This is a genomic window from Enterobacter sp. HSTU-ASh6 (assembly GCF_026319105.1).
GTDB lineage: Bacteria > Pseudomonadota > Gammaproteobacteria > Enterobacterales > Enterobacteriaceae > Enterobacter > Enterobacter sichuanensis.
In genome coordinates, this window is the sequence record NZ_WSPD01000002.1 from 225259 (window position 1) to 281993 (window position 56735).

General features: G+C 55.4%; 58 protein-coding genes, 1 pseudogene and 1 riboswitch (2 of these 60 only partly in view). Of the genes and pseudogenes, 33 read left to right on the forward strand and 26 right to left on the reverse strand.

The annotated features are described in order from the left end of the window. On the forward strand, positions 1-472 hold the 3' portion of the coding sequence (gene cutC / locus GM298_RS03430; protein ID WP_266153594.1) for a copper homeostasis protein CutC. The gene continues 272 nt to the left of window position 1, outside the view; the window shows 472 of its 744 coding nt (coding positions 273-744); its start codon lies beyond the left edge, outside the window; its stop codon occupies positions 470-472. Between the two features lie 190 nt (positions 473-662). On the opposite strand, the gene cmoB is transcribed toward cutC, so the two are convergent. Genes cmoB through GM298_RS03455 form a run of 5 tightly spaced genes read right to left on the reverse strand, consistent with a single transcriptional unit; the run spans position 663 to position 4243 of the window. Beyond that, complete coding sequence (gene cmoB, locus GM298_RS03435) at positions 663-1634, reverse strand: tRNA 5-methoxyuridine(34)/uridine 5-oxyacetic acid(34) synthase CmoB (protein ID WP_025756932.1); 972 nt, start codon at positions 1632-1634, stop codon at positions 663-665. Next, positions 1631-2374: a carboxy-S-adenosyl-L-methionine synthase CmoA gene (gene cmoA / locus GM298_RS03440; protein WP_095450083.1), complete on the reverse strand. Its 744-nt coding sequence runs from the start codon at positions 2372-2374 to the stop codon at positions 1631-1633. The genes cmoB and cmoA overlap by 4 nt, the downstream gene beginning before the upstream one ends. Positions 2375-2414: 40 nt before the next feature. After that, positions 2415-2810, reverse strand: a complete 396-nt coding sequence (locus tag GM298_RS03445) for an MAPEG family protein (protein ID WP_266153595.1) — start codon at positions 2808-2810, stop codon at positions 2415-2417. Positions 2811-2861: 51 nt separating this feature from the next. Continuing rightward, positions 2862-3680 (reverse strand): DUF72 domain-containing protein, encoded by an 819-nt coding sequence (locus GM298_RS03450; protein ID WP_266153596.1) that lies wholly within the window; start codon positions 3678-3680, stop codon positions 2862-2864. Next, positions 3677-4243: a hydrolase gene (locus GM298_RS03455; protein WP_266153597.1), complete on the reverse strand. Its 567-nt coding sequence runs from the start codon at positions 4241-4243 to the stop codon at positions 3677-3679. The genes GM298_RS03450 and GM298_RS03455 overlap by 4 nt, the downstream gene beginning before the upstream one ends. Positions 4244-4506: 263 nt before the next feature. On the opposite strand from GM298_RS03455, the gene aspS reads away from it, so the two are divergent. The 6 genes from aspS (at position 4507) to ruvB (ending at position 9762) form a co-directional block, all read left to right on the forward strand. After that, complete coding sequence (gene aspS / locus GM298_RS03460) at positions 4507-6279, forward strand: aspartate--tRNA ligase (RefSeq protein ID WP_266153598.1); 1773 nt, start codon at positions 4507-4509, stop codon at positions 6277-6279. 1 nt (position 6280) lies between these two features. Then, positions 6281-6724, forward strand: coding sequence for a dihydroneopterin triphosphate diphosphatase (nudB, locus tag GM298_RS03465; protein ID WP_025756926.1), 444 nt, complete (start codon positions 6281-6283; stop codon positions 6722-6724). A gap of 27 nt (positions 6725-6751) precedes the next feature. Next, the gene (locus tag GM298_RS03470) at positions 6752-7492 is read left to right on the forward strand and encodes a YebC/PmpR family DNA-binding transcriptional regulator (protein ID WP_045286369.1); all 741 of its coding nucleotides are present in this window, start codon (positions 6752-6754) and stop codon (positions 7490-7492) included. Between the two features lie 34 nt (positions 7493-7526). Then, the gene (gene ruvC / locus GM298_RS03475; RefSeq protein WP_014832404.1) at positions 7527-8048 is read left to right on the forward strand and encodes a crossover junction endodeoxyribonuclease RuvC; all 522 of its coding nucleotides are present in this window, start codon (positions 7527-7529) and stop codon (positions 8046-8048) included. Between the two features lie 80 nt (positions 8049-8128). Then, a complete protein-coding gene (ruvA, locus tag GM298_RS03480; RefSeq protein ID WP_025756925.1) occupies positions 8129-8743 on the forward strand; it encodes a Holliday junction branch migration protein RuvA in 615 nt (204 codons plus the stop codon). 8 nt (positions 8744-8751) lie between these two features. Further along, positions 8752-9762: a Holliday junction branch migration DNA helicase RuvB gene (ruvB, locus tag GM298_RS03485; RefSeq protein ID WP_025756924.1), complete on the forward strand. Its 1011-nt coding sequence runs from the start codon at positions 8752-8754 to the stop codon at positions 9760-9762. 54 nt (positions 9763-9816) lie between these two features. On the opposite strand, the gene znuB is transcribed toward ruvB, so the two are convergent. Continuing rightward, a complete protein-coding gene (znuB, locus tag GM298_RS03490) occupies positions 9817-10602 on the reverse strand; it encodes a zinc ABC transporter permease subunit ZnuB (RefSeq protein WP_266153599.1) in 786 nt (261 codons plus the stop codon). Beyond that, positions 10599-11354 carry a zinc ABC transporter ATP-binding protein ZnuC gene (znuC, locus tag GM298_RS03495; RefSeq protein ID WP_047958960.1) on the reverse strand — a complete coding sequence of 252 codons (756 nt, stop codon included), beginning with the start codon at positions 11352-11354 and terminating at the stop codon, positions 10599-10601. Before znuC ends, znuB begins: the two co-directional genes overlap by 4 nt. Before the next feature lie 77 nt (positions 11355-11431). Here znuC and znuA point away from each other — a divergent pair, with 77 nt between their 5' ends. The 3 genes from znuA to lpxM all read left to right on the forward strand — a co-directional run bounded on the left by znuA (position 11432) and on the right by lpxM (position 14804). Continuing rightward, a complete protein-coding gene (gene znuA / locus GM298_RS03500; protein WP_045286388.1) occupies positions 11432-12376 on the forward strand; it encodes a zinc ABC transporter substrate-binding protein ZnuA in 945 nt (314 codons plus the stop codon). 15 nt (positions 12377-12391) lie between these two features. After that, complete coding sequence (gene mepM / locus GM298_RS03505; RefSeq protein WP_025756921.1) at positions 12392-13711, forward strand: murein DD-endopeptidase MepM; 1320 nt, start codon at positions 12392-12394, stop codon at positions 13709-13711. A 121-nt stretch (positions 13712-13832) separates the two neighbouring features. After that, a complete protein-coding gene (lpxM, locus tag GM298_RS03510) occupies positions 13833-14804 on the forward strand; it encodes a lauroyl-Kdo(2)-lipid IV(A) myristoyltransferase (protein ID WP_045286372.1) in 972 nt (323 codons plus the stop codon). Between the two features lie 60 nt (positions 14805-14864). On the opposite strand, the gene pyk is transcribed toward lpxM, so the two are convergent. Both pyk and GM298_RS03520 read right to left on the reverse strand, forming a co-directional pair. After that, complete coding sequence (gene pyk / locus GM298_RS03515) at positions 14865-16307, reverse strand: pyruvate kinase (protein WP_020883399.1); 1443 nt, start codon at positions 16305-16307, stop codon at positions 14865-14867. A gap of 137 nt (positions 16308-16444) precedes the next feature. Further along, positions 16445-17314, reverse strand: a complete 870-nt coding sequence (locus tag GM298_RS03520) for a MurR/RpiR family transcriptional regulator (protein WP_025756918.1) — start codon at positions 17312-17314, stop codon at positions 16445-16447. Positions 17315-17670: 356 nt separating this feature from the next. Between GM298_RS03520 and zwf the strand changes: the two genes are divergently transcribed. From zwf to GM298_RS03535, 3 genes are all read left to right on the forward strand, one after another. Next, entirely contained in the window at positions 17671-19146 is a 1476-nt protein-coding gene (gene zwf / locus GM298_RS03525; RefSeq protein ID WP_025756917.1) for a glucose-6-phosphate dehydrogenase, read from the forward strand. Between the two features lie 233 nt (positions 19147-19379). Then, a complete protein-coding gene (gene edd, locus GM298_RS03530) occupies positions 19380-21191 on the forward strand; it encodes a phosphogluconate dehydratase (RefSeq protein WP_045286373.1) in 1812 nt (603 codons plus the stop codon). A gap of 39 nt (positions 21192-21230) precedes the next feature. Next, positions 21231-21872, forward strand: a complete 642-nt coding sequence (locus GM298_RS03535) for a bifunctional 4-hydroxy-2-oxoglutarate aldolase/2-dehydro-3-deoxy-phosphogluconate aldolase (protein WP_025756915.1) — start codon at positions 21231-21233, stop codon at positions 21870-21872. 41 nt (positions 21873-21913) lie between these two features. Here GM298_RS03535 and purT read toward each other — a convergent pair whose 3' ends face one another. Next, positions 21914-23092 (reverse strand): formate-dependent phosphoribosylglycinamide formyltransferase, encoded by a 1179-nt coding sequence (gene purT, locus GM298_RS03540; RefSeq protein ID WP_266153600.1) that lies wholly within the window; start codon positions 23090-23092, stop codon positions 21914-21916. Positions 23093-23263: 171 nt separating this feature from the next. On the opposite strand from purT, the gene GM298_RS03545 reads away from it, so the two are divergent. Together GM298_RS03545 and ptrB are read left to right on the forward strand one after the other, a co-directional pair. Then, positions 23264-23914: a tellurite resistance TerB family protein gene (locus tag GM298_RS03545; protein ID WP_059386792.1), complete on the forward strand. Its 651-nt coding sequence runs from the start codon at positions 23264-23266 to the stop codon at positions 23912-23914. A gap of 84 nt (positions 23915-23998) precedes the next feature. Next, entirely contained in the window at positions 23999-26059 is a 2061-nt protein-coding gene (ptrB, locus tag GM298_RS03550; protein ID WP_266153602.1) for an oligopeptidase B, read from the forward strand. Here ptrB and exoX read toward each other — a convergent pair. From exoX to GM298_RS03565, 3 genes are all read right to left on the reverse strand, one after another. Then, positions 26056-26718 (reverse strand): exodeoxyribonuclease X, encoded by a 663-nt coding sequence (gene exoX / locus GM298_RS03555; protein WP_025756911.1) that lies wholly within the window; start codon positions 26716-26718, stop codon positions 26056-26058. The two genes, ptrB and exoX, sit on opposite strands and share 4 nt — an antisense overlap. Before the next feature lie 24 nt (positions 26719-26742). Next, the gene (locus GM298_RS03560) at positions 26743-27393 is read right to left on the reverse strand and encodes a carbon-nitrogen hydrolase family protein (protein WP_025756910.1); all 651 of its coding nucleotides are present in this window, start codon (positions 27391-27393) and stop codon (positions 26743-26745) included. A gap of 110 nt (positions 27394-27503) precedes the next feature. Beyond that, positions 27504-27734 (reverse strand): DNA polymerase III subunit theta, encoded by a 231-nt coding sequence (locus GM298_RS03565; RefSeq protein ID WP_013096102.1) that lies wholly within the window; start codon positions 27732-27734, stop codon positions 27504-27506. A 137-nt stretch (positions 27735-27871) separates the two neighbouring features. On the opposite strand from GM298_RS03565, the gene yobA reads away from it, so the two are divergent. Genes yobA through GM298_RS03580 form a run of 3 tightly spaced genes read left to right on the forward strand, consistent with a single transcriptional unit; the run spans position 27872 to position 29469 of the window. Beyond that, positions 27872-28243 (forward strand): CopC domain-containing protein YobA, encoded by a 372-nt coding sequence (gene yobA / locus GM298_RS03570; RefSeq protein ID WP_126801104.1) that lies wholly within the window; start codon positions 27872-27874, stop codon positions 28241-28243. A 1-nt stretch (position 28244) separates the two neighbouring features. Beyond that, the gene (gene copD / locus GM298_RS03575; RefSeq protein WP_104557096.1) at positions 28245-29114 is read left to right on the forward strand and encodes a copper homeostasis membrane protein CopD; all 870 of its coding nucleotides are present in this window, start codon (positions 28245-28247) and stop codon (positions 29112-29114) included. A gap of 16 nt (positions 29115-29130) precedes the next feature. Continuing rightward, positions 29131-29469 carry a YebY family protein gene (locus GM298_RS03580; RefSeq protein WP_025756907.1) on the forward strand — a complete coding sequence of 113 codons (339 nt, stop codon included), beginning with the start codon at positions 29131-29133 and terminating at the stop codon, positions 29467-29469. Positions 29470-29876: 407 nt separating this feature from the next. On the opposite strand, the gene GM298_RS03585 is transcribed toward GM298_RS03580, so the two are convergent. Then, positions 29877-30818 (reverse strand): VirK/YbjX family protein, encoded by a 942-nt coding sequence (locus tag GM298_RS03585; protein WP_262746413.1) that lies wholly within the window; start codon positions 30816-30818, stop codon positions 29877-29879. A gap of 172 nt (positions 30819-30990) precedes the next feature. On the opposite strand from GM298_RS03585, the gene pphA reads away from it, so the two are divergent. After that, positions 30991-31635: a protein-serine/threonine phosphatase gene (gene pphA, locus GM298_RS03590; RefSeq protein ID WP_126801101.1), complete on the forward strand. Its 645-nt coding sequence runs from the start codon at positions 30991-30993 to the stop codon at positions 31633-31635. A gap of 34 nt (positions 31636-31669) precedes the next feature. Here the strand turns inward: pphA and GM298_RS03595 are convergent, their stop codons facing one another. The 4 genes from GM298_RS03595 to yebS all read right to left on the reverse strand — a co-directional run bounded on the left by GM298_RS03595 (position 31670) and on the right by yebS (position 37420). Then, positions 31670-31909, reverse strand: coding sequence for a YebV family protein (locus GM298_RS03595; protein WP_008500472.1), 240 nt, complete (start codon positions 31907-31909; stop codon positions 31670-31672). Between the two features lie 105 nt (positions 31910-32014). Beyond that, positions 32015-33457 (reverse strand): 16S rRNA (cytosine(1407)-C(5))-methyltransferase RsmF, encoded by a 1443-nt coding sequence (rsmF, locus tag GM298_RS03600; protein ID WP_266153603.1) that lies wholly within the window; start codon positions 33455-33457, stop codon positions 32015-32017. Positions 33458-33534: 77 nt separating this feature from the next. Then, positions 33535-36168, reverse strand: a complete 2634-nt coding sequence (locus GM298_RS03605; RefSeq protein ID WP_152001961.1) for a PqiB family protein — start codon at positions 36166-36168, stop codon at positions 33535-33537. Further along, positions 36137-37420 (reverse strand): membrane integrity lipid transport subunit YebS, encoded by a 1284-nt coding sequence (gene yebS / locus GM298_RS03610; protein ID WP_045286382.1) that lies wholly within the window; start codon positions 37418-37420, stop codon positions 36137-36139. Before yebS ends, GM298_RS03605 begins: the two co-directional genes overlap by 32 nt. A 132-nt stretch (positions 37421-37552) precedes the next feature. Here yebS and GM298_RS03615 point away from each other — a divergent pair, with 132 nt between their 5' ends. From GM298_RS03615 to htpX, 4 genes are all read left to right on the forward strand, one after another. Continuing rightward, positions 37553-38050 (forward strand): GAF domain-containing protein, encoded by a 498-nt coding sequence (locus GM298_RS03615; RefSeq protein ID WP_008500476.1) that lies wholly within the window; start codon positions 37553-37555, stop codon positions 38048-38050. 96 nt (positions 38051-38146) lie between these two features. Beyond that, entirely contained in the window at positions 38147-38833 is a 687-nt protein-coding gene (proQ, locus tag GM298_RS03620; RefSeq protein WP_025756901.1) for an RNA chaperone ProQ, read from the forward strand. A gap of 19 nt (positions 38834-38852) precedes the next feature. Continuing rightward, positions 38853-40901: a carboxy terminal-processing peptidase gene (gene prc / locus GM298_RS03625; RefSeq protein ID WP_047958944.1), complete on the forward strand. Its 2049-nt coding sequence runs from the start codon at positions 38853-38855 to the stop codon at positions 40899-40901. Between the two features lie 193 nt (positions 40902-41094). Continuing rightward, positions 41095-41976, forward strand: coding sequence for a protease HtpX (gene htpX, locus GM298_RS03630; RefSeq protein WP_014884290.1), 882 nt, complete (start codon positions 41095-41097; stop codon positions 41974-41976). Positions 41977-42025: 49 nt separating this feature from the next. On the opposite strand, the gene GM298_RS03635 is transcribed toward htpX, so the two are convergent. Further along, positions 42026-43399, reverse strand: a complete 1374-nt coding sequence (locus tag GM298_RS03635) for an MFS transporter (protein ID WP_047958943.1) — start codon at positions 43397-43399, stop codon at positions 42026-42028. Positions 43400-43577: 178 nt separating this feature from the next. Here GM298_RS03635 and kdgR point away from each other — a divergent pair, with 178 nt between their 5' ends. Next, positions 43578-44369, forward strand: coding sequence for a DNA-binding transcriptional regulator KdgR (gene kdgR / locus GM298_RS03640; protein ID WP_025756898.1), 792 nt, complete (start codon positions 43578-43580; stop codon positions 44367-44369). A 67-nt stretch (positions 44370-44436) separates the two neighbouring features. Here the strand turns inward: kdgR and GM298_RS03645 are convergent, their stop codons facing one another. Then, a complete protein-coding gene (locus GM298_RS03645) occupies positions 44437-44676 on the reverse strand; it encodes a YobH family protein (RefSeq protein WP_025756897.1) in 240 nt (79 codons plus the stop codon). 161 nt (positions 44677-44837) lie between these two features. On the opposite strand from GM298_RS03645, the gene mgrB reads away from it, so the two are divergent. The 7 genes and pseudogenes from mgrB to rlmA all read left to right on the forward strand — a co-directional run bounded on the left by mgrB (position 44838) and on the right by rlmA (position 50070). After that, positions 44838-44981, forward strand: a complete 144-nt coding sequence (mgrB, locus tag GM298_RS03650) for a PhoP/PhoQ regulator MgrB (RefSeq protein ID WP_006175995.1) — start codon at positions 44838-44840, stop codon at positions 44979-44981. Positions 44982-45055: 74 nt separating this feature from the next. Continuing rightward, positions 45056-45346 (forward strand): YebO family protein, encoded by a 291-nt coding sequence (locus GM298_RS03655; protein ID WP_047958942.1) that lies wholly within the window; start codon positions 45056-45058, stop codon positions 45344-45346. Positions 45347-45369: 23 nt separating this feature from the next. Then, positions 45370-46359: an MBL fold metallo-hydrolase gene (locus GM298_RS03660; RefSeq protein WP_266153643.1), complete on the forward strand. Its 990-nt coding sequence runs from the start codon at positions 45370-45372 to the stop codon at positions 46357-46359. A 525-nt stretch (positions 46360-46884) separates the two neighbouring features. Beyond that, a pseudogene (locus GM298_RS03665) lies at positions 46885-47029 on the forward strand (DUF2627 domain-containing protein). A gap of 12 nt (positions 47030-47041) precedes the next feature. Next, positions 47042-47251 carry a transcription antiterminator/RNA stability regulator CspE gene (gene cspE / locus GM298_RS03670; RefSeq protein WP_001062678.1) on the forward strand — a complete coding sequence of 70 codons (210 nt, stop codon included), beginning with the start codon at positions 47042-47044 and terminating at the stop codon, positions 47249-47251. A 219-nt stretch (positions 47252-47470) separates the two neighbouring features. Next, positions 47471-49189, forward strand: coding sequence for a peptidoglycan glycosyltransferase FtsI (ftsI, locus tag GM298_RS03675; RefSeq protein WP_095450094.1), 1719 nt, complete (start codon positions 47471-47473; stop codon positions 49187-49189). A 65-nt stretch (positions 49190-49254) separates the two neighbouring features. Then, positions 49255-50070: a 23S rRNA (guanine(745)-N(1))-methyltransferase gene (rlmA, locus tag GM298_RS03680; protein ID WP_266153606.1), complete on the forward strand. Its 816-nt coding sequence runs from the start codon at positions 49255-49257 to the stop codon at positions 50068-50070. On the opposite strand, the gene mntP is transcribed toward rlmA, so the two are convergent. The 5 genes from mntP to manX form a co-directional block, all read right to left on the reverse strand. Further along, positions 50067-50633, reverse strand: coding sequence for a manganese efflux pump MntP (gene mntP, locus GM298_RS03685; protein WP_025756892.1), 567 nt, complete (start codon positions 50631-50633; stop codon positions 50067-50069). The two genes, rlmA and mntP, sit on opposite strands and share 4 nt — an antisense overlap. A 10-nt stretch (positions 50634-50643) precedes the next feature. Beyond that, positions 50644-50833, reverse strand: a riboswitch (yybP-ykoY riboswitch). A 197-nt stretch (positions 50834-51030) separates the two neighbouring features. Then, a complete protein-coding gene (locus tag GM298_RS03690; RefSeq protein ID WP_045285474.1) occupies positions 51031-51489 on the reverse strand; it encodes a DUF986 family protein in 459 nt (152 codons plus the stop codon). Between the two features lie 55 nt (positions 51490-51544). After that, positions 51545-52396 carry a PTS mannose transporter subunit IID gene (locus GM298_RS03695; protein WP_006810994.1) on the reverse strand — a complete coding sequence of 284 codons (852 nt, stop codon included), beginning with the start codon at positions 52394-52396 and terminating at the stop codon, positions 51545-51547. A 12-nt stretch (positions 52397-52408) separates the two neighbouring features. Beyond that, positions 52409-53209, reverse strand: coding sequence for a PTS mannose transporter subunit IIC (gene manY, locus GM298_RS03700; RefSeq protein ID WP_003859914.1), 801 nt, complete (start codon positions 53207-53209; stop codon positions 52409-52411). A gap of 47 nt (positions 53210-53256) precedes the next feature. Further along, the gene (manX, locus tag GM298_RS03705) at positions 53257-54222 is read right to left on the reverse strand and encodes a PTS mannose transporter subunit IIAB (RefSeq protein ID WP_266153608.1); all 966 of its coding nucleotides are present in this window, start codon (positions 54220-54222) and stop codon (positions 53257-53259) included. Between the two features lie 314 nt (positions 54223-54536). On the opposite strand from manX, the gene GM298_RS23310 reads away from it, so the two are divergent. Next, positions 54537-54695 carry a protein YoaL gene (locus tag GM298_RS23310; RefSeq protein ID WP_379933174.1) on the forward strand — a complete coding sequence of 53 codons (159 nt, stop codon included), beginning with the start codon at positions 54537-54539 and terminating at the stop codon, positions 54693-54695. Continuing rightward, entirely contained in the window at positions 54683-56242 is a 1560-nt protein-coding gene (yoaE, locus tag GM298_RS03710; protein WP_025756889.1) for a CNNM family cation transport protein YoaE, read from the forward strand. The genes GM298_RS23310 and yoaE overlap by 13 nt, the downstream gene beginning before the upstream one ends. 6 nt (positions 56243-56248) lie before the next feature. On the opposite strand, the gene GM298_RS03715 is transcribed toward yoaE, so the two are convergent. Next, positions 56249-56735, reverse strand: partial view of a cyclic diguanylate phosphodiesterase gene (locus tag GM298_RS03715; protein WP_266153609.1) — the 3' end only. It continues 1112 nt past the right edge of the window; 487 of the gene's 1599 nt are visible here — the last part of the coding sequence; its start codon lies off the right edge, out of view — the gene reads right to left on this strand; it ends in the stop codon at positions 56249-56251.

The following is a 56735-nucleotide window of genomic DNA, read 5'->3' on the forward strand; positions in this document are numbered from 1 at the left end:
CATTGGTCTGCTTAATGAAGACGGTGAAATCGATCTGCCGCGTATGCGTCAGGTCATAGACGCCGCGAAAGGAATGGCCGTCACGTTTCATCGTGCGTTTGATATGTGTAAAAACCCCCTGCAAGCCTTTGATACGCTGGGCGAACTGGGCGTGGCGCGCATTCTGACATCCGGGCAGCAGGCGTCTGCTGAAAAAGGACTGCAATTAATTACGGAACTAAAAGCCCATTCCGGTGTTCCAATAATAATGGCGGGTGCGGGAGTCCGTGCCAGCAATCTGGAACGGTTTTTAAACGCCGGGGTTGAAGAGCTGCACAGCTCGGCAGGCAAATGGATGCCGTCGCCCATGCGTTATCGCAATACAGGATTGTCAATGTCGACGGATGCTGAAGCGGATGAGTACTCACGCTACGGTGTAGAGGGAGAGTCGGTTGCGGAAATGAAGTCGCTGATTGAGCGCCATCACGTGTAGCAACGTACCGATTTTTACCGCGCATCATGTCGCCCAATATGATGCTTGCTTGTACCAGGCCCCTGCAATTTCAACAGGGGCCTTTTTTTATTCGCCATTCGCCCCTCACCCCGACCCTCTCCCCAAAGGGGCGAGGGTGTAATCGTCCCCTCTCCCCTTTGGGGAGAGGGTTAGGGTGAGGGGATAAATACTACGGCTTCGTGGCAATCAGCACCGCACGCATCGGGGCCGGATAGCCTTCAATGGTTTTGCTGCGATCGGCCGGGTCGAGGAACTGCTCCAGCGATTCGGTGACCATCCAGTCGGTGCGGCGCTGTTCCTCGATGGAGGTCACGCTGACGTCGGCAATCCGTACATCCACAAATCCGCACTTCTCCAGCCAGTTCTTCAGCGCTAGCGCGGAAGGGATGAAGTAAACGTTGCGCATCTGCGCGTAGCGGTCACCCGGCACCAGAACGGTATTTTCGTCACCTTCCACCACCAGCGTTTCCAGCACCAGTTCACCGCCGCTGACCAGTTGATCCTTAAGCTGCCATAAATGCTCCAGCGGAGAGCGGCGATGGTAAAGCACGCCCATGGAGAACACGGTATCAAAGGCTTTCAGAGCCGGGAGCTGCTCAATGCCCAGCGGCAGCAGGTGCGCGCGCTGGTCGTTACCCAGCAGTTTACGCACCGCTTCAAACTGGCACAGGAAGAGCTGCATCGGGTCAATACCCACCGCCAGATGCGCCCCTGCGCCAATCATGCGCCACATGTGGTAACCGCTGCCGCAGCCGACGTCCAGAATGGTGCGCCCTGTCAGGTCGGAAAGATGCGGCAGAACGCGATCCCATTTCCAGTCAGAGCGCCATTCGGTATTGATGTTCACGCCGTAAAGGGAAAATGGCCCTTTACGCCACGGCATCAGGTTACGCATCAGCGTTTCGATGCGGTTGACCTGACCTGCCGGAAGCGGCTCTGCGCTCTCGGCAGTCACACTGTGCAGGAGATCCAGACGATGCGGGGTCAGCTCGGGCAGGTATTCCACCGCATTCGACCACTGTTTTAACAGGCCGTGCTGCTGGTCCCGCTGCCAGGCGGCAATTTGCGCAGGCAGCGTCTCCAGCCAGTGGGAGAGCGGGCTTTTGGCAATCAGCTGATAAAAGTTGCTGAACTCAATCATGCCGCATTCCCCGCTTTCAGCGCCACCAGAGAGCCAAAGTTGAAGCACTGGAACCACAGTTCACTGTGCTCAAAACCGGCCTGACGCAGGCGCGCTTTGTGGGTTTCCACGGAGTCCGTCAGCATCACGTTTTCGAGCATGCTGCGTTTCTGGCTGATCTCCAGCTCGCTGTAGCCGTTCGCACGCTTGAAATCGTGGTGCATATTGAACAGCAGCTCGCCAACCTCGGCATCTTCAAAGCTGAATTTCTCTGAGAGCACCAGCGCGCCGCCAGGATTCAGCCCCTTATAAATTTTGTCCAGCAGACGCTGGCGGTCTTCAGGCACCAGGAACTGCAGGGTGAAATTCAGCACCACCATCGACGCGTTATTGATCTCGATATCACGGATATCGCCTTCCACCACCTCCACCGGAACAGGGGCTTTGTACGCGTCAATATGGCGACGGCAGCGTTCCACCATGGCCGGGGAATTATCGACGGCGATGATCCGACAGCCTTCGTGGTGAACATTACGACGAACCGACAGCGTTGCCGCGCCGAGCGAGCAGCCCAGGTCATAGACCTGCGTGCCGGGTTGAACGAAGCGCTCAGCCAGCATGCCGATCATAGAGATAATATTTGAATAACCGGGAACAGAGCGCTGGATCATATCCGGGAAGACTTCAGCTACCCGTTCATCGAAGGTCCAGTCGCCCAGGCTGGCGATAGGCGCGGAAAAAAGCGTGTCGCGATCTGACATAACGTAAAAATCCGGGAAAAATAAAGTGGCGTATTGTGCGCTAATGGAGGGAGAAAACCAACTCCCACGGCATATACCACAGGTTAGCCAGCACCATCAGCAAAAGTGAACACCAGGTCGCACTCATGCCGGAACGACGCCAGCGGAACAGGCGATGGTGAAAGCCATAATAATGCATTAGCCGGCCAGCCATCAGCAGCAGGCCACAGATGTGTACCATCCAGGTTTCTGCGCCATTCATCTCCATAAAAAGCAACAGAATTAATCCCGCGGGGATATATTCAACCGCATTGCCGTGAATGCGGATAGCGCTTTGTAGCTCGGAAAATCCGCCGTCGCCGTAAGAGACGCGGTACTGCGTTCTGAGGCGCACAACATCAAATGAAAACTTAATCAGCAGTAATGCACCTAACACCGCATACAGCGCGCTGACCATACAAACTCCCTGTTTTTGGCAGATGGCACCTCCCTATGATAGGGGGTGATATCAGAAAAGAGAAGATTGTTGTGGAATGGAAGGGGCGCTTCCTACGGCCGGGACCGCAGCCTGCAAGGCCTGCCACAGAGCATCGACCAGTTCGGGTGCCTGGGCGATATCCGGCGTGTGCAAAAAGAGATACGGTGTGGTGGTCTGTTCCCACTTCGCTAATGTCTGCAGCCAGACGGCGAACATCGCCTGGTTTTGCTGCATATTATCGCTGCCGATAAACCTGACCATCGGGTTCTGCGCGGTCACAATGGCGTGAACCGGCACTTTCGGTTTTTTGCGCTGGGCATCCACAATCGCTTCACTGTGCGGGATGGCGCTGTGGACGGGGCGGCTGTCGAGGATCACCCGGTTAACGGAACGCTCAAGCAGGCCGCGATTGAGGGCTTTTTCCGCTTCGCCCTTCGCAAAGAATTGCGGGTGTCGGACTTCAACGCCGTAGGTGAAGTCACGAGGCAGGGCATCCAGGAACTGCCAGAGCGCAGGCAGATCGCGCGGGGCAAAGGTGGCGGGAAGCTGGAGCCAGTACTGACCAATGCGGTTCGCCAGCGGCGACATGCGCGTAAAAAATTCTTCGGTTAACTCTCCGCAGTTGCGCAGCGCGGCCTGGTGGGAAATGGTGGCCGGAAACTTGAAGCAGAAGCGGAAGTCATCCGTCGTTTGTTCCCGCCAGCGCGTAACAACCTCTGCTTTGGGGAGCGCATACAGGGTGGTGTTACCCTCGACACAGTTGAAGTGTCGGGCATACTCCTCAAGGCTGGTGATGCCAAGTCGCACCCATTTCGGGTGCGACCACTGGGGCAAACCCACATACATCATAGCGCGTGTAAAATCTCATCTGTGCTGCGCACGCGGCCAATGCGCGGGAAGATATGGGTCATGCTGCCCTGGTGCTGTTCCGCGGTGGCTGCGCTGCAGGCATCTTCGGCAATCACCAGATTAAAGCCCAGCTCCCATGCGTTACGGGCGGTAGATTCCACGCCGATGTTGGTGGAAATGCCGCACAGGATAATGGTGTCGATGCCGCGACGGCGCAGCTGTAGCTCGAGATCGGTGCCGTAAAATGCGCCCCACTGACGTTTAGTCACTTCAATGTCGCTGTCGCGTTTGCCGAGTGAGATCGGGTACGTCCACCAGTTTTCCGGCAGGGCACGCGCAGGAGCCTGTGCGTCAACGGGCTGTTTTAACGCTTCGGCGCAATCGGCTGACCAGCCGACACGGACCAGAACCACCGGGGCACCGCTGGCGCGACATTTTTCCGCCAGGCGAGCGGCGCGGCTTACCACGTCGTCCGCGCTGTGCGGGCCACCGGCAAAGGGCAGTATGCCTTCCTGTAAATCAATCACCACAAGCGCGGTTTTGCTGGCATCAAATGTTAACATCGTTACTCCCGTTAAATTAACCACTTCCAGACACCATACGACGCGATGGCCTGTTATCGGTCGGATAATTTTGTTAATTTTTGTGAGAATAGACAATAAGCGTGCAGCAAACGACCGTCTGGCCGTGGTTCGCTCTTATCGTCCGGCGGAATTTCCAGTATAATAGCCGCCTTTTTTCATCCAGTTGTGACATACAGAAAGCTGCGACATAGTAGCCTGCACACCAGGCGACATTTAGCCTGCGGCTAATTAAGGGATATCTCATGCGTACAGAATATTGCGGGCAGCTGCGTCAGTCCCACGTCGGACAGCAGGTAACCCTGTGTGGTTGGGTCAACCGTCGTCGTGATCTTGGTAGCCTTATCTTCATCGATATGCGCGACCGCGAAGGTATCGTTCAGGTGTTCTTCGATCCGGATCGTGCGGACGCGTTGAAGCTGGCTTCTGAGCTGCGTAATGAGTTCTGCATTCAGGTCACCGGCACCGTGCGTGCGCGTGACGAGAAAAACGTCAATTCGGACATGGCGACCGGTGCCATTGAAGTGCTGGCGTCCGATCTGACGATCATCAACCGTGCTGAAGCGCTGCCGCTGGACTCCAACCACGTCAACACTGAAGAAGCGCGTCTGAAATACCGCTACCTGGATCTGCGTCGCCCGGAAATGGCTCAGCGCCTGAAAACGCGTGCGAAAATCACCAGCCTGGTGCGCCGTTTTATGGATGACCACGGTTTCCTCGACATCGAAACCCCGATGCTGACCAAAGCCACGCCGGAAGGCGCGCGCGATTACCTGGTGCCATCCCGCGTTCATAAAGGCAAATTCTACGCGCTGCCACAGTCTCCACAGCTGTTCAAACAGCTGCTGATGATGTCCGGCTTCGATCGCTATTATCAGATCGTGAAATGCTTCCGTGACGAAGACCTGCGTGCTGACCGCCAGCCAGAATTTACCCAGATCGATGTTGAAACCTCCTTCATGACCGCCGAACAGGTGCGTGAAGTAATGGAAGCCCTGGTGCGTAGCCTGTGGAACGACGTGAAAGGCGTTGAGCTGGGCGACTTCCCGATCATGACTTTCGCCGAAGCCGAGCGTCGCTACGGCTCTGATAAACCGGACCTGCGTAACCCGATGGAGCTGGTGGACGTGGCGGACCTGGTGAAATCCGTGGAGTTTGCGGTCTTTGCCGGCCCGGCTAACGACGCCAAAGGCCGTGTCGCTGCGCTGCGCGTACCGGGCGGTGCGGCACTGAGCCGTAAGCAGATTGACGACTACGGCAACTTCATCAAGATCTACGGCGCGAAAGGTCTGGCTTATATTAAAGTCACCGAGCGCGCGAAAGGTCTGGAAGGGATCACCAGCCCGGTCGCGAAATTCCTGAACGCGGAGATCGTGGAAGCGATCCTTGAGCGCACCGGCGCGCAGGACGGCGATATGATCTTCTTCGGCGCAGATAACAAGAAAATCGTTGCGGATGCGATGGGCGCGCTGCGTCTGAAGCTGGGTAAAGATCTGAACCTGACCGACGAGTCCAAATGGGCGCCGCTGTGGGTGATTGACTTCCCAATGTTCGAAGATGACGGCGAAGGCGGTCTGACCGCGATGCACCATCCGTTCACCTCGCCGAAAGACATGACGGCTGCAGAGCTGAAAGCGGCACCGGAAGATGCGGTCGCCAACGCCTACGATATGGTCATCAACGGCTACGAAGTGGGCGGCGGTTCCGTGCGTATTCACAGCGGTGAAATGCAGCAGACCGTGTTCGGTATCCTGGGCATCAACGAGCAGGAGCAGCGCGAGAAATTCGGCTTCCTGCTGGACGCGCTGAAATACGGTACGCCTCCGCATGCAGGTCTGGCCTTCGGTCTTGACCGTCTGACCATGCTGCTGACCGGCACCGATAACATCCGTGATGTTATTGCCTTCCCGAAAACCACCGCAGCAGCGTGTCTGATGACCGAAGCGCCAAGCTTTGCCAACCCGGCCGCGCTGGCTGAGCTGGGCATTGACGTGGTGAAGAAGGAAGAGAAAAACTGATATGACATATAAGCTTCCCGTTTCGGTCCTGGTGGTCATCTATGCAGAAGACACGAAGCGGGTGCTGATGTTGCAGCGGCGCGATGACCCTGATTTCTGGCAGTCGGTTACCGGCAGTCTGGAAGAGGGGGAAACCGCGTTGCAGGCCGCCGCGCGCGAAGTAAAGGAAGAGGTCGCCATTGATGTTGCCCGCGAGCAACTGACCCTGAAGGACTGTCAGCGTACGGTGGAGTTTGAAATTTTTAGCCATTTACGTCATCGCTACGCGCCGGGTACCGAGCGCAATACGGAGTCGTGGTTCTGTCTCGCGCTTCCCCATGAGAGGGAGATCGTGTTTACCGAACACCTGACCTACCGCTGGGTGAATGCGGCGGATGCCGCCGCACTGACCAAGTCGTGGAGCAACCGGCAGGCGATTGAAGAATTTGTAATTAACGCAGCCTGAGAAGGCGCGATTTTTGGAGAACTTTTTATGGCAGGTCATAGTAAGTGGGCCAACACCAAACACCGCAAAGCGGCACAGGATGCCAAGCGCGGTAAGATCTTTACTAAAATTATTCGCGAGCTGGTGACTGCAGCGCGTCTGGGCGGCGGCGATCCGGCTTCTAACCCGCGTCTGCGCGCAGCGGTGGATAAGGCGCTGTCTAACAACATGACGCGTGACACCCTGAACCGTGCTATCGCACGTGGCGTGGGCGGTGATGAAGACGCGAACATGGAAACCATCATTTATGAAGGTTACGGCCCTGGCGGTACCGCGGTGATGGTTGAATGTCTGTCTGACAACCGTAACCGTACCGTTGCAGAAGTGCGTCATGCTTTCAGCAAATGCGGTGGTAACCTGGGGACTGACGGTTCCGTGGCCTACCTGTTCAGCAAAAAAGGCGTCATCTCCTTCGAGAAAGGCGACGAAGATGTGATCATGGAAGCGGCGCTGGAAGCCGGCGCGGAAGACGTCGTGACCTACGATGATGGCGCAATCGATGTTTACACCGCGTGGGAAGAGATGGGTGCCGTGCGTGATGCGCTGGAAGCGGCGGGTCTGAAAGCGGACAACGCGGAAGTCTCCATGATCCCTTCCACCAAAGCAGACATGGATGCGGAAACCGCGCCGAAACTGCTGCGTCTGATCGACATGCTGGAAGACTGCGACGACGTGCAGGAAGTGTATCACAACGGTGAAATCTCTGATGAGGTTGCAGCGACTCTCTGATGAGAGCGTGTAAATCCGTTACAGGAGACGCGTGATGTCGATTATCCTCGGGATTGACCCTGGCTCACGCGTCACCGGTTATGGCGTCATCCGTCAGGTTGGACGCCAGCTAACCTACCTTGGCAGCGGGTGTATTCGCACCAAAGTGGACGATCTGCCGTCACGCCTGAAGCTTATCTATGCAGGCGTAACGGAGATCATCACCCAGTTTCAGCCAGATTATTTCGCCATCGAGCAGGTCTTTATGGCGAAAAACGCCGATTCGGCGTTAAAGCTCGGTCAGGCGCGGGGGGTGGCCATTGTGGCGGCGGTGAACCAGGATTTGCCGGTATTCGAATACGCGGCAAGACAGGTCAAGCAGACGGTGGTGGGGATTGGTAGCGCGGAGAAAAGCCAGGTACAGCACATGGTGCGGACCTTGCTGAAGCTTCCCGCGAACCCGCAGGCCGATGCCGCGGATGCGCTGGCTATCGCGATTACCCACTGCCACGTCAGCCAGAACGCGATGCAAATGAGCGAGTCGCGGCTCAATCTGGCGCGAGGCAGGTTACGATAATGACAAATCAGGCTGGATGTTTATCCAGCCTTTTTTTATTATGTCGGCAGTTAATTTCTTCCAGAACGCAGGAGCGTCACGTGATAGGCAGACTCAGAGGCATCATCATTGAAAAACAACCCCCGTTAGTGCTGCTGGAAGTGGGTGGCGTGGGCTATGAAGTCCATATGCCGATGACCTGTTTCTACGAGCTGCCGGACGCGGGCAAAGAGGCGATTGTCTTTACCCAGTTTGTGGTGCGTGAAGATGCGCAACTGCTGTACGGTTTCAATAACAAACAGGAGCGTACCCTGTTCCGCGAGTTGATTAAAACCAATGGGGTGGGGCCGAAACTGGCGCTGGCAATTCTATCCGGCATGTCAGCCCAGCAGTTTGTGAATGCCGTTGAGCGTGAAGATCCTGCGGCGCTGATTAAACTTCCTGGCATCGGCAAAAAAACCGCCGAGCGCCTGATTGTCGAGATGAAAGACCGCTTTAAAGGACTGCATGGCGATCTCTTCACCCCGGCGGCCGATCTGGTACTGACGTCTCCTGGCGCGCCAGCGACGGATGATGACGCCGAGCAGGAAGCGGTTGCTGCGCTGGTGGCGCTGGGCTATAAACCTCAGGAGGCCAGCCGTATGGTGAGCAAAATTGCCAAACCGGATGCCAGCAGTGAAACCCTGATTCGTGAAGCGCTGCGCGCTGCATTGTGAGGTAAAGGATGATTGAAGCAGATCGCCTGGTATCGGCAGGCACCCTTCAGGCAGAAGATGTGGTGGATCGCGCGATCCGCCCGAAACTGCTTGATGAGTATATCGGCCAGCCGCAGGTCCGTTCCCAGATGGAAATTTTCATCCAGGCGGCAAAACTGCGCGGCGATGCGCTCGATCACCTGCTGATCTTTGGTCCTCCGGGGTTGGGGAAAACCACGCTGGCGAATATCGTCGCCAATGAGATGGGCGTCAATCTGCGCACCACCTCCGGCCCGGTGCTGGAGAAGGCGGGCGATCTGGCGGCGATGCTGACCAACCTCGAACCGCATGATGTACTGTTTATTGATGAGATCCACCGCCTGTCACCGGTGGTGGAAGAGGTGCTCTATCCGGCGATGGAAGATTACCAGCTGGATATCATGATCGGTGAAGGGCCGGCTGCGCGCTCCATCAAAATCGACCTCCCGCCGTTTACCCTGATTGGTGCCACCACCCGTGCCGGGTCGTTAACCTCTCCACTGCGTGACCGCTTTGGTATCGTGCAGCGCCTGGAGTTTTATCAGGTGCCGGACCTGCAGCATATTGTGGGACGCAGCGCGCGCTACATGGGGCTGGATATGAGCGAAGAAGGGGCGTTTGAAGTGGCGAAGCGCTCCCGCGGCACGCCGCGTATCGCTAATCGTCTGCTGCGCCGCGTGCGCGACTTTGCTGAAGTAAAGCATGATGGCACGATTTCAGCCGAGATTGCCGCGCAGGCGCTGGATATGCTGAACGTTGATGCTGAAGGTTTTGACTATATGGACCGCAAGCTGCTGCTGGCGGTGCTGGACAAGTTCTTTGGCGGTCCGGTCGGGCTGGATAACCTGGCGGCGGCGATCGGTGAAGAGCGCGAAACGATCGAAGATGTGCTTGAGCCGTATCTCATCCAGCAGGGGTTCCTGCAGCGCACCCCGCGTGGACGTATGGCGACGGTGCGGGCGTGGAATCATTTCGGCATTACGCCGCCGGCAATGCCCTGAGTGGGTAAGGGTTTTGTAGCCCCGGTAAGCGAAGCGCCACCGGGGACATGCTGACTACTGCGCGTTTTTTTTCATCATACTGAAAATAAACAACACCGCCGCGCTCAGCACCACGGACGGCCCCGCAGGCGTGTCATAGAATGCGGAGAAGGTTAATCCCCCCGTCACGGCAATCATGCCGGCGATAACCGCCACGCCGGCCATCTGTTCCGGCGTACGCGCAAAACGACGCGCCGTGGCGGCCGGAATAATCAGCAGTGAGGTGATAATCAGCGCACCAACGAACTTCATCGCCACGCCTATGGTTAACGCTGTCACCAGCATCAGCAGCAGTTTTACACGCTGCAGCTTCACGCCGTCGACAAACGCCAGATCGGGGCTGACGGTCATCGCCAGCAGATTACGCCACTGCCAGAGCAAAATCCCCAGGACCACGATCACGCCAATGGCGATAGCGATCAGATCCTCCGGCGTCACGGCCAGCAGGTCGCCGAACAGGTAGGCCATCAGATCGACACGAATATTCGACATCAGACTGACCACCACCAGACCCAGGGACAGGGCGCTGTGCGCCATGATGCCCAGCAGCGTGTCGATGGCAAGGTGAGGACGTTTTTCCAGCCAGACCAGACCGGCCGCGAGCAGCAGCGTGACGACAATCACCGCATAGAAGGGATTTACATCCAGCAGCAGGCCAAAGGCAACGCCCAACAGAGATGCATGCGCCAGGGTATCACCGAAATAGGACATTCTGCGCCACACCACAAACGAGCCCAGCGGCCCCGCGGCGCAGGCAAGCATAATCCCGGCCAGCCAGCCGGGCAGTAATAATTCAATCATGAGTGTCCATTTCCCCGACGCAGAACGATTCGTCCCTGTAAATCATGGCGATGATTATGATGATGGCGATAAATGCCCAGCTGTTCAGCGCCGCGAGGGCCGAACATGGAGATAAATTCCGGATGCATTGACACCACTTCAGGCGTGCCGGAACAGCAGATATGATGGTTGAGGCACAGCACTTCATCGGTTTTCGCCATCACCAGATGTAAATCGTGGGAGACCATCAGCACCGCGCAGTTCAGTTCCCGCCGCAGCTGGTCGATGAGGTCGTACAGCGCGACCTGGCCGTTAACATCCACCCCCTGGGTGGGCTCATCCAGAACCAGCAGCTGTGGGCTGCTCAACAGCGCGCGGGCAAGTAAAACACGTTGCGTTTCGCCGCCGGAGAGTTTTTGCAGCGGCGCATCGATAAGATGACCCGCCTGCACGCGTTTCAGTGCCGGGAGAATATCCGCTTTCCGCGTGCCGGGACGCAAACGCAGGAAACGGCTGACCGTCAGGGGCAGCGTGGCATCGAGGTGAAGTTTTTGCGGCACATAGCCGATTCGCAATTTTTCCTCGCGCGCGATCACGCCTTCATCGGGGACGACCAGACCCAGCACCACGCGCACCAGGGTCGATTTACCTGCGCCATTGGGGCCGAGCAGCGTTAGAATTTTACCGGGCTTCAGATCCAGCGACACGTCAGAGAGGACGCGGCGCTGACCAAATGAGACCGAAATATTTTCAAGAGAAACCAATGTCGTCATGTCATTTTAAGCTTGAAGAAGTCAACGAATGTTATAATATCACATTTCACGCATTCACTACGATGATTAGTCGCATTATGTTACATAAAAATACGCTTCTTTTCGCAGCATTATCCGCTGCCCTTTGGGGTACAACCGCACAAGATGTTAACGCTGCCGTTGTCGCTTCGCTTAAACCGCTCGGGTTCATCGCGTCGGCCATTGCTGATGGGGTGACACAGACTGAGGTTTTGCTCCCGGATGGGGCATCTGAGCATGACTATTCCCTGCGCCCTTCGGATGTAAAACGCTTACAAAACGCAGACTTAGTGGTCTGGATTGGACCAGAAATGGAAGCGTTTATGCAGAAGTCGGCAAAACAGATCGCGGGCGAAAAACAGGTCGCGATTGCCGCACTCCCCGGAGTGAAACCGCTGCTCATGAAAGGCGCGGATGACGACGGTGACGAACATGACCATCATCATGCTGACAGTGAAAAAGGTGATGAGGATCACCATCACGGCGAGTACAACATGCATCTTTGGCTTTCCCCAGAGATAGCGCGGCTTTCGGCGGTTGCAATCCATGACAAATTAGTGGAACTTATGCCGCAAAGTCGAGCCAAACTTGACGCCAACCTGAAGGATTTTGAGGCACAATTAGCCGCAACCGATAAGCAGGTAGGTAATGAGCTCGCACCGCTGAAAGGAAAAGGGTATTTCGTTTTTCATGACGCCTACGGCTATTACGAGAAACACTACGGCCTGACCCCGCTGGGTCATTTCACCGTCAACCCTGAAATTCAGCCTGGTGCGCAGCGTTTACATGAAATCAGAACACAGCTGGTTGAGCAAAAAGCAACATGCGTTTTTGCTGAGCCACAGTTCAGGCCAGCGGTCGTAGAAGCCGTGGCCAGGGGGACATCCGTGCGCATGGGGACCCTTGACCCGCTAGGAACGAATATCCAGTTGAGCAAAGCGAGCTATTCGCAGTTCCTCAGCCAACTGGCGAACCAGTATGCGAGCTGCCTGAAAGGAGATTAACGAGGAAGTGAATACGTGCAACAGATAGCCCGCTCTGTCGCTCTGGCATTTAACAATCTGCCCCGACCCCACCGCGTTATGCTGGGGTCGCTTACAGTTCTCACCTTAGCGGTCGCCGTCTGGCGGCCCTATGTTTACCACCCGAGTTCTGCCCCTATCATCAAAACCATAGAGCTTGAGAAGAGCGAAATCCGTTCTTTGCTGCCTGAAGCCAGTGAACCGATTGACCAGGCGGCCCAGGAAGATGAAGCCATCCCGCAGGATGAGCTGGACGATAAAACCGAAAACGAAGCGGGTATCCACGAATACGTTGTTTCAACCGGGGACACGCTCAGCAGCGTGCTGAACCAGTACGGCATCGACATGGGCAATATCAGCCAGCTGGCGGCTGCTGATAAAGATCTTCGCAACCTGAAAATCGGGCAACAGCTCTCCTGGACATTAACCGCGGACGGGGATTTGCAACGCCTGACCTGGGAAATGTCCCGCCGTGAAACCCGCACCTACGATCGCACTGCAAACGGTTTCAAGATGACCAGCGAAATGCAGAAAGGCGACTGGGTTAACAGCGTACTGAAAGGTACCGTGGGCGCGAGCTTTGTCTCCAGCGCGCGCGATGCAGGATTGACCAGCGCTGAAATCAGTTCGGTGATTAAAGCCATGCAGTGGCAGATGGATTTCCGCAAACTGAAGAAGGGCGATGAGTTTTCCGTCCTGATGTCCCGCGAAATGCTGGATGGCAAGCGCGAACAAAGCCAGCTGCTGGGGGTACGTCTGCGCTCCGAGGGCAAAGATTACTACGCGATCCGTGCCGAAGATGGTAAGTTCTATGACCGCACCGGTACGGGACTTGCGAAAGGTTTCCTGCGCTTCCCGACAGCCAAACAGTTCCGCGTCTCCTCTAACTTTAACCCGCGTCGCCTGAACCCGGTCACCGGACGCGTCGCGCCGCACCGTGGCGTTGACTTCGCTATGCCGCAGGGCACGCCGGTACTGGCGGTAGGGGATGGTGAAGTGGTGGTCGCTAAACGTAGCGGTGCAGCCGGTTATTATGTCGCGGTGCGTCATGGCCGTACATATACCACTCGCTATATGCACCTGCGTAAGCTGCTGGTCAAACCGGGCCAGAAAGTGAAGCGTGGCGACCGTATCGCCATCTCCGGCAATACCGGACGTTCCACCGGCCCGCACCTGCACTATGAAGTGTGGATCAACCAGCAAGCGGTGAACCCGCTGACGGCGAAACTGCCGCGCACCGAAGGCCTGACGGGTAAAGATCGTACTGATTACCTGGCGCAGGTAAAAGAGGTGGTGCCGCAGCTGAGCTTAAACTAAGCTCCCTGTTTTTGTTAAAAAAGCCGGCGTCAGTATGCGCCGGCTTTTTCTTTTGTGCGTGGGTGACTGCCTCGCTACACTATCTGCATTAAATTTTGCGTCATCAGACCCTGGATCCAGCATGGAAACCCAAAAAAACAATATTGAATACATTCCTGAGTTTGAAAAATCCTTTCGTCATCCGCGCAACTGGGGCGCCTGGCTTGGCGTTTACGCCTTTGCGGGCATCGCGATGCTGCCGGCCTCCGTTCGCGATCCTGTGCTGGGCAAAATAGGCCGACTGGCCGGACGCTTAGGCAAAAGCGCCCGTCGCCGCGCGCAAATTAACCTTTATTACTGCTTCCCGGAAAAGAGCGACGCCGAGCGCGAGGCCATTATTGACGCGATGTATACCACCGCCCCGCAGGCAATGGCGATGATGGCAGAGCTGGCGCTGAAAGGGCCGGAGAAAGTCATGGAGCGCGTTGACTGGAAAGGGCTGGAGATTATCGATGAGATGCGACGCAACGAGGAGAAAGTCATCTTTCTCGTTCCGCACGGCTGGGGCGTGGATATTCCTGCCATGCTGATGGCCTCTCAGGGTCAGAAGATGGCGGCAATGTTCCACAACCAGGGCAACAAGATCTTCGATTACGTCTGGAATACCGTACGTCGTCGTTTTGGTGGCCGCCTGCATGCACGAAACGACGGTATTAAACCGTTTATTCAGTCTGTGCGTCAGGGATACTGGGGCTACTATTTGCCGGATCAGGACCACGGCCCGGAGCACAGTGAGTTTGTGGATTTCTTCGGAACCTATAAGGCGACCCTGCCCGCGATTGGCCGCCTGATGAAAGTGTGCCGCGCCCGCGTGATCCCGCTTTTCCCGACCTACGATGGCAACACCCATCGCCTGAGCATTGAGGTGCGTCCGCCGATGGACGATCTACTCACCGCGGACGATCGCACCATCGCCCGTCGCATGAATGAAGAGGTGGAGATTCTGGTGGGACCGCATGCTGAGCAGTACACGTGGATCCTGAAGTTGCTCAAAACGCGTAAGCCGGGTGAAAAAGAGCCGTATAAACGCAAAGAGCTGTATCCAACGAAATAAAAAACACCCCTCACCCTGTCCCTCTCCCCACAGGGGAGAGGGGATCGCACATTTCCGTTATTATTCGACTGTGAGTACGCGCGTGGTGTTGGTTGAGCCGATAGTGCTCATCACATCACCCTGGGTCACGATAACGATATCACCTGAGACCAGATAGCCTTTGTCGCGCAGCAGGTTTACGGCATCGTGCGCCGCGGCCACGCCGTCATTGGTGCTGTCGAAGTGTACCGGCGTCACACCGCGGTACAGCGCCGTCAGGTTCAGCGTACGTTCGTGACGAGACATGGCGAAGATCGGCAGACCGGAGCTGATACGCGAGGTCATCAGCGCGGTACGGCCGGATTCGGTCATGGTGATGATCGCCGTTACGCCTTTAAGGTGGTTCGCGGCATACATGGCGGACATGGCAATCGCTTCTTCCACGTTGTCGAACTGCACGTCCAGACGGTGTTTAGAGACGTTGATGCTCGGGATCTTTTCAGCGCCCAGGCAGACGCGCGCCATGGCGGCCACGGTCTCTGCAGGGTACTGACCCGCAGCGGTTTCCGCTGAGAGCATCACCGCATCGGTACCGTCCAGCACGGCGTTGGCCACGTCCATGACTTCCGCACGGGTTGGCATCGGATTGGTGATCATGGATTCCATCATCTGAGTGGCGGTGATCACCGCGCGGTTCAGCTGACGTGCGCGACGGATCAGCGCTTTCTGGATCCCGACCAGCTCAGGGTCACCGATTTCCACACCCAGGTCGCCACGCGCAACCATCACCACGTCAGACGCGAGGATCACGTCGTCCATGGCATCCTGATCGCAAACGGCTTCCGCACGCTCAACTTTCGCAACGATTTTGGCATCACAACCTGCATCACGTGCCAGACGACGCGCATAGTTCAGGTCTTCGCCGCAGCGCGGGAAGGAGACCGCCAGGTAGTCAACGCCAATCAGCGCCGCGGTCACGATGTCCGCTTTGTCTTTGTCGGTCAGCGCTTCCGCAGAGAGACCACCGCCCAGTTTGTTGATGCCCTTATTGTTGGAGAGCGGGCCGCCGACGGTGACTTCGGTGAACACCTTCATGCCCTGAACTTCCAGCACCTTCAGCTGTACGCGACCGTCGTCGAGCAGCAGGATATCGCCCGGTACCACGTCCGCTGGCAGGCCTTTATAGTCGATACCGACTTTCTCTTTATCGCCTTCGCCTTTGCCCAGGTTGGCATCAAGCAGGAACTTATCACCAATATTGAGGAAAACTTTCCCCTCTTTAAAGGTTGAAACACGAATCTTAGGACCCTGCAAATCGCCAAGGATAGCGACGTGGCGGCCCAGTTTTGCTGCGATTTCACGCACTTTATCGGCACGTAATTTATGGTCTTCTGGCGTACCGTGAGAGAAGTTCATACGCACCACGTTGGCGCCAGCGGCGATAATTTTCTCGAGATTATTATCACGATCGGTGGCCGGGCCTAAGGTGGTTACGATCTTGGTTCTGCGAAGCCTTCTGGACATGTAATACTCCGTTGACTGAAACAACTTTGGTGTTGCGTGAACATTGAATCGGCCTTCATCTGCCGCAAGGCAGCAGCGAGTGGACCGAATGCCGTAAATCGTTACATCGTAATTATTCGTTACGTCTTCGTTATCAACTATCGAACATCGCTCTTTATAAGCAATTCTTTATCAAAACGCGATTCCTTAAGCGCTTCCTTGACCCGCTTCAAGTTATCCCGGAATTTTGCCCCCCGACGTAAGGTAAAACCGGTCGCCAGCACGTCGATCACCGTGAGCTGCGCCAGGCGGGAGACCATCGGCATATAAATATCGGTGTCTTCCGGTACGTCGAGCGTGATCGCCAGCGTCGCCTCACGGGCCAGCGGCGTGCCCGCCGTGGTAAGCGCGATAACCATGGCATCGTTTTCACGGGCCAGCTGCGCCAGCTCGACCTGACTCTTGGTGCGGCCGGTATGCGAAATCAGTACCACGACGTCATCTTCACTGCAATTCATACAGCTCATGCGTTGCAGCACAATGTCATCGGAATAAATCACCGGGACGTTAAAGCGGAAAAATTTGTTCATGGCGTCATGCGCTACGGCCGCCGACGACCCGAGACCAAAGAACGCAATCCGCTTGGCCTGGGTAAGGAGATCCACCGCGCGATTCACGGCGCTCATATCCAGAGACTGGCGGACGTGGTCAAGCGAGGCCATGGCTGATTCAAATATTTTCGCGGTATAGGCATCAACACTGTCGTCTTCATCCACATTGCGATTAACATAGGGGGTGCCATTAGCCAGACTTTGTGCCAGATGCAGTTTAAAATCAGGGAAGCCGCGTGTTTCCAGGCTGCGGCAAAAGCGATTGACCGTCGGTTCGCTCACACCCGCTTCCTGTGCCAGAGCGGCGATGCTTGAATGGATCGCCTGCGCGGGAGAGGCCAGAATGACCTCGGCCACTTTACGCTCGGATTTGCTAAGGTGTTCCAGTTGAAACTGGATTTTTTCCAGCATGTTCATGTTAACAGGACGCTCATGGGTGTAAACGATTTCATAAATTGATGAAATCGTAATTCGATTTAGCCGATATTACCCCTGTGACTTCCAGAAAGGGTAACAATCGACAAGATAATGTTGTTGTTTTTTTTCATAACTTGATCGGTGTCGGGTTTTGCTGCGGCCCTGTTGCGCAAAGAATCGACGGTTGTTGCGTCATTACGCCATCGTAATCGTCTGAAGGGTAAAAAATCGCGGTATCGCACGCGACGATAAGCGCTAATGGTTTCGGGAATGACGTAAAAGCAGTACAGTGCATTGTAATAAAATTACAACGATACCTGGCGGAAGTACCAGGTGATCCAACTGAGGAGAATGACATGGCGGTAACGCAAACAGCCCAGGCATGTGACCTGGTCATTTTCGGCGCGAAAGGCGATCTTGCACGCCGAAAATTGCTGCCTTCCCTGTATCAACTGGAGAAAGCGGGCCAAATTCATCCGGATACCCGTATCCTGGGTGTTGGGCGCGCCGACTGGGACAAGGACGCTTACACCAAAGTTGTCCGCGAGGCGCTCGAAACTTTCATGAAAGAAAAAATTGATGAAAGTTTGTGGGATACCCTGAGTGGCCGTCTCGATTTCTGCAATCTGGACGTGAATGACGTCAGCGCGTTTAGCCGTTTAGGCGCGATGCTGGATCAGAAAAACCGTGTCACCATTAACTATTTCGCCATGCCGCCAAGCACCTTCGGCGCCATTTGCAAAGGGCTGGGCGAAGCCAAACTGAACGCCAAGCCGGCTCGCGTCGTGATGGAAAAACCGTTGGGTACGTCGCTGGCCACCTCGCGTGAAATCAACGACCAGGTGGGCGAGTTCTTTGAAGAGTGCCAGGTTTACCGTATTGACCACTACCTCGGTAAAGAGACGGTTCTGAACCTGCTGGCGCTGCGTTTCGCTAACTCCCTGTTTGTGAATAACTGGGACAACCGCACCATCGACCACGTGGAAATCACCGTGGCGGAAGAGGTGGGCATTGAAGGCCGCTGGGGTTACTTTGACCAGGCCGGCCAGATGCGCGACATGATCCAGAACCACCTGCTGCAAATCCTGTGCATGATTGCCATGTCGCCACCGTCCGATCTGACGGCGGACAGCATCCGTGACGCGAAAGTGAAAGTGCTGAAGTCACTGCGCCGCATCGACCGTTCCAACGTGCGTGAGAAGACCGTGCGTGGTCAGTACACTGCCGGGTTTGCGCAAGGCAAAAAAGTGCCGGGCTACCTGGAAGAAGAGGGCGCGAACAAGTCCAGCAACACCGAGACGTTTGTGGCGATCCGCGTGGACATCGACGACTGGCGCTGGGCGGGGGTACCGTTCTACCTGCGCACCGGTAAACGTCTGCCAGCCAAGTGCTCCGAAGTGGTGGTCTACTTTAAAAACCCGGAACTGAACCTGTTCAAAGAGTCCTGGCAGGAGCTGCCGCAGAACAAGCTGACCATTCGTCTGCAGCCGGACGAAGGGGTTGATATCCAGATCCTGAACAAAGTGCCGGGCCTGGATCATAAACACAACCTGCAGACCACCAAGCTGGACCTGAGCTACTCCGAAACCTTCAACCAGACGCACCTGGCGGATGCTTACGAGCGTCTGCTGCTGGAAACCATGCGCGGTATCCAGGCGCTGTTCGTGCGTCGCGATGAAGTGGAAGAGGCATGGAAATGGGTCGACTCCATTACCGAAGCCTGGGCTGCCGATCAGGATGCGCCAAAACCGTATCAGGCAGGCACCTGGGGACCTGTTGCGTCGGTGGCGATGATCACCCGCGATGGTCGCTCCTGGAACGAGTTTGAGTAAGATAATCCGCTAGCCCGAAAGTGTTATTTTACCGGTAACATGATCTAACACAGCTCGTGGCATAATTTTTGACTTTTAAGCTCCGTGTGGATTCACCCGCGGAGCTTTTTTTATTACACTGCCGGAAGTGATTTTGCCCCTGAGCTCCGGACAGCAAGCGTTTCAGCGTTGTTAACAACTGCCAGCGACTTTGTAAACTCCCGAGCCCGGACAGATAAATGAGAGGAGCTTTTATGAATCCGACATTGTTACGCGTAACACAACGCATTATCGAGCGCTCGAAAGAGACCCGTTCGGCCTACCTCGCCCGGATTGAACAGGCAAAGAGCAACACCGTCCACCGCTCGCAGTTGGCCTGCGGTAACCTGGCACACGGCTTCGCCGCCTGCCAGCCTGAAGATAAAGCGTCGCTGAAAAGCATGTTGCGTAACAATATCGCCATCATCACCTCCTATAACGACATGCTTTCCGCGCACCAGCCTTATGAGGTCTATCCCGACATCATCCGTAAAGCGCTGCACAGCGTGAATGCCGTTGGTCAGGTAGCGGGCGGGGTGCCTGCCATGTGCGATGGCGTGACGCAGGGGCAGGACGGTATGGAGCTGTCGCTGCTGAGCCGTGAAGTGATTGCGATGTCTGCGGCGGTGGGGCTGTCACACAATATGTTTGACGGCGCGCTGTATCTCGGCGTATGCGACAAGATTGTTCCGGGTCTGGTCATGGCTGCGCTGTCGTTTGGTCATCTGCCAGCGATCTTTGTGCCATCCGGCCCGATGGCAAGCGGTCTGCCAAACAAAGAAAAAGTCCGTATCCGCCAGCTGTATGCCGAAGGTAAAGCCGATCGCCAGGCGCTGCTGGAGGCGGAAGCCGCGTCTTACCATGCGCCGGGCACCTGTACGTTCTACGGTACCGCGAACACGAACCAGATGGTGGTGGAGTTTATGGGGATGCAGCTTCCGGGCTCGTCCTTTATCCAGCCGGATGCCCCGTTGCGCAAAGCGCTGACCGAGGCTGCGGCCCGTCAGGTCACGCGTCTGACCGGAAACGGCAACGAATGGATGCCGATGGGCAAAATGGTTGATGAAAAAGTCATCGTTAACGGTATCGTCGCGCTGCTGGCAACGGGGGGGTCAACTAACCACACCATGCACCTGGTGGCCATGGCGCGTGCGGCGGGTATTCTGATTAACTGGGATGACTTCTCCGAGATCTCATCCGTGGTGCCGCTGATGGCGCGCCTGTACCCGAACGGTCCGGCGGACATTAACCACTTCCAGGCCGCAGGCGGCGTACCGCTGCTGATGCGCGAGCTGCTGAAGGGCGGTCTGCTGCATGAAGATGTGAACACCGTGGCGGGCTTCGGCCTGAAGCGCTACACCCAGGAGCCGTGGCTGAACAACGGCGAGCTGGACTGGCGTGATGGCGCGAGCGCCTCCCTTGACCCACAGGTGATTGCCACCATCGACAAACCGTTCTCTCCTCACGGTGGCACCAAAGTGCTGAGCGGTAACCTTGGGCGCGCGGTGATGAAAACCTCTGCCGTACCGGAAGAGAATCAGGTTATCGAAGCGCCGGCGGTGGTGTTCGAAAGCCAGCATGACGTATTACCTGCCTTTGACGCCGGGCTTCTCGACAAAGATTGCGTGGTGGTGGTGCGTCATCAGGGGCCGAAAGCCAACGGGATGCCAGAATTACATAAACTTATGCCACCACTTGGTGTATTATTGGACCGCCGTTTCAAAATTGCACTGGTGACCGATGGACGCCTCTCAGGCGCATCCGGTAAAGTGCCTTCCGCCATCCACGTGACGCCGGAAGCTTATGACGGCGGGTTGCTGGCGAAAGTGCGTGACGGCGACATGATCCGCGTAAACGGACAGACAGGCGAGTTAACCCTGCTGGTCGATGACGCAGAGCTGGCGGCACGTAACCCCCATATTCCTGACCTGAGCGCCTCGCGCGTGGGGACAGGGCGCGAAATGTTTGGTGCGCTGCGTGAGAAACTCTCCGGTGCTGAGCAGGGCGCAACCTGTATTACGTTTTAAGACGACTTGATTTTAACGATCTGGCGAGAGAAGACTCTGATGAAAAACTGGAAAACAAGTGCAGAAGCAATCCTGACCACTGGCCCTGTCGTGCCGGTTATCGTGGTAAACAAGCTGGAGCACGCGGTACCGATGGCGAAAGCGCTGGTTGCGGGCGGCGTTCGCGTTCTGGAAGTGACCCTGCGTACCGCCTGCGCGATGGATGCCATTCGCGCTATCGCTAAAGAAGTACCGGACGCCATCATTGGTGCGGGTACCGTGACGAACGCAAAACAGCTGGCTGAAGTGACCGAAGCGGGTGCACAGTTCGCCATCAGCCCGGGTCTGACCGAGTCGCTGCTGAAAGCCGCCACCGAAGGCACGATTCCCCTGATCCCGGGTATCAGCACCGTATCTGAACTGATGCTGGGCATGGACTACGGTCTGAAAGAGTTCAAATTCTTCCCGGCAGAAGCCAACGGCGGCACCAAAGCGCTGCAGGCCATTGCGGGCCCATTCTCCCAGGTGCGTTTCTGCCCGACGGGCGGTATCTCTCCGGCCAACTACCGTGACTACCTGGCGCTGAAAAGCGTGCTGTGCATCGGTGGCTCATGGCTGGTGCCGGCGGATGCACTGGAAGCTGGCGACTGGGACCGCATTACCCGACTGGCTCGTGAAGCGGTTGAAGGCGCGAAGCAGTAAGTTATACGCCGCATGAAAAACGGGCCCCGGGGCCCGTTTTTTTATCCTGCTACCTTAACGCCTGCGGCGGCCGCTTTCGCTCTCGTCACGGCGTCGTCCACGTTCTCCCCGGTGGCTAATGCCACGCCAAGACGACGGGAGCCGTCGATCTCCGGCTTGCCGAACAAGCGCACCTGCAGACCTGCGCCCACCGCCGCGTCGACGTTATCAAAGGTAACGTTCTGGCTGGTCAATTGCGGCAGGATCACCGCCGAGGCGGCCGGGCCGTACTGACGGATACCGCCGACGGGCAGGCCGAGGAAGGCGCGCACATGCAGGGCGAATTCGGAGAGGTCCTGCGAGATGAGCGTGACCATGCCGGTGTCATGCGGGCGAGGGGAGACTTCGCTGAAAATCACTTCGTCACCGCAAACAAACAGCTCCACGCCGAACAGGCCATAGCCGCCCAGCGCCAGGACGGTCTTACGAGCTATTGCCTGCGCGCGTTCCAGCGCCAGGGGGCTCATCTGCTGCGGCTGCCAGGATTCACGGTAATCGCCATCTTCCTGACGGTGGCCAATCGGGTCACAGAAATGGACGCCATCCACGGCGCTGACGGTCAGCAGGGTGATCTCGAAATCAAACTTCACCACACCTTCAACGATCACGCGACCGGCTCCGGCGCGACCACCCTGTTGGGCATAATCCCACGCCTTGTCAAGCATACTGCTGTCGCGGATAAAGCTCTGCCCTTTACCGGAGGAGCTCATTACCGGCTTAATGATGCACGGGTAGCCGATCTCCTCGACGGCCCGCAAGAATGCGGCTTTATCACCAGCAAAACGGTAGCCCGACGTAGGCAACCCGAGCTCTTCCGCCGCCAGACGACGGATCCCTTCGCGGTTCATGGTCAGCTTTGCGGCTTTTGCACAGGGCACCACGCGCTGGCCTTCCTGCTCAAGGGCGATCAGCGTATCGGTAGCGATGGCTTCAATTTCCGGCACCACAAAATCCGGTTTTTCACGCGTAATCAGTTCGCGAAGGGCATCGCCGTCCAGCATGTTAATCACATAAGAACGATGGGCGACGTGCATGGCGGGTGCATCAGCGTAGCGGTCAACGGCAATGACTTCCACGCCTAAACGTTGACACTCAATGGCGACTTCTTTTCCCAGCTCGCCCGATCCCAACAGCATCACTCGCGTCGCCGATGGCCGCAGCGCGGTTCCTAAACGAATCATAACAATCCCCCTGAAAAAGTTGCGGGCAGTATAAACGAAAACGTTTGCGTCTGTCTCGCGCAAGGCTCAGTGCAGCAGGAAGAAATTTGCGCTTCTTTAGTCCGGCCAGACATTTCCTGACGCCTGCTCGCTTACGCTGTGGAACATGTTCACCGTTAAGTGAGGGAAACCATGTCAGGCTGGCTGAATCAATTGCAATCACTGTTAGGGCAGAAAACGGCATCGTCCGGCGAGCAGGGGCTCAGTAACCTGCTGGTACCGGGCGCACTCGGCGGGCTGGCGGGCCTACTGGTGGCGAATAAGTCCTCGCGCAAGCTGTTGGCAAAGTATGGCACCGGCGCGCTGCTGGCCGGTGGCGGGGCCATCGCGGGGACCGTTCTGTGGAATAAATACAAAGACAGGGTACGCACTGCGCACAGGGATGAACCGCAGTATGGTGAACACACCTCGCCGCTGGATCTGCGTACCGAACGGCTTATCCTTGCGCTGGTCTTTGCCGCGAAAAGCGACGGGCACATCGACGATAAAGAACGATCGGCGATTGAGCAGCAACTGCGTGAAGCTGGTGTCGAAGAGAAGGGCAGAGCCCTGGTGGCGCAGGCGATTGAACAGCCGCTTGACCCGCAGCGTCTTGCGCAGAGTGTGAAAAATGAGGAAGAGGCGCTTGAACTCTATTTCCTCAGCTGTGCCGCTATCGATATCGATCACTTTATGGAACGCAGCTACCTGAACGCGCTTGGCGACGCGCTGAAGATCCCCCAGGATGTGCGCGAAGGCATTGAGCAGGATATCCGGGAGCAAAAACAGGCGTTACAGGGATAACGTCGCGGCGGGGTCACGGTTTCGCTTGCATCATGCGTGGGTTTTGCCAACCTTATAGGGTGTAAAACTAAAAAGAATGATGACATGCCACCGAAAGCCCGACGTATACCATATGCAATCACCACGCATGGCGATACGCGCATAGACAACTATTACTGGCTACGGGACGATTCGCGTTCCCGGCCAGAGGTACTCGACTACCTGCACGAGGAAAACGACTATGGCCGCAAGGTCATGTCCAGCCAGCAGACGCTTCAGGACCAGCTGCTGAATGAAATGGTACAGCGTATTCCTCAGCGTGATATCTCCGCGCCCTGGACCAAAAACGGCTACCGCTATCGCCATATCTACGAGCCCGGCAACGAGTATCCCATCTACCAGCGTCAGTCGGTGCTGAGCGCCGAGTGGGACGAGTGGGTTATTCTGCTGGACGCCAACCAGCGCGCGGCCCACAGCGAATTTTATACCCTGGGCGGCATGTCCATTTCACCGGATAACGCGGTGATGGCGCTGGCGGAGGATTATCTCTCCCGTCGCCAGTACGGCCTGCGTTTTCGCAATCTCGACACCGGCAACTGGTATCCGGAAATGCTGGAAAACGTCTCCCCGGATTTTGTCTGGGCAAATGACTCCGAAACGGTTTACTACGTCAAAAAACACGCCTCCACGCTGCTGCCTTACCAGGTTTGGCGACACACCGTGGGGACCGACTCCGCGGACGACGAGCTGGTCTATGAAGAGCAGGACGAAACCTTTTATGTCAGCCTGCATAAAACCTCCTCACGCCACTATGTCATTATCTTCCTCGCCAGCGCGACGACATCCGAAGTTCTGCTGCTGGATGCCGAACTGCCTGATGCTCAGCCGCTCTGCTTTCTGCCGCGCCGCAAGGACCACGAGTACAGCCTGGATCACTTCCAGCACAGTTTTTATGTGCGTTCGAATCGCGAGGGCAAAAACTTTGGTCTTTATAAAACCAAAGTGCGCGATGAGCGCAAGTGGGAAGTGCTGATCCCCGCGCGGGATCAGGTGATGCTGGAAGGTTTCACCCTGTTTACCGACTGGCTGGTGGTGGAAGAGCGCCAGCGGGGGCTGACCAGTATCCGGCAAATCAACCGTAAAACCCGGGAAGTGGTGGGGATTGCGTTTGACGACCCGGCCTATGTGACATGGATTGGATTCAACCCGGAACCGGAATCCTCTCGGCTGCGCTACGGCTACTCGTCCATGACCACACCGGACACCCTGTTCGAACTGGATATGGACACCGGGCAGCGTCAGGTGATTAAACAGACCGAGGTCAAAGGGTTCGAATCCGAAAACTACCGAAGCGAACACGTGTGGGTCACCGCCCGGGATGGCGTGGAGGTTCCCGTCTCGCTCGTCTATCACAAAGCGCATTTTCAGAAAGGGAAAAACCCGATCCTCGTCTACGGCTACGGCTCCTACGGCTCAAGCATGGACGCCGATTTCAGCAGCAGCAGATTAAGCCTGCTCGATCGCGGCTTTGTTTTCGCCATCGCCCATATTCGCGGCGGCGGCGAACTGGGGCAGCACTGGTATGAAGACGGGAAATTCCTCAAAAAGAAAAACACCTTTAATGACTACCTTGACGTCTGCGATGCGCTGATTGAACAGGGTTATGGCGATCCGCAGCTCTGCTTTGGCATGGGCGGCAGCGCGGGCGGCATGCTGATGGGGGCCGTTATCAACCAGCGTCCCGACCGCTTCAAAGGCATCGTCGCGCAGGTGCCGTTTGTTGATGTGGTCACCACCATGCTCGATGAATCCATTCCTCTTACCACCGGGGAGTTTGAGGAGTGGGGTAATCCGCAGGATGAGATTTACTACCGCTATATGAAAGAGTACAGCCCGTACGATAACGTCGAGGCGAAAGCCTACCCTCATATGCTGGTGACCACCGGTTTGCATGACTCTCAGGTGCAATACTGGGAGCCGGCAAAATGGGTGGCAAAACTGCGGGAGCTGAAAACCGACGATAATCTGTTGTTGCTCTGTACCGATATGGATTCCGGACACGGCGGGAAATCGGGACGGTTTAAATCGTATGAAGGGGTGGCCCTGGAGTATGCCTTTTTGATTGGCCTGGCGCAGGAGACGCTGCCAGGCCGTGCAGAGCGTTAAGCTTCGCCCAGATAATGTTTCAGCGTCAGACGCAGTTCCGGGCTCATTTTGTCGAGGTTGTTATACAGCCAGCGCAAATAGCCCGGGTCTTTATCGGCAATATCCGACACCGCTCTGCCCCGGTACTTACCAAAGGTAAACGTGGTCAGCAGCGCGGGGCGTCCGGTAATGGTCGCCATATCATCCGGCGTCCAGCCGGAGGTGTTCATAATATCGATGAGTAACGCGGCGGTGATATAGCAGTCATACAGGGCGCGGTGATGATGCAGCCCCTCAGGCGTGCGGACGCTGAGCTTACGGGACTTGTACAGCGCCATGTTACTGTACTTGATCCCCGGCCAGAGGCGACGCGCCAGCTTCATGGTACAAATCCATTCCCCGGGCATCTCCGGCAGCACGCGGCGGTCAAAGCTGGCGTTATGCGCGACGTACCACGGGCTACCGTAATAGTGGGGAATCACGTCTTCGATCCACGGTTTATCCGCCACCATCGATTCGGTAATGCGATGGATAGCCATCGCCTGAGGGCTGATGGGGCGATCGGGACGCACCAGATGGCTCATTGGGTTGACGATTTTTCCATCAACCACGTCGACAGAGGCCACTTCCACTATTCCGCCCTGAAGATCGCAAGTTTCGGTATCGATGACGCGCAGCATTGAACACTCCTGAGCTTAAAACGCCTAGCCTAAAGGAATGATATCGCCTTGCCAACCCTGTCTGCCGAGCGAGCCCGTCAACAGTAACTCACCGTTATCCGCGCGGACAATCAGCTGACCTTTATCATCCCACAGCGCGCTGCCGCTACCGGCATTCGCCATGAGCACAGCAATGGCATATTTATGCGCGAAGCGCTGAAGGGTGCTGATGGACTGTCGCCAGCGGTAATCCCGCACCGACTGACAGCTGGTGAAGAGTGTTGCACTCGGGTCGAGATTCGGCGAATCGGCGTGGGCATCCATGATGCTCAGGTGTTTGTCCCCCGGCATCAGGCTGGCACCGCTGCCTTGCGGATAGCGCAAAACGCGCTGGCGAGAGGGGGTAAACAGCGCGAGGCCTTTCTGGCGCAGACCATTGCGCTCAACAGGGAGCCCGGCAATCACCGTAATCCGGTAAAAATGGGCCGCGTCAAGCAGGGGATCCAGTTGCGCGTCGCCGGGTGGGGGAGGTAACGTCGACGTCCCGGATCCCGTTAATGAAAGTTCAGGGAAGACCAGCAAATCACACCGTTGCCGTGCGGCTTCCGCAATGAAGCGAAGGTGGTGCGTAACATGGTCATCTATACTCTGGTGCAGCCCGCCATACTGGGCTGCCGCTATATTCCAATGTGACATCGTGACTTCCTTATACACTGAGTCGCAGGGATTTAAGAATACACCTAATTTAATCAGGGTTTTCTTATCCTGCCAGATTCAGCGTAAGGAAGTGTAACGAGTCGTTAAGCTTATTTAACTTTAGGTTCGTACGGCAAACGGGAGAGATTGACCGAGGCGAGACGGTGGGCGATTAATCTTTCACGGAACCAGTCCCGCAGATGGGCAGGTTGTTCACGTTCAACAACTTCCGCCACGATGGGCATGTTGTAACGCTCTTTGAAAGCGACGCCAGCGGCAGCGAGATCGACATTCACTTTATCCATCTCGTCCTGAGGAAGGGCGGCCAGATTGATCTTCATTACCTTCTCCTTATTATGCGGCGGCAACGTTACCGCGATTGCGCGACGATGACAAGCGGAGGCGGGATGATCCTCGACTCGTTTATTATACAGCGTTATTCTTTAGCATACAGACATAATAAAAAGGAATGATTGCGATGGGTTTCTCCGCTTCCCGCGCGGCATGCGCACTGGTTTTTCTCGCCTCTACAGTGATTTCTCCCTCGGTGCTTGCGCATGCGCATCTTCAACAGACTATCCCGGCGGCAGACAGCCAGGTGAGCGCACCGCAGACCCTGACGCTGAATTTTTCGGAGGGTATCGAACCCGGTTTTAGCGGTGTAGTGGTAACGGATGCGCAAAAACAGGTCATCAGGGCCGGTACCGCTACGCGAGACGAAAAGAATAAAACTCAGCTTACCGTACCGCTGGAACAATCGCTGACGCCAGGGACTTACCAGGTCGACTGGCATGTGGTCTCGGTTGATGGCCATAAAACCAAAGGCAGCTATCACTTTAGCGTGAAATAGTATGCTGTCGCTGATTTACATCGGGTTGCGCTTTATCCACTTTGGGGCGCTGATGCTGGTTTTTGGCAATGCGCTTTACAGCGTCTGGTTTGCACCTTCTTCTCTCCAGCGTTTAATGTCACGGCGTTTTCAGGCGCAGCAGAAAGTGGCCTCCTTAATCAGCCTGGCGGCCGCACTTCTCATGTTTATGCTTCAGGGCGGATTGATGGGAAGCGGCTGGGGAGATGTGTTTGCCCCGCAGGTCTGGCAAAGCGTGTTGGGAACGCAGTTTGGTAGCGTCTGGCTGTGGCAGATTATTCTCGCGGCGATCGCGGTCGGCGCCGCATGGCTCGCGCCACTGAAAGGGTCGCGATTGCTGCTGCTGGCAATGGGGCAGCTTATCCTGCTGGCCGGGGTAGGACACGCGGCGATGCTGGAGGGGGCGATGGGGGCTTTGCAGCGTCTTAATCATGCTGTTCACCTGATCTGTGCCGCCACCTGGCTGGGGGGATTACTGCCGCTGCTGTTCTGCATGCGTCTGGCCAAAGGGCGCTGGCAGACTGCCGCCATCTACACCATGATGCGCTTCTCACGCGTGGGCCATTACGCCGTCGCCGGCGTGCTGCTCACCGGGGTGGTTAACGCGCTAATGATACTCGGCCTCCAGATTCCCTGGGAGGCTGGTTATGTACAGTTATTGTTGTTCAAATGTGCGCTGGTGGCGTTGATGGTGGTAATTGCGCTGGCAAATCGGTATTTTCTGGTGCCACGGTTCCGTCCGGAAACCGGACGGGCACAACAGATTTTTATCAGGATGACACAGGCAGAAGTGGTGCTGGGGGCGCTGGTACTGGCAACGGTAAGCCTGTTCGCCACCTGGGAACCCTTCTGACAAGGTTAAATATCATATGAAAAAGACAGTACTTTCTCTTGTATTGCTGGCCTGCACGGGGAGCGCGCTTGCTGCACCACAGGTTATCACCGTCAGCCGTTTCGAAGTGGGTAAGGACAAATGGGCGTTTAATCGCGAAGAGGTGATGCTGACCTGCCGTCCGGGCCATGCGCTGTACGCCATCAACCCGAGTACGCTGGTGCAATACCCGCTGAATGATACCGCCGAGCAGCAGGTGGCCAGCGGGAAGAGTAGCGGGCAGCCTATCAGCGTGATCCAGATTGACGATCCTTCCCACCCTGGGCAGAAGATGAGTCTGGCACCGTTTATTGAGCGCGCGGATAAGCTCTGCTAACGTTCAGGTTTCCAATAAAAAACCGCAGATGCTTGCGAAAGCACTGCGGTTTTTTTCGTTTAATGATGCTCTGACGCTTTTTTTCCAGCCGCTTTAACTGTTGACTGGAAAACCTGGCGTCGTCATCTATTCTTAAAAGGCAAGGCGACTTAGCCTGCATTAATGCCAACTTTTAGCGCACGGCTCTCTCCCAAGAGCCATTTCCCTGGACCGAATACAGGAATCGTATTCGGTCTCTTTTTATCTGTATGAAAGTGAAAGAATAATCCCGGTAATGTCTTTCTCATACAGCGCGCACTTTCTGTACGTCCAGCTAAAACATAACACAACACAGCATGCGGAAGTCCAGCCCTTTTTGCCTGTTTTGTTAAATTTTCGTGTCGCGTCAGTAAATGGCAATGCCGGGCTTAAAAGCGCGATTTAACGGACGCCTCAATTTCATCAAGCAGTTCAAAGCGACGGCGGTATTCGGCACGCTTTTTACTGGCAATGTCCTCAAGGGATTTGCGCTCCATCTGCAGGGGGAGTTGCCAGCAGAAGGCGGACAGTTTTTTACCGTCCAGCGATCCCCAGAACTCATCATAGCTGGCGTGGAAGTGGCGACCTTTACTGAGGCGATAGCGCAAGGCGCGGAAAACGTGTCCCTCATCGCTGACGGCAAAAATTGCCCGCACTGACGACTGTGCCGCCAGCTGGAAAATCACCTCCATCAGCAGCCGTTTTGGGAACAGACCGTGGCAGGCGCGGGTGGCCTGCTTAATGGCATCCCGCGAGACGTTGCGGCGGGGGCCCTGAAGTCCACCTATCACGATGACCCGCTGGCCATTGCTGCGCGCAACGCTAAAGGTCAGGCTGGCAAGCAGCGTATTCTCGTTATCGCGCAGCCACAGCGTGCTTTCGCCTTCGCGCTCGGCTTTCCCGGCACAAGAGGCATTGACGGTATAGATCGCGTCGTTTTTGGCCCTGAACTGGACGAACGGTTGCTCATGCGGGCTGGTCAGCGCCTGGGCCAGCCCCTTCTCTTTCAGGCTATCAATCCAGTGATAGTGGTGAATGATAGCGTCAGCGCGATCGCTCGCCGTCAGGCCGCGCATCAGGTACTGCCGATGGGTCTTGCTCGGTAAGGTTACCTGAGAGGCCAGCAGTCTGTCGAAGTCGTCGCGACCTGCAAGGCTTTCCAGCATGCGATGGGTGGAGGACCAGAACAGAAGCGAACGCAGAAGGAACTTGAGGCGATATTCGCGTTTCTGCCAGATTGGCCCAGGAGTCCGTTTGCCTTTCACCAGCTCAGAAATAATATGTGTGCGATGTGGATAGAAAACATCGTTATGCAGTTCTGTATTAGACACGTGAAGGCCCTCGTTTTTATCTCCCCTTATTCTAAAGAGCCAGTAAAAAGGGATTAATAGTGCGCGGACCTTTATTTCCGTTTGGTTTAGCGTTTGTTTGATTTTGCGAGAGCCCTGGCGATCTTCTGTCATTTCTGCTGCAGCTATACTGTTAACAGGAGGGCCTTGCCTTATGTACCAGCGAATAGAGGGGCGGATGTGGCGTCACGTCTGGGTTGTCAGCGATATTCACGGTTGTTATCAGCGGCTTTTAGACGAGCTCAAATGCCGTCATTTTAACCCGTTTGAGGATTTACTGATTTCTGTGGGCGATCTGATCGATCGTGGTCCAGACAGTGTTAAATCATTACAGCTTATCAATGAAAAATGGTTTCGTGCCGTGCGTGGCAACCACGAGCAAATGGCTCTCGACAGTCTGGATAATAACGATTTTTCTCTCTGGACGATGAATGGCGGAATGTGGTTTGCGCAACTTGAACGCGACCAGCAACAGCTCGCGCTGTCGTTGCTCGATGCCTGCCGCGATTTACCGCATATTATTGAGATAACCTGCGCTAACGGCCTGAATGTGATTGCCCATGCCGATTATCCGGCAGCGGAATACCGCTGGCAAAAACCGGTCAGCGCCCAGCGCGTTTTATGGGATCGCGATCGGCTGATGGGCTTTATGGTGGGTAAAGGGCAGGGTATCAGCGGCGCGGATCATTTCTGGTTCGGCCATACGCCCGTCGACAGACGGTATGATTTTAATAATCTTCACTATATTGATACGGGGGCCGTTTTTGACGGTTACTTTACGCTGGTGCAACTGCAGTAATAAATAACCCGCCTTCGGGCGGGTTCTCTTTAGGTCAGGCAAGGCGCATGACCCAGGCATCGGTTTTGCTATCGTAATGCTCACGGTAAAGGACAGAATGTTCGCCATCAAGTATTGCCGGGACGCTGGTGTCGGCATCCCACGCATCGAGCTGCATGCACAAATCCGGGTCGGATTTGCAGGGAATACTTAACGTTCGATCGCCTTGTGCTTCGCCGCGCAGTTCTGCGTCGTCGATCTCGAAAGCGCCAATACGCACGCTGGTTTTCGTCATAGTGCTCTCCGGGTCGGTTGTTAAAATCTGGTATGACCAGTACGGTCACCCATTTTTTATCGTAGACAAGGAGAGCAAAATCGCCAGTAAAAAAGTGCGCTTTTTTTAGTCGGTGCGATCGTTACCGGTAAACAGACGACCATCGCGGACCAGTTCGCGCGGATAACTGTTTTTCAGTCGGGAGCCGACCTTTTTTGCCAGTCCCAGCGGGTACCCCTGATACGTCACGATTGCTTCATCGCCTGCCGGGGTGCTCGCCGGGTAGACATCGCGACCACGGTACCACTCTTCGGCTTCCTGATGCGTGAGGGCAAAAGTATTCTCGCCCCCGGCAAGTGCGATGACGGCCTCGTGCTGCCAGCGATAGCCTTTGTTATGCACTTCCGCCAGGCGGATCCCGATGCGCGAAAAACGCACTTTACCAATCAGCGGTTCGATATTCGCCGGGAAAAGCCAAACTTCTTTATCGCGCTGCCAGAGGTGCAGACTTTCATCCCAGACCAGCCCAACCTGGCTGGCGGCCGCGATAAGCTGTGCGGCATCGCGACCTTTAAGAGGCGCAAACGGGAAAGTGCCAACCTTGAATTTAGGTGCAGGGAGGGGAGCCACCGCCTGCGTTTTACGCAGACGCGCCACAAAGAACCCTTCACAATCGTAAATCTGCGGGAAGACGTGAAGAAAACCTTCGGGGGTGACCGCTTCACCGGCTGAGGCGAACAGATCGTTTAGCGGCAGAAAGTCGACCGCATCCGGGTATTGCGCTTTCAGCCACAGACAGACGTCTTCGTTTTCATCACGGTTGAGGGTGCAGGTGGAGTAAACCAGTGTTCCGCCCGGTCGCAGGGCGTGAAAGGCGCTGTCGATCAGCTCGCGCTGTGTGGCGGCGATCTCAAGGTTGCTTTCCACCGACCAGTTCTTTAACGCATCGGGATCTTTACGCACCACCCCTTCGCCGGAGCAGGGGGCGTCCAGCAGAATGGCATCGAAAGCTTCCGGTAAGGCGGCGCCAAAGACGCGCCCGTCGAAGTGGGTGAGGGCAACATTATGAATACCGCAGCGGCTGATGTTGGCATGCAACACTTTCACCCGGCTGGCGGAAAACTCGTTGGCGAGGATCGCCCCCTGATTGCCCATACGGGCGGCAATTTGCGTGGTTTTCGAGCCAGGAGCCGCGGCAACATCCATTACGCGTTCAGGCGCATTGCCTTCCGCGAACAGGGCAGCAACCGGCAGCATCGAACTGGCTTCCTGAATATAGAACAGACCGCTCAGATGTTCAGCGGTACTGCCCAGCGGCACATCATCTTCATCATCGCGTTCGATCCAGAACCCCTCAGCACACCACGGGACTGGCGTAAGCTGCCAGCGGTAGGGCGCGACCAGCGTCAGAAAATCATTGACGCTGATTTTCAGCGTGTTGACGCGGATACTGCGGCGCAGCGGACGCTGGCAGGCGGCAATAAAGTCGTCTAAGGAGAGATGAGAGGGAAGCGCCTCGCGCATCTGCGCCAGGAATTGTTCAGGAAGAAATACGGAGTTTTGAGCCACGGGCACACCACAGGGAAAAGTTCAGGTGCACAGTGTAACATAAAGGCTCCGGCGCGTTGACACCGGAGCCTTTCAGATTAACGCGGCAGGGCCGTTCCCCACTCACGCCACTCTTTGGGTTCACTTTCAAGCAGCAGGAAGTGTTTACCCGGCTGCGCTTTCGGCGCCAGCGGCGTTCCCGGCGGCGTTGCAAAGGCAATGCCGCCGCGAATGAACTGATTGAAGGTGCCGGTTTTCACCACCCCTCCCGTCAGGCCGAAGTCCAGTGAATAGCCGGATGCCAGCCAGAATACCGAGTTGTTGCGGACAAGGTGCTGGTAACGTTCGCTGATGCGTAACGCCACCATCACGCGGTCGGAGAGTGTACCGAGCGTCAGGCCCGTAACCGTCCCCACCTCAATGCCGCGGAACAGGACCGGCGTACCGATGCTCAGCGAGCCAGCTTCCGGCACCTCCACCACAATGCTCAGGCCCCCCAGGTAGCGCGAGTCGGTGATTGTGGCTTCCTGCAGTTCGAAATCACGACGCGCATTGCCCTGGCCGGGCTCAACGTTGATATACGGCTGCAGGATGGTGTCGAGATGTTCCACCCCCGCGGCCGAAATCTGCGGTGTGACCACGGAGAAGCGCGAACCCGTGCGCGCAAAGGTCTGCACATATTCCGGATACAGCACGGCGGTGGCCTGCACCTCGTTGCGCGAGGTGATGAGCGTCAGCTTCTGGATCTGCCCGATATCAATGCCCAGATAGCGGATTGGCATGCCTTCCGCCAGCTTACCGGCATCAAACGCATGCAGGGTAATTTGCCCCCCCACGGCACGCGCGGCGGTTTCCGACGGGAAAAGAATACGCTTATCGCCTTTACGCAGATTGGCACCCGCACCGCTGAGATTATCGAAGCTAATCGCGCCGCGCAGCGCGCGTGAGAGCGGGGAAGCCTGCACGGTCAGCCCGTTACCATTGAGCTGAACTTTCGCGCCACCTTCGGCCCAGAAGACGCTGTTTGGCGTCAGCAGCTTGCGGTACTCGGGCTTGATATGCAGCTCGATATCAAACGCGTCCGCACGCGGGCGAACGGTAATCACTTCCCCGACTTCAAACTTGCGGTACAGCACCACGGAACCTGCCTGCACGTCCGGCAGCGTCTCAGCGCTTAATGTCAGCGTGGTGGTAGGAAGATCGCTCAGGCTGTTCTCAATCGCTTTTTCGAGGTTCGCGTATAGCGGGTAGCTGTCGCGCACGGGGCCTTTATCGCCCGGCAAAATGCGGATGCCGCCGTTAACCCATTCGCTGGCGCTGGCACCGAGGAACTCCACGCCGTCCAGACCTACCTTGACGTCGACGCGACTGTTCACCACGAATTTACTGTCGCCGTGCACCAGGTCGCTGTATTGCGGATCGATGGCGACCGAGAAGCTCACGCCACTCGCAGAGAGCTTACGCTCCAGCACCTGACCCACCTGCACGCCATGCAAAATCAACGGCTGTCCGGCTTCGATACCGTAACTTTCCGGGGCATTGAGCGTGACCGTCACCACCCCCGGTTTTTGCAGCAGGGCTTTATCCGCCGGGGCAACGACGAAGCTGTTGCTGGGTTGACCTTCACCGGGGATCAGCTCAAACGTATTGCCGGTGAGCAGGGTGCTGATATTGGCGTCGTTCAGGGAGAGCTTCGGACTGCGCATTTCGATACGTGTCTTCTCGCGCAGGAGATCGACCACGCTCGGATCGACCGTCATCTCGCCGGTGACCGAGCCGCCCGGGTTGAGGGTCATTTTGGTGAGCTGACCCACCTGCAGCCCCTGATACATCAGCGGCGTTGAGCCAGCTTTTAGCCCTTTCGCATCGGGCAGGGCCAGTTTGACAATCACCCCGCGCTGGCTGTGCGCCAGGTCAGCGTATAACCCGAACGTGTCGTCGGCGGTGGCCGGGCTTGAGTTTTCCGGGGAATCAAAGGCAATGGCGCCATTCACCAGTGCCGCCAGACTCTCCAGCTTCACCTTCGCACCGCTCAGGCTGAGATCGGCATCCACCCCGGAGACGTTCCAGAAGCGGCTGCCTTTTTTCACCAGGTTGGTGAAGCGACGTTCGATCAGCACATCAATGGTGACGCCCTGTTTGTTCGGGTTAATCGCGTAGTCGTACACGCGGCCAACCGGGATTTTACGGAAATAGACCAGGGAGCCACTGTTCAGCGAGCCGAGATCCGGCGCCTGCAGATGGATCATCAAATCGCCGTTATTGAGACGGTATTTGGGCTGGGTATCCAGCGCAACAAAGTGATCCTGGGGCTCACCTTTGCCCGGCATCATGCCGATATAGTTACCGCCCACCAGCGCATCCAGCCCGGAGACACCGGCCAGCGAGGCTTTCGGGGTCACCAGCCAGAACTGCGTTTCGCTGCGCAGGGCATCCTGCATGTCAGATTTGATACTGACCCGCACCTGGATCTTGTTCAGCCCTTTTCCAAGGGAGATGTCCTGAACCGTACCGACTTCAACCCCCTGGAAGCGAACAGGGGTTCGCCCGGCAACGATGCCGTCAGCGGTCTGGAAATCGATGGTCACAGTGCTTCCGCGATCTTCATAGCTCGTCCAGATAAGCCAGCCCGCAATCATCAGCGCGATGACAGGCAGCAACCAGAATGGCGAAATGCGGCGTTTAGTTTTAATTCTCGCTTCAGTCGGCGAAGCGGGGGTTTCCTGACTCATGTGCATCCCAAAGTAAGCGGCTATCCAGCCATTCCACAGCAAGAATAGTCAATATCACCGCAGAGCCGAAATAAAAAGCCGCGGGTCCCATTGTAAAAGCAAGTAGCTGGTCGCGATTGATGAGCGACATCATCAGCGAAATCACAAACAGATCCAACATTGACCAGCGGCCAATCCAGGTCACGAATCGCAGAAGCAGAATACGGGTGCGCAAACCTTGCTCACATTTAAAATGAATACTGATGAGCAGGGTAAACATCACGATCACTTTCGTAAACGGCACCAGAATACTGGCGATAAAGACGATTGCCGCCACGCCGATGTTGCTGTGTGCAAGCGAGATGATCCCCGAGAGAATGGTATCTTCCTGACGTCCGCCATTCACATAGATGATGGAGATGGGCAGCATATTGGCCGGGATCAGGAAGACCAGAGAGGCAATGAGCGCGGCCCAGCATTTCTGCAGACTGTTGTTGCGCCGCAGCCGCAACGGGATGTGGCACCGTGGGCAGCGGCCGCGCGCGTCGGGAAAGCCGGTATAGTGGCAGCCCAGACAAACCCGAAGATTCTCATCGGGGCGGGTCGCGGGGCGCTGAGGGTAAAAGCGCTCCCAGAGCTGCTCCACATTCAGATGGATCAGCGTCAGGATACTGAGCAAGACCAGACAAATGAAGGCAAACAGCCCGACGCCCGGCTGCAGAAACGCATAGTCCTGTACCTTTATTGACGCCACGCCCACGCCCACCAGGTAGATATCCAGCATCACCCACTCTTTCAGCTTTTCCAGCATCAGCAGCACCGGGCGCAGGTTCATGCCCAGAATGTTGCCAAACCAGAGGTAAGCAATGGCGGCGACCAGCACCAGCGGTGCGCCAACGGTGCAGAACAGCACCATGGCCGCGGTCAGCGGATCGCCCTGACGCGTCATCTGCCAGATCCCCTGCAGCACGTTGGCGTCGATACGCACGCCGAGCAGGTAAAGTTTGAGCAGCGGCTCGCTCCAGGCAAACGGCATCAGCAGCAGCATGGTGACCGCCATGGCGGCGAGGCGGGTTAACGACCAGTCGCGGCCGTCACGGATTTTGGCGTCGCAGCGGGGACAAAAGGCACTTTGGTGCGATTTCATCTTCGGCAACATAAAAAGCGTATCGCACTGAGGGCAACGCTGATAATGTGCACGGGGCAAAGCCTGGCTTACCGTATGGACAGTTATCTTTTTTGTCGGCGTAATTTTGGTTGTTTTTAAGGCCATCAGCTGCGCACAAATAAGTATTGTTGAAAGTTATAATAACTCATGAACGGATTCATCTTGAGCATGAGCGCATTTAATGCTTATTTTAATAGGCTATGCGGTAATTTTGTAAGACAACTAAGTGATTGAATAATGAACAAAACAGAATTCTACGCGGATCTGAACCGCGATTTTAAGGCATTGATGGCGGGTGAGACCAGCTTCTTAGCCACTCTGGCAAATACTAGCGCATTGCTGTTTGAACGTCTCTCTGACGTGAACTGGGCTGGCTTTTACCTCCTGGAAGGGGAAACGCTGGTGCTTGGCCCGTTCCAGGGCAAACTGGCCTGCGTGCGCATTCCGGTTGGTCGTGGTGTCTGCGGTACCGCGGTGGCTGAGAATCAGGTACAGCGTGTGGAAGATGTGCATGCGTTTGACGGTCACATTGCCTGTGATGCCGCCAGTAATTCTGAAATCGTTCTGCCGCTGGTGGTAAAAAATCAGATTATTGGCGTTCTGGACATCGACAGTACGGTCTTCAGTCGCTTTACAACCGAGGACGAACAGGGGCTGCGCGAGTTGGTGGCGAATCTGGAAAATGTACTCGCAGCAACCGATTATCAAAAATTCTTTGCGAGCGTCGCAGGATAATCAACGGATAACGTAGCATTTACGGATAGCGTCATTATAATGACGCCTGTTCATGCCTGCGCTTGTTGGCAACGTCCGTTGTAATCAGGAAATTTCATGGAAAATCAACCTAAGTTGAATAGCAGTAAAGAAGTTATCGCATTTCTGGCCGAGCGTTTCCCACAGTGCTTCAGCGCTGAAGGCGAAGCTCGTCCCCTGAAAGTCGGTATTTTTCAGGATCTGGTAGCGCGCGTTGAGGGGGAAATGAACCTCAGCAAAACTCAGCTGCGTTCCGCCTTACGTCTTTATACTTCGAGCTGGCGTTACCTGTACGGTATCAAACCGGGCGCGACCCGTGTGGATCTCGACGGCAATCCTTGTGGTGAGCTGGACGAGCAGCACGTAGAGCACGCGCGTAAACAGCTGGAAGAAGCCAAAGCACGCGTTCAGGCACAACGTGCTGAACAGCAAGCGAAAAAACGTGAAGCCGCAGCGGCTAATGGTCAGGAAGACGCGCCTCGTCGCGAGCGTAAACCTCGTCCTGCGCCACGTCGCAACGACAACAACGATCGCAAACCGCGTGCTGACAAACCAGCAGCTAAAGCCCCGCGCGCCCCTCGTGAAGAGCCGCGCCACACTCCAGTTTCTGACATTAACGCTCTGAGCGTAGGTCAGGCTCTGAAGGTAAAAGCGGGTAACAATGCTATGGACGCCACCGTACTGGAAATCACCAAAGATGGCGTTCGTGTACAGCTGACTTCTGGTATGTCAATGATTGTACGCGCAGAACACTTGTTGTTCTGAAACGGAGGCCAAGCCTGGCATGAACACTTTTTTTAAGCTCACCGCGCTGGCGGGCCTGTTTGCCATAACAGGTCATGCTTTTGCAGTGGACGATATCACCCGTGTTGATCAAATTCCGGTACTCAAGGAAGAGACGCAGCACGCGACGGTGAGCGAGCGCGTGACCTCACGTTTTACCCGTTCGCACTATCGTCAGTTCGATCTCGATCAGGCCTTCTCGGCCAAAATCTTTGACCGCTATCTGAACTTGCTGGATTACAGTCATAACGTTTTGCTCGCCAGTGATGTCGAGCAGTTCGCTAAGCGTAAATCCGAGGTGGGTGACGAGTTGCGTTCAGGCAAGCTGGATCTGTTCTACGATCTCTACAACCTGTCGCAAAAGCGCCGCTTCGAACGCTATCAGTACGCGCTAAAAGTGCTGGAACGTCCGATGGACTTCACCGGCAACGACACCTTTAATCTGGACCGCAGTAAAGCGCCCTGGCCGAAAGATGAAGCCGAGCTGAATGCGCTGTGGGACAGTAAAGTGAAATACGACGAACTGAGCCTGAAGCTCACGGGCAAAGATGAAAAAGAGATCCGTGACACGCTGACGCGCCGTTACAAATTTGCCATTCGTCGTCTGGCGCAGACCAACAGTGAGGACGTCTTCTCGCTGGCCATGACGGCCTTTGCGCACGAAATCGATCCGCACACAAACTATCTCTCTCCGCGCAACACCGAACAGTTCAATACTGAAATGAGCCTGTCTCTGGAAGGTATCGGCGCGGTGTTGCAGATGGATGATGATTACACGGTGATCAATTCGATGGTCGCAGGTGGTCCGGCATCCAAGAGTAAAGCGATCAGCGTCGGCGATCGTATTGTCGGTGTGGGTCAAACCGGCCAGAACATGGTTGATGTGATCGGCTGGCGTCTTGATGACGTGGTTGCGCTGATCAAAGGCCCGAAAGGCAGCAAGGTTCGTCTGGAAATTCTGCCAGCCGGAAAAGGCACCAAAACCCGTATCGTTACCCTGACCCGTGAGCGTATCCGTCTGGAAGACCGCGCGGTGAAAATGTCGGTGAAAACCGTGGGTAAAGAGAAGGTGGGAGTCCTGGATATTCCGGGCTTCTATGTGGGGCTAACCGACGATGTGAAAGTGCAGCTGCAGAAGCTTGAAAAGCAGAACGTCAGCAGCGTAATTATCGACCTGCGCAGTAACGGCGGCGGTGCGCTGACGGAAGCGGTTTCACTCTCTGGTCTGTTTATTCCTTCAGGTCCGGTGGTTCAGGTCCGCGATAATAACGGTAAAGTCCGTGAAGATGCCGACAACGACGGCGTGGTTTACTACAAAGGCCCGCTGGTGGTCCTGGTTGACCGCTTCAGTGCGTCCGCGTCTGAAATCTTTGCCGCTGCCATGCAGGATTACGGCCGTGCGCTGATTGTGGGCGAACCGACGTTCGGTAAAGGGACCGTTCAGCAGTACCGCTCCCTGAACCGTATTTACGATCAGATGCTGCGTCCGGAATGGCCAGCGCTGGGGTCGGTTCAGTACACCATTCAGAAATTCTACCGTGTGAATGGCGGCAGTACGCAGCGTAAAGGCGTGACGCCAGACATCATCATGCCGACAGGCACGGAAGAGACGGAAACCGGCGAGAAGTTTGAAGATAACGCCTTGCCGTGGGACAGCATCAATGCCGCGACCTATGTCAAAGCCGGTGATATGACCCAGTTTGGTCCGGAATTGCTGAAAGACCATAACGAACGCATCGCGAAAGATCCTGAATTCCAGTACATCATGAAGGACATTGCTCGCTTCAATGCCATGAAAGATAAACGGAATATTGTTTCTCTGAACTACGCTCAGCGTGAGAAAGAGAACAACGAGGATGACGCAACCCGTCTGGCGCGTATCAACGACCGCTTCAAACGCGAAGGCAAGCCGTTGCTCAAGAAACTGGACGATCTGCCTAAAGATTACCAGGAGCCGGATCCATATCTGGACGAGACGGTGCATATCGCACTTGACCTGGCGAATCTGGAAAAAGAGAAGCCTGCCGAGCAGCCCGCTCCGGCAAAATAATCTCCCAACAGGCACAAGACATTGTGCCTGTTTCTTTTTGTTCTGCATCCTTCCGTCAGCCAGCTTTCCAATTGTGTAAAGTTGTGTCTTTCTGGTGACTTACGCCCGCCGGATGCTTGAAAATAGCCGTAATACCCATACGATGTGGGTAATCGCATAGTGCGTTTTGTTAAACTGAGGTAAAAAGAAAATTATGATGCGAATCGCGCTCTTCCTGCTCACCAACCTGGCGGTGATGGTGGTTTTCGGGCTTGTGCTAAGCCTGACAGGAATTCAGTCGAGCAGCGTTCAGGGTCTGTTGATTATGGCGCTGCTGTTTGGTTTTGGTGGCTCTTTCATTTCCCTGCTGATGTCGAAGTGGATGGCACTGAAATCGGTGGGCGGTGAGGTCATTGAGCAACCGCGTAACGATATGGAACAGTGGCTGATGAATACGGTGGCGCAGCAATCCCGTCAGGCCGGGATCGCCATGCCGCAGGTCGCCATTTACCATGCTCCGGATATTAACGCTTTCGCCACGGGTGCCCGTCGTGATGCGTCACTGGTTGCCGTGAGCACCGGTCTGCTGCAGAACATGAGCCGTGACGAAGCCGAAGCGGTTATTGCCCACGAGATCAGCCATATTGCCAACGGCGACATGGTGACCATGACCCTGATTCAGGGCGTGGTGAACACCTTCGTTATCTTTATCTCCCGTATTCTGGCGCAGATTGCGGCAGGTTTTATGGGTGGGAACCGCGACGAAGGCGAAGAGAGCAACGGTAACCCGCTGATCTACTTTGCCGTCTCAATGGTGCTGGAGCTGGTATTCGGTATTCTGGCCAGTATCATCACCATGTGGTTCTCACGTCACCGTGAATTCCATGCGGATGCCGGCTCTGCGAAGCTGGTCGGTCGTGAGAAGATGATTGCTGCCCTGCAGCGTCTGAAAACCAGCTACGAGCCGCAGGAAGCGAACAGCATGATGGCCTTCTGCATCAACGGTAAATCAAAATCGCTGAGCGAGCTGTTTATGTCTCACCCGCCGCTGGATAAGCGTATTGAAGCGCTGCGCAGTGGGGAATACCTGAAGTAAGTAAAGCAGCGTACTAAGCCGGGCAGGAGACCACTCCGCCCGGCTTTTTTTATGCCTGAACCCTGGGCTGGGTCACCCGCAGGCCGCTGACGATAGCCGCAAGGGTGGCAAGTACACCGGCGGTGAGAAGTGCAACATGGTTGCCGTTCTGGCCAGCGAGGTTAAACATCAGGGCGACCAGCGCCGCACCGGTGCTTTGTCCCAACAGACGCGCGGTCCCCAGCATGCCGCTGGCCCCACCGCTGCGATGACGTGGCGCCGAAGTAATAATGGTGTGGTTGTTAGGGGACTGGAACAGGCCAAACCCCGCTCCGCACAGCACCATGCGCCAGATGATATCCAGGTCTGAAGGCGACGACGGCAGCAGTGCCAGCGCGAAAAGCCCCGTCGCCATCACCGCCAGCCCCAGCGCACCCAACAAACCGGCGTGAACGCGTTCGATCAGATAGCCCGCCAGCGGGGCCATCACCATTGTTGCCAGCGGCCACGGGGTTAACAGCAGCCCGGTCTCTACTTCTGAACGTCCGACCACACTCTGCAGGAAGAACGGCAGCGAAACCAGGGCCAGCATCTGCGCGCAGAACGAACAGACAGAGGTGCAAATGGAGAGTGAAAAGAGGGGGATCCGCAGCAGATCAACCGGCAGTAAAGGCACCGGCAGAGCAAGCTGGCGGCGAACAAAGAAGAAGCCTGTCACCAGCAGTGCGAGGAGTTCCACCCCGGTAAGCATCAACGATTGCCCCTGCGCAAAACCGCTCAGGGCGGTAATCAGCAGACCAAAGGTGAGGGCATTCATCACCGCGCTCGCCACGTCGAAGCGCGGCATGGTGCTTTTCGGGCCGTTAGCGGGAAGAAAACGCAGGGCAAAGAAGATGGCCACCATTCCCAAAGGCACGTTTATGGCAAACAGCCATTGCCAGGACGCAACGGACAGGATCGCCGCCGCGATGGTTGGCCCGGCAGCGGAAGAGACGGCGACAATAAACGAGTTTATCCCCATCCCGCGGCCCAGATGGCGCTGCGGATAAATTAAGCGGATCAGCGCCGTGTTGACGCTCATGAGCGCCGCGCCGCCAAAACCTTGCGCAATGCGCGCCAGCGTCAGGGTATGCAGTGAATCCGACAGGGCGCATAACAATGAGGTGAGAGTGAAAACCACCAGACCGCACTGATACACCCGACGGTAACCAAACATATCGCCGAGGAATGAGAACGAAAGCAGCGAAACCACAATCGCAATCTGGTAGGCGTTAACAATCCATATCGAACTGGCCGGGGAGGCATGCAGATCGCTGGCGATGGTTGGCAGGGCAACGTTTGCAATGGCGCCGTCAAGGACGGCCATTGAGATACCAATAATGATGGTTGCTATCGCGCCATAGCGCTGGGGTAAAGGCAGACCATCGGAAAGATTCTTTTCCATCAGGAGTAAAAAGCTCAGCGTGAAATTATTCTCAGGGTAACTATTTTAGCACTGTTACTGGCGCGATATGTCGCAGATTTGTAACGAAGTAAACGGGGACTGATTGCAGGTGACATGACGGGTACTTATAATAAAAACCGGTTCTGATTTTTATAAAACACTCTCTATGAGGTGGTAAATGGCTATTGCGGATTTGGATAAACAGCCAGATTCTGTTTCTTCCGTGCTGAAGGTGTTTGGCATCTTACAGGCGCTCGGGGAAGAGCGTGAGATTGGTATTACAGAGTTGTCGCAGCGTGTGATGATGTCGAAAAGCACCGTTTATCGCTTTTTGCAAACCATGAAGTCACTGGGGTACGTTGCCCAGGAAGGCGAGTCTGAAAAATACTCTCTGACGCTGAAACTGTTCGAGCTGGGCGCCCGTGCATTGCAAAATGTTGACCTGATCCGCAGCGCTGATATTCAGATGCGTGAAATCTCGCGTCTGACCAAAGAGACCATCCATCTCGGCGCGCTGGATGAAGACAGCATTGTTTACATCCATAAAATCGACTCCATGTATAACCTGCGTATGTATTCACGCATTGGACGTCGCAACCCGCTCTACAGTACCGCTATCGGTAAGGTTCTGCTGGCGTGGCGCGATCGCGATGAGGTGAAACAGATCCTCGAGGGCGTGGAGTACAAACGCAGCACTGAACGAACAATAACCAATACGGATGCGCTGTTAACGGTGCTCGATCAGGTGCGTGAGCAGGGGTATGGCGAGGATAACGAAGAACAGGAAGAAGGGCTGCGCTGCATCGGCGTGCCGGTGTTTGACCGCTTTGGTGTGGTGATTGCGGGCCTGAGTATCTCTTTCCCGACCCTGCGCTTCTCCGAAGAGCGTTTGCACGAGTACGTGGCGATTCTGCACACGGCCGCGCGTAAAATTTCTGAACAGATGGGTTATCACGACTACCCGTTTTAATCGTTGTTAGCATAAAAAAACGCCGCATCTGTTGCGGCGTTTTTGTGTCTGAGGCTAAGAAGAGGGGTTAGCCATTATCAATGACAACGGACGTTTTACGCAGCACAGGGCAGTTGGTTAAACCAATAATCCCGCTGTCAGTATGCAGATATTGCGCCGTGCTCAGACCTTGCGCGGTTAAGTATTTACATTGAATGCCGAGTCCGGCTGCATTTTCGTTGCTTCCCGCGAGTACGCCATAACCCGTTAACAGAAGACCCGTCCAGACGACGGCCAGTGCAATAATTGTTCGAATGATTAATCGCATCATTACCTCTTTTATCGTTGTTATCATACATTCAGCCTAAACGGTTTACGCTCTGAAACAAGTGCAGAATTCTTAAAAGGGGGGTGATGGCGGTACAGTTAGTCCTTGTTTAAGATAAGCGTGTTAACCTGGTGGCATCAGGTCTTTAAACGGAGTGTGGAGTGAAAAAAATACGCTGGGTGATTCTGATTATCGTGCTGATAGCGTGCGTGGTGTTATGGACGCAGACTATCAATGTGATGTGCGATCAGGATGTACAGTTTTTTAGCGGCGTTTGCGCAATCAATAAGTTTATTCCGTGGTAATACGCATTTTTTCTCAAGGTGATTTCCTTCCTTCGCGCCAGTGGTAAAATAGACGTTTTTATTGAGGTGGTGAAATGGGTGAGTTACTGAATTCAGGGCTGCTGAATATGGCATCCCTGATGATGTCTTTGGTGGTGCTGCTTGTGGGCCTGGTCGTTTGGTTTTTCGTGAACCGCGCCAGTTCACGTACGAACGAGCAGATCGAACTGCTGGAAGCGCTGCTCGATCAGCAAAAGCGCCAGAATGCGTTGCTTCGCCGTTTGTGTGAAGCGAACGAACCGGAAGAGAAAGACGCGCCGAAAGACGCGGTTGCTGAAGACAAGAAAGACGAAGACGACTTTATCCGCCTGGTGGCTGAGCGTTAATCTTTTTGCGTTGGGAGGTGGCCGTGGTCTGGAAAAATCCCTGGTATGACCCCTCCCTGAACCATCACACCCCAAACGGTTTTCGTAATACCCAACCTGGTGGACATCAACCCGGCGACCTTGACCGCTGGCGTAAAGCGCGTAAAGAGGCCGGTCTACCGAAACCGCCCACACTGGGTTATGACAATTTTATTCGCCAGTGGTGGCAACCCGCTGTGCTCACGCAACCGCATGAAGATGGCGTATGGTGGCTGGGGCATGCGAGCGTGTTGCTGCAGATGGACGGCAATATCCTCCTGACCGATCCGGTATTTTCACGGCGTGCTTCTCCGCTTCCTTTTCTCGGACCACAGCGAAGGACGCCTCCCGCACTGTCTGTCGACAAGCTTCAGCAACTTGATGCGGTCGTCATCTCCCATAATCACTACGATCATCTTGATGACGCGACCATTCGCCGTATTCTCAGGCGTTTTCCCAATGTGCAGCTCTTTGTTCCTCTTGGCCTGGCTGCCTGGTTTCGACGTCGGGGAGCAAAACAGGTGGTTGAACTCGACTGGTGGCAAAGTTTCACCTGGCAGGGAATGACGCTCACTGCTGTACCGGCGCAGCACTGGAGTATGCGCACGCCGTGGAACCGCAATCGCTCGTTATGGTGCGGCTGGGTCATGGAAGGACGACATCACCGTTTCTGGTTCAGCGGTGACACCGGGTATTCCCCTGAACTGCTGTTGATACCGGAACGTCTGGGGCCGGTTGATGTTGCCGCATTACCGATTGGTGCCTATGCCCCAAGATGGTTCATGGCTGTCCATCATATGGATCCGCAATCGGCAGTAGCATTATGGCAGCAACTGGGGTCTCCACTGGCGTTTCCCATTCACTGGGGCGTGTTTGAGCTGGCGGATGAAGCGCTGGATGAACCCGTGCAGGAGTTAATTACTGCGCTAGATAATTTAGCACCAGTTAATCATTCCTTCAGAATATTGAAAATTGGTGAATATTTATCCTTATAAACGAAGCGACAGGTTTCAGCATATATTCTGTATAAACGGGGGCGTGAGATTGTTTTATTTTTATCGAAACGTTTTGCTTGCCTTCTTTTGATGCAGCGTCATAAAAATTTCATTATTTTGGTGCATAACACTGTTTATAACCTGGTGCATTTTAATACAGCAGCGGTCAGATTATTAACACTGCTTTTTCCCTGAAACAATTTGGTCGCGTTACAATGATTTAAGCATAACTTTTCACAAATTGTTCTAACTCAATCATTGCGTAAGATTTCTTTTCCCGTTTGCTGGACGCTTTGGAATGATTGAGCTATGTTAAAAATGTCTTAGATTACAGCGACTGTGAGAGCAGCGCTGGGGCTTTGTAACGTAGCAGGGCTGTCTGTTCGCGATGCGCATAATTGTGCAGAACCTGGCAGGCATTGTTCGAATTTGTGCGGCGGATCGAGACATGTTTAAAAATGGCTTGCCATATTAAACATTGTGTGTGATAACACGTTTTGGGTCAAACGAGGTACAGTTCTGTTTATGTGTGGCATTTTCAGTAAAGAAGTCCTGAGTAAACACGTTGTCGTTGAATACCGCTTCTCTGCCGAACCTTATATTAGTGCCTCATGCAGTAATGTCTCAGTTTTATCTCAGTTAATGCCTGCGGGCTAAGAAAACACTCTAAGGAATTTTGCAAATGGCAAAGATTAAAGGTCAAGTTAAGTGGTTCAACGAGTCTAAAGGTTTTGGTTTCATTACTCCTGCTGACGGCAGCAAAGACGTGTTCGTACACTTCTCTGCAATCCAGGGTAACGGCTTCAAAACTCTGGCTGAAGGCCAGAACGTTGAGTTCGAAATTCAGGATGGCCAGAAAGGCCCTGCTGCAGTTAACGTAACTGCTATCTGATCGAACCGCTGCTGACTGAAACGCGCCGCGTTTCAATCTCAGATATAAAGCCTCGCATCTCGCGGGGCTTTTTTATGTCCCTTATCTTTCAAAATATTACGATCTGCGGCCTTGTTAGTAACTTGTTGCAAAGCTGCGAGGTTCGTAGCACTGTTTCGCCACCTTCTTGTCGGCTTTTCCCGTTAAATCAGGGCGTTGTTTTACAGCCCTGGGGTACAGGTGAAAAAGAAATTGATAACGACCGCTGGAAATTTCACACCGGCGCGTTTTGCTCTGCTCTGTCTGGCGATTTTTTGTAGTCTGGCGTTTCTGTTGGGCCGCGTTGCCTGGCTGCAAATCGTCAAGCCTGACAATCTGGTGAAGCAGGAAGATATGCGCTCCCTCCGTCAGCTGGCGATTGATGCGCCGCGCGGCATGATAATGGATCGCGAAGGTCGTCCGCTGGCGGTGAGTGTGCCCGTCCGGGCCGTCTGGGCCGATCCCAAAACGGTGCTGGCAAAAGGCGGCGTCGGCGTTGATGAACGCTGGCAGGCGTTAGCGAACGCGCTGCATCTCTCGCTGGATACCCTCTCGGCACGCATCAACGCCAATCCCCAGGGGCGTTTCATTTACCTTGCCCGCCAGGTGGATCCCGCGCAGGCAAAGTGGATCGACAAACTAAATTTGCCCGGCATTAATTTACGCGATGAGTCCCGCCGTTTTTATCCGGCCGGCCATGTGGCCGCGAACCTGATTGGTTTCACCAACATCGACGGGCAGGGCATTGAAGGTGTAGAGAAGAGCTTCAATACGCAACTGACGGGCAAGGCAGGGGTGCGGCAGGTGAGGGAAGACCGCTATGGTCGCGTGGTTGAAAACCTGACAGAAGTTGCCCCCGTACCGGCGCATAACATCCAGTTGAGTATTGACGAGCGGCTGCAAACCATCACCGAAGATGCACTCGATAACGCCGTGGCCTGGAACAAGGCCGAGTCAGGTGCCTCCGTATTAATTAATATCCCCACCGGGGAAATACTCGCTATGGCCAGCTATCCGGATTTCAACCCCAATAACCGGGAAGGGGCGACAATAAACGATTTTCGCAATCGTGCGATCAGCGATACGTTCGAACCTGGTTCGACCGTCAAACCGCTGGTGCTGATGACCGCCCTGCAGCAGGGGCTGGTCAAGCCGGACAGCGTGATTGACACGCACCCGTACACCCTTGACGGGCATCGTATCCGCGACGTCGGTTACTATCCCGAACTGACCATGACCGGCATTCTGCAAAAATCGAGCGACACAGGCGTGTCCCGCCTCTCCCTGGCAATGCCGGTCCAGCATCTTCTCGATACCTATCGAAACTTTGGTTTTGGAACCCCAACCGAGCTTGGCCTGACGGGGGAGAGCGCGGGACTGTTGCCGCAGCGTAAATACTGGAGCCAGCTCGACCGCGCGACCTTTGCTTTCGGCTACGGGCTGATGGTCACGCCGCTGCAGCTGGCGCACGTCTACGCCACCATTGGAGGCTTCGGGCTTGAGCGTCCTCTTTCCATTACCCGTATTGATCCCCCCGTTATGGGCCACCGCGTTATGCCAGAAGAGATTGCGCATGAGGTAGAGCACATGATGGAGAGCGTCGCGCTACCCGGCGGCGGCGGGGTGAAGGCCGCCGTGCGCGATTACAGGGTAGCGGTGAAAACCGGTACGGCAAAGAAAATTGATGATAGCGGCAAATATGTCGATAAATACGTCGCCTACACCGCGGGCGTTGCTCCTGCCAGCGATCCGCGCTTTGCCCTGGTGGTGGTGATTAACGACCCGCAAAACGGGGCTTACTATGGCGGCGCCGTCTCTGCTCCCGTGTTCAGCGAGATTATGGGTAACGTGCTCCGTCTGGAAAATGTGAAACCTGACGGCTTACCGGCGGGCTCCGATCACCTGATCGTTATGCGCTAACCGGGCGTTTATAACCAGGGCGAATAGCGGTACACTTCGCCCTTTGATTATGCTCCGGAGTCACCATGTCCTTCAGTTGTCCCCTTTGCCACGCGGTCCTGACGCGTTCAGATAAAAGTTATACCTGTCCGCAGGGGCATCAGTTTGATATGGCGAAAGAAGGCTACGTAAATCTTCAGCCGGTGCAGCACAAGCGCTCCCGCGATCCAGGCGACAGCGCAGAGATGATGCAGGCGCGCCGTGCGTTTCTTGATGCCGGGCATTATCTGCCGCTGCGTGAGACGGTCGCACATACACTGAATGACATCCTCGCTGGCTCAGCAACCGCCCTGCTCGATATCGGCTGTGGGGAAGGGTACTACACCGCACGGTTTGCGGAGATTGCACGTGAGAAGGGCGCGCAGACCTTCGGTCTGGATGTCTCGAAAGTGGCGATTCGCGCGGCGGCAAAGCGTTACGCTGACGTGACGTTCTGTGTGGCGTCCAGCCACCGGCTGCCGTTTGACGATGCCAGCATGGACGCGGTTGTCCGCATTTACGCGCCCTGTAAGGCCGAGGAGCTGGCGCGCGTAGTGAAGCCTGGCGGATGGGTGGTTACCGTGACGCCAGGACCGCGTCATCTGATGGAGCTGAAGGGGCTTATCTACGATGAGGTGCGTCTGCATGCTCCCCATTCAGAACAGCTGGCCGGTTTTGCCCTGAAGCAGGCGCAAACCGTCGAGTACGAGATGACGCTGAAGGGGGAAGAGGCCAGCGCGCTGTTGCAGATGACGCCGTTCGCGTGGCGGGCAAAACCGGAGGTGTGGGAAACGCTAGCGGCGCAGTCCACATTTCGCTGCCAGACGGATTTCAGTATCCACATCTGGCAGCGCGAAGATTAACCAGCGAAGTGTGCCCAGAGGATCTGGGCGCCAATGCCAATTAACACAATACCCCCCAGAATTTCGGCGCGTTTACCCAGCAGCGGGCCGATAAACCGTCCGACCATCATGCCCAGCGTGGACATAATCAGCGTGGCACAGCCAATGGCCAGCGCGGTGGCGATAATATTGACCTGCAGGAATGCCAGACCGACGCCGACGGCCATCGCATCCAGGCTGGTAGCGATGGCCGTCGTGACCAGCAGCCAGAATCCGTGGCGGTGCTGAGGCTCCTCGGCGTCATCATCACTACCGCGAAAACCTTCAATCACCATTCGACCGCCGAGAAATACCAGCAGGACAAACGCAATCCAGTGGTTCCACTCTAATATAAACTGGCTGGCGAGCATGCCCAGGCCCCAGCCGATAAGTGGAGTCAGCGTTTCGATAGCGCCAAAAATGAGACCGGTACGCAGGGCTTCTGAGAATTTAGGTTTGTGAAGCGTGGCACCTTTTCCGATGGAAGCAGCAAACGCGTCCATGGACATGCCAAAAGCGAGAAGGATCGTAGCGGAGATATTCATAACAGCGTCCAGACCGGGGATATCCATATGACACATCACTGCCCCCAGTAAACAGCAGTTGATGTATCTATGGTCTCGCCTGATCGCGCTGCACAGAAAATGTGCTGATAGCGATCCGTACGTGCCACGTTTTTCAACGAGTATGTTGACACGCACATTTCCTGCGCACAGGAAATCGGCTACTCCCCAACGACGGGCGCAACCTTAACATATTTTGAGAATATAAAACAACAATGAAGAAGCATTATTTAGACTGATGATTGATAACGATTTTCATTTGTCTTTAAGCGTGAAAATAACGTTAAAAAAAGTGATCAAATTAACGGTGAGGATATAGCTCAGGCTATATTTTGTCTGCGAATCAGACACAGAATATAGCCGATGCTATATATCTAACTCACTGAGTTTTAACGAGTAAGTGGTATATCTTTTCCAGATCGTCAATATTCTTCACCCGAATAAGCAGGCGGCGCTGTTCTAATTGCATCACCAGCACACCGTCTTCGGATAAATTCATCTCTTTAATACGGTTATATTCTATCCAGACATTGGCGAAGAAAAATCCACGGGATTTAAAAATGATTTTTGGCGTGCGGATCCAGAACAGATAAATCGCCATTAATGCCAGCGCACATAATAACCATGTGGTTAATATTGCACCATGGCTGGTGACGTTATTGTAAATCAGAATGACGATCAGACCCGCGAAGATAAACGCATCCACGCGTCCGCGTCGCAGAAGGGGAAGTGAGAGCAGCGTCTCGCCGTGGCGGCGGGGCATGATGAACTCGTCATAGATCGCGTAAGCCAGAAGGGCAACAATAAATAAAACCAGTACGATGTCCGTGACAGTCATTCATCCTCCAGATAAAAAAAGCCGGGGGCATGCCCCCGGCGGTTAACGCATTGTATTACAGACCCAGCAGACCGACAGCGTAGCCCGCGATACCGATGACGAAGAAGCCAACGATAATCCACAACGGGTTCACTTTTTTACGCAGCAGCCACATACAGGCGAAGGTCAACAGCAGCGGCACCAGGCCAGGCATCAGCTGGTCGAGGATGGTCTGCACGGTGGTCACACGGGTTTGCCCATCCTGGCCCGTGATGGTCGACACCACCAGCGGGATGTTCACGTGCGTCCACTTGTTGACCAGCGCCCCCATGACAAACAGGCCGAGGATGGATGCCCCCTCAGTCAGTTTCTGCAGGAAGCCGCCGCCCATGTCCTTAACAATGTCCACCCCTTTACGGTAGCCGTAGGCCACGCCGTAATAACGGGTCAACAGACGAACGGCATTGAACAGAATGAAGAACAGCAGTGGGCCAAGCAGGCTGCCGCTCATCGCGATACCGGCACCCAGCGCCGCGAAGACCGGACGAACGGTACCCCAGAAGATAGGGTCACCCACGCCTGCCAGCGGACCCATCAGACCGACTTTGATACCGTTGATGGCACCATCGTCAATCTCTGCGCCGTTCGCACGCTGCTCTTCCATCGCAAGCGTTACGCCCAGAACGGGAGCCGCGACATACGGATGAGTGTTAAAAAATTCCAGGTGACGCTTAATCGCCTGACGGCGGGCTTCGTTATTTTCCGGGTACAGGCGTTTGATCGCCGGCACCATGGAGAAACAGAAACCGAGCGCCTGCATACGTTCGAAGTTCCATGAACCCTGAAACAGGTTAGAACGGATGAACACGCCACGAATATCACCCGGAGTGAGTTTTTTCTCGGTGGTAGTTTTTGTCATATCAACCATTTCGCTCACCTGTTAGTCCAGTTCGTTATCGAGATCGTTGTTTCCAGCAGCCTGCGCTGGGGCACCCGCGACGCGGTTATATTTCGGGCTGAGCTGGATGTAGAGAATCGCCATCACTGCACCAATCACACCCAGTGCAACCAGGTTGAAGTTGGTGAATGCCGCGGTCACGAAGCCGAGGTAGAAGAACGGCATCAGGTAGCCTGCGCGCATCATGTTGATGACCATCGCATAACCGACAACCACGATCATACCGCCCGCGATGTTCAGACCACTGGTGACCACTTCAGGGATGGCGTTGAGCATGCCCTGAACTTCGCTGGTCCCCACCGAAATCGCGACGATCACGGCCGGAATGGCGATACGCATCGCCTGCAGGAACAGGGACGATACGTGGATCCAGGAGAGCGCCGTGAGGTTGCCGTTTTCGGCCGCCTTATCCGCTGCGTGCTGGAAGGCCACGGTGATAGTACGCACGATGATGGTCAGTACCTGGCCTGCTGCGGCCAGCGGGATCGCCAGGGCGATACCGGCACCGATACTCTGATGACCGGCAATAACCAGAACGGTAGAAATAATGGACGCCAGCGCGGCATCAGGCGCAACCGCCGCACCGATGTTCATCCAGCCCAGGGCGATCATTTCCAGGGTACCACCGATGATGATACCGGTTTTCATGTCACCCAAAACGGCACCAATCAACGTACAGGCCACCAGAGGGCGGTGGAACTGAAATTCATCAAGTACGGACTCCATACCCGCAATACACGCGACGATGAACACCAGCACAATCTGAAGAGTGGTAATCTCCATTGTACTTCTCCTATTACATAAGCATTATGTGAAAAACCGGCGCGGGCTTATTTCCCAACTTTGCCGATCAAATCCATCATTTTCAGTTTCGGGTCCGTGGAAACCTTGCGGGCTTCCAGTTCAATACCGCGCGCATTCAGCTTGTTAAATGCCTCGATATCTTTCGCATCGACTGAAATGGCGTTGTTGACCTGCGTTTTGCCCTGACGGAATGCCATCCCCCCAATGTTCACGGAAGTGATTTTCACGCCGCCTTCAACAATGCGCTCAACGTCTGTCGGGTTAGTGAACAGGAGCATCACGCGTTCACCCGCGTATTTCGGGTTGTTGTAAACGCGAATCATCTTGGCGACATCCACGACGTGCGCGGTAACGCCAGGAGGAGCAACCTGCGTGAGAAGGGTTTTACGAACGGTGTCGGCGGCCACTTCGTCACTGACCACGATAATGCGACGAACGTTGGTCTCCTTGGTCCAGCGTGTTGCCACCTGTCCATGGATTAAACGGTCATCAATACGCGCCAGGCCGATGACCATGTAATCGTTCGGTCCCATCGGTTTTGCTGGCGCTGCCGCTTTCGGTGCCGCAGCAGGCGCAGGGGCGGGTTTTTCAACCGGCTGTGCTTTCAGGGCTTTCACCCCTTCGCGGCCGGTTTCAACGGCCAGAGCCACCAGTTCATCGAAAGATGGATTGTCGTCGCGTGCCATGAAGGTTTCCACCAGCATCGGGATATTGACCCCGGCGACAACTTCATAATGCTCTTTATCGACGACAATGCGGCTGGCAGCGTTGAACGGACTGCCGCCCCATGTATCAACGAGAAACAGCACCCCTTTGCTGGTATCCAGCTTCTCGAGTTCAGCGTTGTACTTCTCAATCAGCGTCTCGGCGTTTTCACCGGGAACGAAATCGATCCAGCCGACGTTTTCCTGCTCGCCCAACAGCATCTCTGCCGTTTTGAGTAGCTGCTCAGCAGCCCAACCATGTGTGCCTATGACAATAGCAATGGTCACTTGCTACCTCCTTTTATTATCATTAATACGCCTGCCGGGCAGACGTACTGAGAATCGTATTGGCGAACCGAATCGATTCAGATAAGGGTTAGAGTTAAAAAACTAAGACTTCCGCGAATTATTTTAGATAGTGAAAAAATAATTTATGTGATGAAGATCCGTAATTTAGGTTTCGAAAATCAGAAATTACTCAACACATATTTCGTCTTTTCGCGTTTTTGCAAAGGAACGTAAATCTTTGCTAAAAACATATTGTCTCTGATATGTTTAGCCTCCGTTTACTTGTTCAGGAGTATAGGGCTACAGCCCACTATATGGACCGTCACCGACGTCAGTCATCTTTCAGGCCATCTCGCGCCTTTTTCACCGGCGATCCTCGCCACGTATCAACGCTGTCTGCCTCTGTTTTGCCCACATTGCGTGGGGCACCGTTTCGTCATTCCTTTAGCAGGAGCTTGTCATGGAATTCTTAATGGACCCGTCAATCTGGGTGGGATTGCTCACGCTGGTGGTGCTGGAGATTGTTCTCGGTATCGATAACCTGGTGTTTATCGCCATTCTCGCGGACAAACTGCCGCCAAAGCAGCGTGATAAAGCGCGTCTGATTGGTCTCTCGCTGGCGCTGGTCATGCGACTGGGCCTGCTGTCCGTCATCTCCTGGATGGTCACGCTGACCAAACCGCTCTTCTCCGTCATGGATTACACCTTCTCCGGCCGTGATTTGATCATGCTGATCGGGGGGATATTCCTGCTCTTCAAAGCGACAACAGAGCTCCATGAGCGGCTGGAAAACCGACAGCATGATGATGGGCACGGTAAAGGCTACGCCAGCTTCTGGGTGGTAGTGCTGCAGATCGTGGTGCTTGATGCAGTGTTCTCGCTGGATGCGGTGATCACGGCGGTCGGCATGGTGAACCATCTGCCGGTGATGATGGCCGCGGTGGTCATTGCGATGGCGGTCATGCTTCTGGCCTCGAAACCGCTGACGCGTTTCGTGAACCAGCATCCGACGGTGGTGGTACTGTGCCTGAGCTTCCTGCTGATGATTGGTCTGAGCCTGGTGGCCGAAGGCTTTGGCTTCCATATTCCGAAAGGCTACCTGTACGCCGCGATTGGCTTCTCGATCCTGATCGAGCTGTTCAACCAGATTGCGCGCCGTAACTTTATTAAGCAGCAGTCCAGTCAGCCGCTGCGTGCCCGTACCGCAGATGCCATTCTGCGTCTGATGGGCGGTCGTCGTCAGGTGAACGTTCAGTCTGATTCCGAAAACCATAACCCGGTTCCGGTCCCGGAAGGGGCGTTTGTGGAACAGGAACGTTACATGATTAACGGCGTGCTCTCCCTGGCCTCGCGGTCACTGCGCGGGATCATGACTCCGCGCGGAGAGATCAGCTGGGTCGATGCTAACCTGAGTGTGGATGAAATTCGCCAGCAGCTGCTCTCTTCCCCGCACAGCCTGTTCCCGGTGTGTCGTGGTGAGCTGGATGAGATCATCGGCGTCGTGCGGGCGAAAGAGATGCTGGTGGCCCTGGAAGAGGGCGTCAATGTCGAAGCCGTTGCAGCGGCATCGCCGGCGATTGTCGTACCGGAAACGCTTGACCCGATCAACCTGCTCGGGGTGCTTCGCCGCGCGCGTGGCAGCTTTGTTATCGTCACCAACGAGTTTGGGGTGGTACAGGGGCTGGTCACGCCGCTGGACGTGCTGGAAGCCATAGCCGGTGAATTCCCGGACGAGGACGAAACCCCGGAGATCGTTGCCGATGGCGATGGCTGGCTGGTGAAAGGGACCACCGATCTGCACGCGCTCTCGCACACGCTGGGGCTGGAAAACGTGGTCAACGATGAAGAAGACATCGCGACCGTTGCCGGTCTGGTTATCGCCGTTAACGGGCAAATCCCGCGTGTCGGCGATGTGATTGAGCTGCCGCCGTTGCACATCACGATTGTCGAAGCCAACGACTATCGCGTTGATATGGTCCGCATTGTTAAAGAACAATCTGCCCACGACGAAGATGAGTAAGCCTGCTTAACGCAGCGGCATTAAGGGCACTATGTGCCCGTTATGGCGGGCTGGCGGGGGAGACCTTCCCGCCAGCCAGTCCGGAAAGTCCCGTAGCGGCATCGGCCGCGCATAGAAAAACCCCTGCAGGACAGGAACGCCATGACGGCGTAAATATCGTGCCTGCTCCTCCGTCTCAACCCCTTCTGCAACCAGTTCGATATTCAGCCGCTGACCCAGCGCAATAATGATATCCGTCACCGTTGAATTCACAGCATCAGTACCGATGGCGGTGGTAAAGGACTGGTCAATTTTCAGCACGTCCGGGTGCAGCTTCTCGAGCCAGGAGAGGGAGCTGTTTCCGGTACCAAAATCGTCAATGGCGAGCTTCACCCCTTTGCGATGCAGCTCGCGCACGATGCGATAGTCCGCATCCAGCAGCGCGTCCCGTTCCGTTAATTCGATCACCAGCTGCTGATGGGGGTTGGCGCTGAACCACAGACGGTTCAGGTCC

Excerpts from the sequence above, each read along its gene's own strand:
- yebS (WP_045286382.1), bottom strand. The coding sequence starts at position 37,420 with ATGGCCTTAAAAACAACCAAAATTACGCCGACAAAAAAGATAACTGTC.
- znuA (WP_045286388.1), top strand. The coding sequence starts at position 11,432 with ATGTTACATAAAAATACGCTTCTTTTCGCAGCATTATCCGCTGCCCTT.
- znuC (WP_047958960.1), bottom strand. The coding sequence starts at position 11,354 with ATGACGACATTGGTTTCTCTTGAAAATATTTCGGTCTCATTTGGTCAG.
- GM298_RS03470 (WP_045286369.1), top strand. The coding sequence starts at position 6,752 with ATGGCAGGTCATAGTAAGTGGGCCAACACCAAACACCGCAAAGCGGCA.
- cspE (WP_001062678.1), top strand. The coding sequence starts at position 47,042 with ATGGCAAAGATTAAAGGTCAAGTTAAGTGGTTCAACGAGTCTAAAGGT.
- GM298_RS03545 (WP_059386792.1), top strand. The coding sequence starts at position 23,264 with ATGTCAGGCTGGCTGAATCAATTGCAATCACTGTTAGGGCAGAAAACG.
- GM298_RS03645 (WP_025756897.1), bottom strand. The coding sequence starts at position 44,676 with ATGCGATTAATCATTCGAACAATTATTGCACTGGCCGTCGTCTGGACG.
- yoaE (WP_025756889.1), top strand. The coding sequence starts at position 54,683 with ATGGAATTCTTAATGGACCCGTCAATCTGGGTGGGATTGCTCACGCTG.
- htpX (WP_014884290.1), top strand. The coding sequence starts at position 41,095 with ATGATGCGAATCGCGCTCTTCCTGCTCACCAACCTGGCGGTGATGGTG.
- GM298_RS03445 (WP_266153595.1), bottom strand. The coding sequence starts at position 2,810 with ATGGTCAGCGCGCTGTATGCGGTGTTAGGTGCATTACTGCTGATTAAG.
- edd (WP_045286373.1), top strand. The coding sequence starts at position 19,380 with ATGAATCCGACATTGTTACGCGTAACACAACGCATTATCGAGCGCTCG.
- GM298_RS03455 (WP_266153597.1), bottom strand. The coding sequence starts at position 4,243 with ATGTTAACATTTGATGCCAGCAAAACCGCGCTTGTGGTGATTGATTTA.
- GM298_RS03605 (WP_152001961.1), bottom strand. The coding sequence starts at position 36,168 with ATGAGTCAGGAAACCCCCGCTTCGCCGACTGAAGCGAGAATTAAAACT.
- rlmA (WP_266153606.1), top strand. The coding sequence starts at position 49,255 with ATGTCCTTCAGTTGTCCCCTTTGCCACGCGGTCCTGACGCGTTCAGAT.
- purT (WP_266153600.1), bottom strand. The coding sequence starts at position 23,092 with ATGATTCGTTTAGGAACCGCGCTGCGGCCATCGGCGACGCGAGTGATG.
- proQ (WP_025756901.1), top strand. The coding sequence starts at position 38,147 with ATGGAAAATCAACCTAAGTTGAATAGCAGTAAAGAAGTTATCGCATTT.
- GM298_RS03450 (WP_266153596.1), bottom strand. The coding sequence starts at position 3,680 with ATGATGTATGTGGGTTTGCCCCAGTGGTCGCACCCGAAATGGGTGCGA.
- cmoB (WP_025756932.1), bottom strand. The coding sequence starts at position 1,634 with ATGATTGAGTTCAGCAACTTTTATCAGCTGATTGCCAAAAGCCCGCTC.
- GM298_RS03535 (WP_025756915.1), top strand. The coding sequence starts at position 21,231 with ATGAAAAACTGGAAAACAAGTGCAGAAGCAATCCTGACCACTGGCCCT.
- yobA (WP_126801104.1), top strand. The coding sequence starts at position 27,872 with ATGGGTTTCTCCGCTTCCCGCGCGGCATGCGCACTGGTTTTTCTCGCC.
- GM298_RS03695 (WP_006810994.1), bottom strand. The coding sequence starts at position 52,396 with ATGGTTGATATGACAAAAACTACCACCGAGAAAAAACTCACTCCGGGT.
- nudB (WP_025756926.1), top strand. The coding sequence starts at position 6,281 with ATGACATATAAGCTTCCCGTTTCGGTCCTGGTGGTCATCTATGCAGAA.
- GM298_RS03655 (WP_047958942.1), top strand. The coding sequence starts at position 45,056 with ATGGGTGAGTTACTGAATTCAGGGCTGCTGAATATGGCATCCCTGATG.
- GM298_RS03560 (WP_025756910.1), bottom strand. The coding sequence starts at position 27,393 with ATGTCACATTGGAATATAGCGGCAGCCCAGTATGGCGGGCTGCACCAG.
- cmoA (WP_095450083.1), bottom strand. The coding sequence starts at position 2,374 with ATGTCAGATCGCGACACGCTTTTTTCCGCGCCTATCGCCAGCCTGGGC.
- GM298_RS03580 (WP_025756907.1), top strand. The coding sequence starts at position 29,131 with ATGAAAAAGACAGTACTTTCTCTTGTATTGCTGGCCTGCACGGGGAGC.
- mntP (WP_025756892.1), bottom strand. The coding sequence starts at position 50,633 with ATGAATATCTCCGCTACGATCCTTCTCGCTTTTGGCATGTCCATGGAC.
- znuB (WP_266153599.1), bottom strand. The coding sequence starts at position 10,602 with ATGATTGAATTATTACTGCCCGGCTGGCTGGCCGGGATTATGCTTGCC.
- GM298_RS03565 (WP_013096102.1), bottom strand. The coding sequence starts at position 27,734 with ATGAAGATCAATCTGGCCGCCCTTCCTCAGGACGAGATGGATAAAGTG.
- manY (WP_003859914.1), bottom strand. The coding sequence starts at position 53,209 with ATGGAGATTACCACTCTTCAGATTGTGCTGGTGTTCATCGTCGCGTGT.
- GM298_RS03635 (WP_047958943.1), bottom strand. The coding sequence starts at position 43,399 with ATGGAAAAGAATCTTTCCGATGGTCTGCCTTTACCCCAGCGCTATGGC.
- copD (WP_104557096.1), top strand. The coding sequence starts at position 28,245 with ATGCTGTCGCTGATTTACATCGGGTTGCGCTTTATCCACTTTGGGGCG.
- GM298_RS03615 (WP_008500476.1), top strand. The coding sequence starts at position 37,553 with ATGAACAAAACAGAATTCTACGCGGATCTGAACCGCGATTTTAAGGCA.
- kdgR (WP_025756898.1), top strand. The coding sequence starts at position 43,578 with ATGGCTATTGCGGATTTGGATAAACAGCCAGATTCTGTTTCTTCCGTG.
- GM298_RS03690 (WP_045285474.1), bottom strand. The coding sequence starts at position 51,489 with ATGACTGTCACGGACATCGTACTGGTTTTATTTATTGTTGCCCTTCTG.
- zwf (WP_025756917.1), top strand. The coding sequence starts at position 17,671 with ATGGCGGTAACGCAAACAGCCCAGGCATGTGACCTGGTCATTTTCGGC.
- aspS (WP_266153598.1), top strand. The coding sequence starts at position 4,507 with ATGCGTACAGAATATTGCGGGCAGCTGCGTCAGTCCCACGTCGGACAG.
- GM298_RS03595 (WP_008500472.1), bottom strand. The coding sequence starts at position 31,909 with ATGACGAAAACCAGCGTGCGTATTGGCGCTTTCGAGATCGACGACGCA.
- pyk (WP_020883399.1), bottom strand. The coding sequence starts at position 16,307 with ATGTCCAGAAGGCTTCGCAGAACCAAGATCGTAACCACCTTAGGCCCG.
- GM298_RS03520 (WP_025756918.1), bottom strand. The coding sequence starts at position 17,314 with ATGAACATGCTGGAAAAAATCCAGTTTCAACTGGAACACCTTAGCAAA.
- ruvC (WP_014832404.1), top strand. The coding sequence starts at position 7,527 with ATGTCGATTATCCTCGGGATTGACCCTGGCTCACGCGTCACCGGTTAT.
- ptrB (WP_266153602.1), top strand. The coding sequence starts at position 23,999 with ATGCCACCGAAAGCCCGACGTATACCATATGCAATCACCACGCATGGC.
- GM298_RS23310 (WP_379933174.1), top strand. The coding sequence starts at position 54,537 with ATGGACCGTCACCGACGTCAGTCATCTTTCAGGCCATCTCGCGCCTTT.
- prc (WP_047958944.1), top strand. The coding sequence starts at position 38,853 with ATGAACACTTTTTTTAAGCTCACCGCGCTGGCGGGCCTGTTTGCCATA.
- exoX (WP_025756911.1), bottom strand. The coding sequence starts at position 26,718 with ATGCTGCGCGTCATCGATACCGAAACTTGCGATCTTCAGGGCGGAATA.
- ruvB (WP_025756924.1), top strand. The coding sequence starts at position 8,752 with ATGATTGAAGCAGATCGCCTGGTATCGGCAGGCACCCTTCAGGCAGAA.
- pphA (WP_126801101.1), top strand. The coding sequence starts at position 30,991 with ATGTACCAGCGAATAGAGGGGCGGATGTGGCGTCACGTCTGGGTTGTC.
- lpxM (WP_045286372.1), top strand. The coding sequence starts at position 13,833 with ATGGAAACCCAAAAAAACAATATTGAATACATTCCTGAGTTTGAAAAA.